This window comes from Streptomyces sp. NPDC093109, assembly GCF_040701725.1.
GTDB lineage: Bacteria > Actinomycetota > Actinomycetes > Streptomycetales > Streptomycetaceae > Streptomyces.
This window is the reverse complement of the sequence record NZ_JBFBEZ010000009.1, coordinates 1-57671: the sequence shown is the minus strand read 5'-3', so window position 1 is coordinate 57671 and position 57671 is coordinate 1. Positions and strand designations below refer to the sequence as shown.

Here is a 57671-nt window from a genome sequence, read left to right as displayed (position 1 = left end):
GCTCCTCGGCCACGCGGACACCGTGCCGTTCAACTGGCCGGTGCGCTGGGAGTCCACCGGCGGGGCCGACGCGGAATCCGATGCCGTTCTGCACGGGCGGGGCAGTGTGGACGCCAAGGCGTCGCTGGTCGCCTTCCTGGACGTCCTGGCGGATCTGGCGGACACTCCGGTCCCTGACGGCTGGCGGCTGCGGGTCGTCGGGGCGGTGGAGGAGGAGGTCTCCTCGTCCAAGGGTGCCTTCCACGCCCGCGACCACTATCCGGCCGATGCCGTGGTGGTGGGCGAGCCCAGCGGCTCGGGTGCGCTGACCATCGGTTACTTCGGTCTGTTCAAGCTGCGGGTGACCGTGACGGTACGCAGCGGCCACTCCGCCGGTTTCCAGGCCGTGTCCGCGCCCGACCGTCTGACCGACTCGCTGGCGCGGATCCGGCGGGCCGTGCTCAAGGAGGCGGACGACGCGCTGAGCGCCGTCATCGACCTGTCCTGCGCGGCCGGGACGGAGAGCCAGACGGCCACGGCGATCCTCAACTTCCGGGTACCGCCCATGGCCGACCTGGACGCACTGCGCACGGCCGCGTTGAGCGCGGGCGGCGACGACGTGTCGATCACGTTCCTGCGTGCCACCCCCGGCTACGCCGGCGGCCGTTCGACCCCGCTGGCGAAGGCGTTCAGCCGGGCGCTGAACCGTAACGGCGGCAGTCCGCGATTCCTGCTGAAGAAGGGCACTTCCGACATGAACACGCTGGCCACCACCTGGCGCGGCGTCCCCATGGTCGCCTACGGGCCGGGGGACTCGGCGCTCGACCACACCGCGGAGGAGCACATCGGCGCCGCCGAGTACCGCCGGGGCCGCGCCGTGCTGCGGGACGCGGTCGCCGCGTTCTTCGACCGGGCCACCGCCGGCGCCCCGGTCCCGACCGAGAAGCAGGGAGTCGCCCGATGAGCAACGTCGCCACGAAGACCACCCGGTTCGGCCCCGTGCTGACCCCCTTCCCCTCCCCCGCCTCCGCCGCCTCACCCACCACCGCGCCGCCCTCCGTCCGATCCGCTCCCGCCGCTCCCGCCGCGCCCTCCGCCGGCACCGACCCCGCCGAGCTGCGGGAACGCGCCCTCGCCGCGCGCCGCATGGTGATCGACATGGCGGCCACCCCGACGGGCTGCCACCTCGGCGGCAGCCTGTCGGTGATGGACATCCTGATCGCCGCGCTGGACCGGACGGCCGCGGACGAGAACAGCGAGGTCGTCCTGAGCAAGGGCCACGCCGCGGCCGGGCTGTACGCCGCGCTGTATGTCACCGGCGTCCTCGGTGAGGACCCGGTGGCGCACTACGGCGCCGCGACCCACCACTTCACCGGCCACCCGGGACCCGGTGTGGAGGGCGTCCGCTTCCCCACGGGGAGCCTCGGCCACGGCGCGCCCTACGCGCTCGGCTGGGCGCTGAGCCGCCGGCTGGCCGGCGCCCCCGGGCTCGCCATCGCGGTCCTCGGCGACGGCGAACTCCAGGAGGGGCTGGTCTGGGAGACCTTCCAGGTCGCCGCCGCCCAGCGGGTCGGGAACCTGGTGATCGTCGTCGACCGCAACGGCGGCCAGAACGACGGCCTCGTCGCGGACATCTCCCCGGAACCCCAACTGGCCGAACGGTTCGGCGCGTTCGGCTTCGACGTCAGAGAGGTGGACGGACATGACGTGGCGGCGCTGCGCGAGGTGTTCGAGCCCGACCGGTCGGACCGCGACCGTCCGCTCGTGGTCGTCGCCGACACCGTCAAGGGCAAGGGCCTGCGCCCGGTGGAGGGGAAGGCCGCGTCGCACTACGTGACCATCGACGCCGCCCGCGCCGCGGCCTGGAAGGAGATCGTGCGATGAGCCTGCCCGGACGTACCGCCTACCGCGACGAGCTGACCGCCATCGCCGCGGACGACCCCCGGATCCTCTGCCTGGAGGCGGACCTCGGGGGCCGCGCCCACCCGTTCGCCACCGCCTACCCGGACCGCTTCTTCAACGTCGGGATCGCCGAGGGCGCGATGATCGACATGGCCGCGGGACTGGCCGAGGGCGGCTACCGGCCCTTCGTCTCGACGTTCGCGCCGTTCGCCGCGCTGCGGGCCGCCGAGAGCCTCAAGCTGGCCCTGGGCTATCTGGGCGCGGGAATCACGGTGGTGGCCCCGTACGCCGGAGTGTCCGGCGGCTGGTTCGGGACCACGCACCACTGCCTGGAGGACTTCGCCGTGCTGCGCGCGATGCCCGGGATCACCGTGGCCGCGCCGTACGGGGAGGAGGAGATGCGGGCCGTCGTCCGGCGGGCCGCGCGCACCGGGGAACCGCACTACATCCGCACCGGCCGCAACGCCGCCCCGGCGAGCCTTCCTTGGGAGGGCACCGACCCGCCGGTCGTCAACTGGGACGACGCGGGCGCCGAGGCGGACCGTACCTGCCTGGTCTCCGTCGGCGAGGTCGGTACCGAACTCTGCCTGGCCGTACGCCGGGCCCGGCCGGCCCTGCCGCACGCACACCTCTGCTACGTCGACCAGCCGCACCTGGCGAAGGCCGCCGCCGAACTGGCCGAGCGCTACGACCGGTTCGTCGTGGTCGAGGAGCACCGGCCGGCCGGCAGCGTCGCGTCCGCCCTCGCCCTGCTGCTGACCGGCCGCGAGGTGCGGTCGGTCAACGCGGGCGAGCGGTGGCCGGTGCACGGTGGCAGTCACGAAGAGGTATTGGACGAACTCGGCCTCAACGAGGCCGCGTTGTGGCAGGCTCTCGCACCGCACGAGAACGCGCCCGGCGCCGAGGACGCGCCGGGCGGATCCGCGGTCCAGAAGGGGGAAACGACATGAGCGGCCACCGCATCGGAGTGGCACAGGGCACCGCGATCTATGTGGGGGCGATCCTGGGCGCCGGCATCCTCGCGCTGCCGGCCCTGGCCGCCAAGGAGGCCGGTCCCGCCTCGCTGCTGGCCTGGCTGGCGCTGCTGCTGTTCTGTGTCCCGGTCGCCACCAGCTTCGCCGCGCTCGGGGCGCGCTATCCGGACAGCGGCGGGGTGGCCACCTTCGTCGCCAAGGCCTTCGGGCCGCGCGCCTCCGGGGCCGTCGGTTACTGGTTCTACTTCGCGCTGCCCGCCGGCGCGCCGGTCACGGCCTATGTGGGCGGCCAGTACGTGGCGCACACCCTGGGCGGCGGGGACCGGATGACGATCGCGGTGGCGGCGGCGCTGCTGCTGGCCGCGTTCGCCAGCAACACGGTCGGGCTCCAGATGTCAGGACGGCTCCAGCTGATCCTGGTCGGGCTGCTGGCGGTGCTGCTGCTGATCGCGGTGATCACCGCGCTGCCGCACTCCCGCACCAGCCATCTGACCCCGTTCGCGCCGCACGGCTGGGGAGCCGTCGGCCAGGCGGCCAGCCTGCTGTTCTTCACCTTCGCGGGCTGGGAGGCGGTCACCCATCTCTCCGGCGAGTTCCGCGATCCCGCCCGGGACCTGCGGCGGGTGACCATCCTGACCCTCGTGGTGATCGGTGTGCTGTACCTGGGTCTCGCGCTGACCTGTGTGCTGGTCCTCGGCCCCGAACTCGCCAACACCAACGCGCCGTTGACGCTGCTGCTGCAACGGGGCACCGGTTCGGCGGCCTCCGCGGTCACCGCGGTGATGGCCCTGCTGCTCACCTTCGGCACGATGAACGCCTATCTCGCCGGGGCGTCCCGGCTGGGCGCGGCCCTGGCGCGGGACGGCGTACTGCCCGCCGCGCTCTCCAAGGGGCACCGGCCCGGCGAGGTGCCGCGGCGCAGCCTGGCGCTGCTGTTCGGGCTCAGCCTCCTGGTGTGTGTCTTCGCGCTGGTGACCGGCACCGAGCTCGGGCAGGTCATGCTGGCGGCCTCGGCGTGCTTCATCGCGGTCACCGTGGCCGGTCTGGTCGCGGGCGTACGGCTGCTGCCGCGCGGGAGCGCGGTGTGGTGGGGCGCCGTGGCCGCCGCCGTGGTGATGAGCGTCCTCCTGCTGTTCTCCGGCTGGTTCCTGCTGCTGCCGCTGGCCCTGGGCACGGTGGCGGTCGTCCGGTCCTCACGGACGGCGCGGCGCGCGGAGGCCGCGGCGGCTCCGGTACCCGCGCCGCTGCCCTCGCCCGCGCCGGTACCGGAACCGGCGGAGCAGGAGTAGCCCGGTGGCGGTGGCGGAGACGGCGACTGCAACGGAAGACGGGAAGAGCACCACAGTGGGTACGGCGGCTGGAAGGATGGTCCGATGGATCTCGGGTTGAGGGGACGGGTCGCCATGGTGGCGGCCGGGACGAGCGGTATCGGGCTGGCGATCGCCCGCCGGCTGGCCGCGGAGGGCGCCGCGGTGTCGGTGTGCGGGCGCTCCGCGGACCGGTTGCGGGAGGCGGTGGCCCTGCTGGAGAAGGAGAGCGAAGGGCCGGTGCACGGCGCCGCCGTGGACGTGGCCGACCACGCGGCCGTGGCGGAGTGGGTCGGCGAGGTGGCCGACCGGTTCGGCGGTCCGCATGTGGTGGTGGCCAACGCGGGCAGCCCGGCGGAGGGGGGCGCCGACCTGTTCGGCGTACCGGACTACCGGACGGCGGTGGAGGCGAATCTGTTCTCCGCCATCGCCCTGAGCCGCGCGGCCCTGCCGCACATGCGGGAGGCGGGGTACGGCCGGGTGCTGTTCGTCACCTCGCTCGCCGCCAAGCAGCCGATTCCGGGGCTGGCGCTGTCCAACACGGTCCGCCCCGCGGTCGTCGGCTACGCGAAGTCGCTGGTGCACGAGCTGGCCGCGGCGGGAGAGGGAGCCGTCACGGTGAACGTGATCGCCCCCGGGATGACGCGGACCCCGACGCTCCAGGCGTGGGCCGAGCAACTCGACGGCGGGGTGGCGGGGTTGTGCGAGGACATCCCGATCGGCCGGCTCGCGGAGCCGGAGGAGGTGGGTGCCGCCGCCGCGTTCCTCGCGTCGGTGCCGGCCGGCTCGATCACGGGAACGGTCCTGCCGGTGGACGGCGGTGCCACCCGCGGTCTGCTGTGACCCGCCGGGGCACACCACACGCCGTCGGCCCCGCCCTCAGGGCGGGGCCGACGCCCATTTCCGGGCCGGACGGGCGGACGGGCCTCAGCCGGTCGGGCGGCCGTGCAGGGCGACGGCGAGCTGGGCCCGGCGGCTGATGGTGAGTTTGCGGTAGATACGGGTGATGTGCTGTTCCACGGCGCGCGAACTGACGCCGAGACTGTCAGCCATCTGATGGTTCGTCATACCGTCGAGCATCATGCGGGTGAGCCGGGACTCGTGGGCGCTGAGCGGCGGATGGCCGGTGGACGGCAGCGGAGCCGCCCGTTCCCGTAGCGCAGACACCGTTCCCGGCCGCGCCTCCGGTACCGTTCCCGGCCGCGCGCCGACGGCGGTGAGCGCCGCGCCCCTCGGCACCGCCGCGGCGGCGCGTTCAGGTATCCGGGCGGTGTCCCAGCTCAGCTCGTCGCCGAGCCGCCGCGTCCGGGTGTCGACGACGCAGCTCTCCTGCACGTAGGGGTCGCCGCCCAGCACATGGCCCAACGCCGCGGGATCGTCGACCTGCACGATCAGGGTGTCGCCCTGTCCCTCGGCCCAGACCCCGCCGTAGAGCAGCACCCGGTCCCGGGCCATTCGCTGCCAGTACGAGCGGTGCCGCGGTCGAGTGCGGCGCAGTTCGGCCCCGCCACGCAGCCGCCGTTCCACCAGATACTTCATCGCTGCTCCCGTCGCCAGGACGTGCCGGGCGGAGTCCGAGCACTCCGCCCTCCTGACGGGCAGCCTGCGACGGCGCACTCCCGAACTGATCCCTTTCCGCTACCTCCCGGCGGGGAAAGTGTCCGGGAAGTCACTGTGTACGACGCTCCCTATTCGTTAAGTTAATAACTTCGCAGGTGCATATGGGTATGGGCGGTCTCTCCCGTCAAAGCGGTGAAGGGGAAACGTGACTATCCCGGAACGTCTGTCGGTCCGGTTCCACATCCTCGGAACGCTTGAGTGTCTGACGGGCGACGGCGCTCAACTGCCGACCGGCGGGCCGGTACAGGAACGCGTCCTGGTCTCGCTGCTCCTCTCCCCCGATCGCGTCCTGCCGGTCAGCCGGCTGGTCGAGGCCGTATGGGACGAGGATCCGCCGGCCACCGCCACGCACCAGGTGCGCAAGGCCGTCGCCGAGCTGCGGCGGCGCCTCCCGGGCGGCCGGGACCTGATCGTCACCGAGGGGCCGGGTTACCGGATCGCGATCGAACCGGGCCAGTTGGACCTGACCGTCTTCTCCGACCTGTTGCGCCAGGCCCGTGACCAGGCGGGCGCCGATCTTCCCGAGACGGCGGTGGACACCCTGCGCGAGGCCCTGGCGCTGTGGCGCGGGCCCGTCATGGTCGGGTCCGGCGGATCCGTGATCACGGCGGCCTCGGCGGCCCTGGAGGACCGGCGGCTGGCGGCCCTGGAGCTGTTCTTCGAGCTGCGTCTCGGGCTCGGCGAGGTCGGCGAACTGGTGGGCGACCTGCGGGACCTGGTCGCGGCGCATCCGTTCCAGGAGCCTCTGTGCGGGCAGTTGATGCTGGCGCTGTACCGGTCCGGGCGCCAGTCCGAGGCCCTCGCGGAGTACACCCGTATGCGCACCCTGCTCGCGGACGAACTGGGTGTGGATCCGAACAAGCGGCTGATCGCGCTGTACGAGGGAATCCTGCGCGACTCCCCCGAACTCACCGCCCCACCGCGCCGCAAACGCACCCCGGCGCCCACCGGTACCGACACCGGTACGGGTACGCGTACCGACGACCGGGCCCGGCACGTACGGCAGACCCCGGCCCGCGCGCACACCTCGTCGGCACACACCTCGTCCGCACACACCTCGTCGGCACACACCTCGTCGGCCCCCGCGTCCACCACTCATTCGGCGGGGCCGTCGAACGAGCCGCACCGCTGCACACTGCCGTACGATCTGCCGGACTTCACCGGCCGCAAAAGGGAGTTGCAGCAGTTACTGTCCGGCCAGGACGAACCGGACGGGCAGCCCGGGCCCCGCATCATGGCGGTCGACGGGATGGGCGGCAGCGGCAAGACCTCCCTCGCCGTGCGGGTCGCCCACCGGCTGGCCGACCGCTACCCGGACGCCCATCTCTACCTCGACCTCCGTGGCTACACCCCCGGCGAACTGCCGCTCCAGCCGGGCGCCGTCGCCGAGGCGCTGCTGCGCATGCTCGATGTGCCCGGCGACCGCATTCCGGACGACGAGGCGGGCCGTATCGCACTGTGGCGGACCACCGTGACGCAGTACCGGCTGGTTCTGCTCCTGGACAACACCATCGACAGCTCCCAGGTCCAGCCGCTGCTGCCGGCGTCCGCCGACGCCCTCGTACTGATCACCAGCCGCGCCCGGCTGATCGAGCTGGACGGTGCCGAGTGGATATCGCTCGGCGGGATGCCACCGGAGGACAGTACGGCCCTGGTCTCCCGCATGCTCGGCGAGGAGCGCACGGCCGCCGAACCGGAGGCGGTCGCCGAACTCATCGAACTCTGTGCGCACTTGCCACTGGCACTGCGGATCGTTGCGGCCAAGCTGCGCAACCGACCGCGGTGGACCGTACAGTATCTGGTGGAACGGCTGGGCGACGAGACCCGGCGGCTGGACGAGCTGCGCTCCGGGACGCGCGGTGTCACCGCCACGCTGAACCTGACCTACGAGGGCCTGAGTCCGGAGCACCGGTCCGCCTTCCAGCTGCTCGACAGCCACCCGGGAGCGGAGTTCGACCCGTACTGTGCGGCGGCCCTGCTCGGCACCGATCCCGGCCAGGCCGAGGATGTCCTCGAACACCTGCTGGACACCCATCTCATGCAGCAGTTCGAGACCGGCCGCTATGTCTTCCACGACCTGGTGCGCAGCTTCGCGAAGTGGCTGCGGAGCCAGGCGGGCGAGGACCCCACCGAAGTCGACCAGCCCGCCGTGGAACGGCTGTTGGACTACTACGTGGCCGCCACGGAGGCCGTCTGCGACCTCGCGTTCCCGGGCCGGGCCCCGTTCGTACGCGAGTCGGACGGGACTCCGCGCCCCCCTATCGCGCTGCCCGTGCTGCGTGCCCCGGGACGCGGCCGGCAGTGGCTGGACCGCGAGGAGGAGAACCTGCTGGCGGCCGTCGCGCTCGCGCAGCGCCGCGCGCTGCACCGGCACTCCGCCGAACTGGCCCGCAATGTCGTCTTCCAACTCGACAGCAGGGGACGCTTCGAGGAGTTCCGCGAGGTCGCGAGCGTCGCCGTCGACTCGTCCCGGGAACTCGGCAATCAGTACCTGCTGGCACTGAGCCTGTCCAACCTGGCCGTCGCCGACTGGAAGCTGGGGAAGTTCACCGAGGGGCTGGCCGCCGCCCGGGAGAGTCTGGAACTGTCGGTGCGGCTGAAGGACCAGCGGGGCGAGGCGAAGAGCACCGGGATGCTCGGGCTGCTGCTGGCGACCCTGGGACGGTTCGGCGAGGCTCAGCCCCATCTCGAACAATCCATCGCCCTCAAGCGGCAGTTGGGTACCCCACGCGCCGAGGCCGAGTCACTGACGAACCTCAGCTCCCTCTTCGAGCACATGGGCCGGTACACCGAGGCCGCCGCCGCGGCCCAGCGCTCCGTCGAGCTCAACCAGCGCATCGGCGCCCAGGAGAACGAGATCGTGGCGCTGACGGATCTCGCGCTCGCCTACCTCGGGCTCGGCAGGGACGACGACGCCCGCACCTGCCTGGACCGGGCCCTCGGACTCATCGACGAGTCGGCACCCCTGGGCGACGGCGCCCTGGTCCTCGCCCTCTCCGCCTGGGTGCGGCACGGTCTCGGGGAGTTCGGGCAGGCGCAGACGTACGCGGAACAGGCGCTGAAGCTGACCGGCGGGAGCTGCGCGCCGATCCGGCAGGCGGCCGTCTGGAACATCCTGGGGGCGCTCCGCCACCGGAGCGGCGACCACACCGCCGCGTGGCGACTGCACTCCGACGCACACCGGATCGCCTCCGCCGTGGGTTACCGCATCGAGGTGGCGCGGGCCCTGACCGGGATGACCGCCGTACGGTCGGCGCAAGGTGACGCCCCGTCCGCCGCTGCCCTCCGGGAGGAGGCGGCGGCGTTGCTGGAGGCGATGAACGCGACGGCAGCCGGCCGCCACAGCGGCTGAATCCGGGGCGCCGGGAGGCGGGAGGTGGGAGGCGGGAGGCGCCACCACGGTGGACCGGCTCCGCATCGACTCAGCATCGGGACCGACATCGGCACCGGCATTGGCACCGGCAGCGCATCGGCTGCCCATCCGCTCCGCATCGGCTCGGCATCGGCTCGGCATCGGCTCGGCACCCGGCTCAGCCCGCGAAGGCCGGGCCCTCGCCCGAGCCGGGGCTCAGTACGACGCTCGCCGGGCCCTCGCCGGAACCGAGGACCCCGTACACCGCGGCCTGGCCGCGTACGGTCAGGTGGCCCCCGTCGGAAGCCGCCCCGATCCCCGCCGACGCCGCCAGCGCCACCGCGGAGAGAATGCCGGCCGTCTTGTACCACGTGATGCTCATCTGGTGTCTCCTCGGTGAGTGACTGCGACAGGCATCAACCTGGCGGTAGTCGTTCCCGAACGAGTCCGGACTCGTTACCGCTCGGTTCCCCCCGGCACCCACCGGCCGCCCGGGAACGACGGTCCGTGACACACCGCCGAAGCCCCCGGGACAGCGGGCCGGCCCACGCCGAACCGTGGCGGCACCACCGGAGGCATCGGTACAACAGCCGGCATCACCAGGGACTTCCCTGCCCCATCCCCATCTCTCCGTAACCGGCCACGTCCCGGCGGCCGATCCCGACCCGGCCCTCAGGCCCTCCTGAGGCGCGGCCGGGCTCGCAGTCCCGCACGATGACGGTCACCTCGTCGAGCGGACAGCCGGTCACCCGGGAGGCGGTGGCGGCCAGCTCGGACACCAGATCCGCCCGGCGTTCCCGGTCGTTCCCCTGCCACCAATCGACCGTGATCAAAGGCATGTTGACGCTCCTTGTGAACGTGTCGCGGTGGACGCGCCTGGGCCCGCCCGCCGCGACTGCGGGCCGGGCGCGGAGTGCCGGCCCGGAGTGTCCGCCACTGTCCACGCCCCGGTTCCCGAACCGTTCCCGCTCGGCCCGCAGCCGACGCGCAAAGAACCTTCCGAAAATCGGAACGGCAGGGCCCAGCAAAGGACTTGGCCTCAACGGAAGCCGCGTTCGACGACCTCGCACTGTTAACCCACCCGCCATGACCGGTCCTTCGACTGCCACCCCCGCCGTCTGCTCCCTCCCGTAGAAAGGCCGACGGCGTTCTCCGACAGTGAGGCAGGTACGTGCGAAGAGCTTATGGAATCGACGGTGTGGTCCGATGGTGCCGCACGCTGGTCGTCGTGCTGTCCCTGGCCCTGCTGACAGGGGTGGCCGTCACCGCGCCGCCCGCACAAGCGGCAGCGGCGGCCGAGGACTTCACCCTCTCCCTCAGCGCGGCGGAGCTCGGCGTGGATCCCGCCGTCATACGGCGGACCGTGCCCGAGATCCAGGCCGAGATCAGCAAGGCCGGCAGCCTGAGCGCCTCGCTCAAGCAGTCGATGACCGACAACCCGGTGACCAAGAGCAATTACGACGACGCGGACTGGGTGGACTTCAAGGGTTCGCTGGCGGCGACCTCCGACGGTTCGTCCATGACGCTCACCGTCCCGGCCTCCGAAATACAGACCTCCGCGAGCTGGTGGACGAAGTTCGGCGCGATGGTGGTCGGCGGCCTGGCGGGATACGGGCTCAGGATGGTGTGCATCGGTGGCCTGACCTCCAGCGGCGTGGGCGCGGCGACCATCCCGCTCATCTGCACTCCCCTGGGCGGCGCCTCGGCCGGCTTCTTCGCGAGTGTCATCACCCACGCAGTCGACAAGGACCTCAACACCGCGACGGCGTGGCGTGACATCGTCCTCGCCACACTCGCCGGAATGGCCCTGGGTTACCTGTGGGAGAAGTACTTCGTCGGGTTCGCCAAGGAATATCTCCCCGAGGCGTTCAAGAAGCTCGGTACGTGGCTGGCGTCCAAGGTGCCGTGGATCGGCTCCCGCTTCGGCACCCCGCTCGCCGAGGCCGCCGAGGAGACCTCCGGGATCCTGATCGAGCTGGAGGAGCTCCTCGACGAGGCCATGGCGGACTGGGGCAGCAGCGCCGGCAGCAGCCAGATGGTCGCGATCGCGTCGTACATCCACCCGGGAGCCGACCCGGCGGCCTGGAACCGGCTGATCGGCGCACGCTCGGACAAGGTGAGTGTGATGGTCGCGAACGTCCTGAACGGTCCCGACTCGAAACGCAACACCGCCTGGGCCGATGTGATCAACCGCGGTCACGCGTCGGGCAAGCGGGTCCTCGGGTACGTTCCCACCGGATACCTGGGCCGGACCGACATCCCCACCCGGCTGGGATCGACCAGCGCGGCCGACTGGATCGCGCAGATCGAGCAGGACGTCGACACCTGGTACGAGCTGTACGGCGACGCGATCGGCGGGATCTTCTTCGACGAGGGCTACAACGTCTGCGGGATCGACAACGACTACGCGAACTTCTACGAGGAGATCAACCGGTACGCGAAGACCCGCCACCCCGGGGCGATGACCGTCCTCAACCCGGGCACCGTCGTGCCGCAGTGCTACGAGGACACGGCGGACGTCCTCATGACGTACGAGAGCGACTACGCCGCCTACTACGGCCGGAACTCCAACGCCGCGCTCAACTACAAGCCCCTCGACTGGACGCCGGCGGACCCGTCGAAGATCTGGCACATCATCTACGACGTCCCCGCCTCCGAGGTCGCCCGGGTCGCCGCCACCTCCAAGGAGCGCGGCGCCGGCTACATCCAGATCACCGATGACGTGCTGCCCAACCCGTACGACACACTGCCGTCGGGGGCCTACTGGGAGGCGCACCAGAACGCGGTGACCGGCGGCGTACCGATCATCGCGCCCCCGGCACCGTACTCGGACACGCCCGGTCCCGCGATCCAGCCGGCCACGAACCTGACCGTCACCAAGGTCGACTACACCTCCGTCTCCCTCTCCTGGACGAGGTCGACCACCGGTATCGCCCGGTACTACATCGTGCTCAACGGCAATACCGTGGCCTCCCTGCCCGGAAGGTTCCACACAACGACGATCGGCGGGCTCAACCCCGGCGGGAACACCTACACACTGAGCGTGGTCGCCCAGAACTTCTACGGGACCGTGGCACCGACGTCCAACACGGTCAGCGCGAAAACACTGACCCTGACCGGCGGAAAGACCGTCACCAACGCCAAGGTCACCCGCTCCGGCGGCAACATCACGTACTCGGCGGACTTCCTCGTCCCGTACTCCTTCCACCGCGTGTACGTCAGCCCGACCGTCACCCCCGCGAGCTGCTGGCTCATCGCCACCGACTCGCCGGCCAACCCGTTCTGCGGCACCTGGGTCATCGAGAACAGCACCCTGCTGTCCTACGCCGGAGCCACCTCCGGACAGTGGTCGTGGAACCCGGTCGCCTATGTGCCACCGACCATCAACGGCTACACCTACTCCTGGACGGTCAAAGCCTCCGACGCGGCCGGCTCCTCCGATTACGTCAGCTTCCAGGGCGAGGGCTACGGCCCCCTGACCAACGTCTACACATCCAAGTGAAGTAGCCGGCCCCTCGGCTCAGTTGGCACGGCGGCCCGTACGTTCACGTGACGTACGGGCCGCATCCGTTCCCCCCTCACCGACGGGCCATGACGACAGCCACCGCGGCAACCCACAGGACGGCGCAGAGGGTCTCGTCGAGGTGAGGATGCGCCGACAGGAACGGCTTCACGAAAGCGAGCCGTTGATCCTCGACGTTGTGCTCGTTGAGGCAGCGCTGCGCATGCGCGTCGGTGGTGCCGATGTCATGCGTGGACAGTTGATGCATCTGCTTGACGTCTCCGCATCGGACAACATCCGACTCCGAGTCATCCCCTTCCTCGCGGGTGAAAGGGGGCTCACCACAGGGGCATTCGTCCTGTTCAGCTCAGGTCTGGCCAGAGGCTCCGAAGCGGACGTCGCCTTCACCGACTCGGCGGAGAACACTGCTGTCTACCGGGATGATCCGCTAGTCCTCAAGCGCTTGAGCCGCCTGTTTACCGGCTTGTCGCGGGCCGACCTCTCGGAGGACGATAGCCGGAAGCTGATCGAAGACATCGAGAAAGAGATGGGCAATGATCAAGTCGGCCAATGAGTACGCCGTCGACCTCACGGGGGTGGCCTGGCGCACGAGTTCCTACACTGCCGGCGACGGCAGGTGTGTCGAAGTCGCCCCCATCCCTGCCACCACAGCCATCGTCTTCCGCGACACCAAGGACCGCACCCTCCCCGCCGCCGACACCTCCGGCGCCGCCTGGTCCGCCTTCGTCCCGGCCCTCCCCGCCGGCACCCTCCCTCCGGCCTGAGAACGGTATGGGACAGGCTCCGGCTGCGGAAGAGCCGCAGGCCACAGCGGCGCGGGACCTTGTGGTCGGTTACATTGACGCGCTCAACGCCGTTGGAAAGGCGATGAGGGCGGCGGTCGCCTCGCTGGAACAGTTGGCGGACGTGCTCGGCCTGGTCCGTTCACAGCGGATCAGCCGGAGCGGTGAAATCGGCACCTACCACTACAGCGTCCACGGAGCAGGCTGCCTTTTCACCAGTCCGAACGGCGCCGAGATCGACGTGGACTTCGCGGCTGACGGAACGGAGATCTTCGACCTCTGGCGGCTGCGTTGCTACGGGCGGAGTCTGCCTGAGCCTCACGACCCCACGGATCAAGACCTGCGGACCGCTGTGGAATCGCTGAAACCCCTGCTGGCCGAGGTACGTCCCGGATGGTTCAGCGTGGCCGACGCCAAGACGTCAACGTCAACCGTCGACGCGGAACTTCAGTGACCGGCGGCAACTCCGCAAGCGGGCGACAGGGCCAGTCCAGCCCCTCAGTAGGGTTGTGGCCATGGCGAAGGGAATCGAGCGGCGGCCCGTGGTGGATCTGGAGAGCCGCGTCGAGGACGCGACGCTGCTCATCCTCGAATGGCTCGGCGAGCAGGGTCTGGACGCCATGATCCGGGTCGACTCGGAGCGTATGCGTGACGGTCAGCCCCCTTGGACATTTACAGCCTCTGGTGGGCCCCTGGATGGTGGAATGAGAGCCGATGGGGCGTCGGCCGCCGAGTGCATGGGCAGGGCGTTGATCGGATTGCGGGAAGCCGGGCTGGTTGTTCCCTTCTGAAGCCCTTGTTCAGCGTCCTCACCGGTCGGCCCCCCGCATCATCGGGCGTCGGTCAGCTTCCCGTTCGGTTGGTTTGACCACCTGTTAGCGTGTGCGGATGGAAGATCTGGGACCCGCGGCTTGGCCTCCCGAGCCGATCAGGACCGAGCGGCTCGTGCTCCGCGAGCCCGAAGCCCAGGACCGTGCGGCGTTCATCGAGTTGCTCGCCTCTCCAGAGGTGCACACCTACCTCGGCGGCCCTCAGTCGCGTAACGAGCTCGAGCACGAGATGTCCGGGGCACCCGAACGGCGGCCCGGGAGCTTTGTCGTTGATCTCGACGGGGCGATGATCGGCCAGATCCTGCTCAGGAGAGCGACCGGGCGCCATCGCCCGGCTGCCGCCGGGAAAGTCGATCTCGGCTATCTGTTCCTGCCGCGGGCGTGGGGATTCGGGTACGCAGCCGAGGCGTGCGCGGCTGCACTCGGCTGGCTCGCCGGCGCGCTTCCCGGTGAGCCGGTGGTGCTCGCCACCCAGACCGCCAACGTCAGCTCAATGCGTCTGGCGGCGAAGCTGGGGTTCACCGAGGTGGAGCGGTTCGAGGCGTGGGGCGCCGAGCAGTGGCTCGGTATGTGGTCCCCGGTCACACCGTCCAGTTGAGTCGAGGTCGGCTCCGGCTCGTCCTCCGTCTTCGTGTCGAAGAGGCGGAAGCCGCGGCGGAGATAGTTGTCCATCGCGTGCGGAAACCTCCGGCGGGAGAAAAATAATCGCCTTCATTTAGGATTCGACCGTGACTGTCAGCTTTCTTATTTCAAAGTATGACGAAGCCAGGCGTGCTGGTGAGGTTGATGACTGGACTTCACATGGAGATATCGGCAGATCCTTTGACGGTCGGGTGCTGACCGTTGAGGAATACCTCCGGACCGAGGACCTCTACGCCTCGGCGGTGGCGGCCCTGGCGGACGCGGTGGGTGCGGACGGGTTTGAAATGCGGAATATTATCCTCAACGAACCCGCACCACCGTGGCTTGGCTCCGTGTACGACGGCAAGGTAATCGATGTAGCGACGACCCTGCGTCTGGTGAGGGAAATGCTCAGGCATGGTTCAATCTCGTGCTCGTTGGAGTATGGAGACCTTTTGAGCATTGCGGTCGAGACGGACTTCTACCTCTCGGCGGATATCGACTCAGAAGCGGTGGGCTCTCTCGCGAGGGTTGAGCGGCTGGGGCTGCACACGGTGAGAGTGCAGTCCTGGAGGTACGACGACGAGTGGACGGCTCTTGTCTCCCGGCCTGCGGACCATGGGTTCTGGGAGGAAGTGGCTGCCGGGATCGACCGTGTGCCGTCCATGGCGGTTGTCCTGGAGCGCTGGGCGCAGGGGCGCTATGGATATCGGTGGCATCTCGTCGAGAACGGCGACCTCGCGCCTGTCGCCGCGTCAGTGGTGCCGCAATCCTTGGTCACCGTGTTCTTCAGCCCTGAGATTCAGTGGGTCGCGCGTGGCGATCTCCATCAGGCGGTCGGCTCGGCGATGGATGACTCTCTTGTCGTGATCTTCTCCCGCCCGATCGCAGGCGTCGAGGGTGGAGCGCTGAGGACAATTACCTGCGGCGAGGGTGTTCCCATTCCGGATGCGTCCGAGCTTCCACCAGGTGGCGAACTGGGTGTCTTCACGTGGCCCGACGAGGATGCGTCGCCGTATCGGGCAGTGGTGCCCGGTCCGGGTGGGGAGATTGTTGCCCGATGGGAGGAGCCGACGAGGATCTGAACGGTGGACGGCCATGACGGAGGGTTCAGCGTGACTATGCCGGTCGCAGGGGGCCGAGTTCGGCAATCTACCGAAGGGGCAACAACCGGACCTCGGTTTCGGTAACCGTTCATACGCTTTCGACACTTCATCAGTGGTTCACTCGCGCAGCAGTTCTACGGCACCAGCGGCGTCCACACAACCTGCGATCGGGCTACAGCCCGGTCGGCTCCGGCTCGTCCTCCGTCTTCGTGTCGAAGAGGCGGAAGCCGCGGCGGAGGTAGTTGTCCATCGCGTGCGGGCCGTCCTTGGAGCAGGTGTGGAGCCAGACGCGCTTGGTCGGGGGCAGGTCCGGGTGGCGGTCGGCGAGGTCCCAGGCGCGGGCCGTGCCGTAGGAGAGGAGGTGGCCTCCGATGCGGCGGCCACGGAAGTCGGGGAGCAGGCCGAAGTAGACGATCTCGACCGTGGCGTCGTCTTGCGCCTCCAGCTCCACGTAGCCGGCCGGGGTGCCCTGCTCGTAGGCCACCCAGGTCTCGGTGCCCGGCCGGGAGACCGTCTCGCGCCAGCGCTCGGCCGTCCACGGCAGCCGGTCGGTCCAGGCGATGTCCGCGCCGACCGACGCGTACAGGTAGCGGCTGAACTCCGGTGAGGGCACCTCGGCCCGGACGATCCGGACTCCGTCCGGGGCCTGGGCGGCGGGGCGCAGGTCGGCGGGCGAGGTCTGCTCCAGGGACCAGGTGGTCACAGTGATGGTCATACGGTCAGGAGAACATGTGTCCGGTTCGTCCTCCAAGCCGGGTACGGGGAACAGGTCAGCGGGGCCGTCGCCTTGCCGCCAGGACCGCCGGGGCCGTCGAGTGCGGCAGCAGGTCCGCCGGGTCGGGCGGGGTGACCACCTCCACCTCGACCTCCTCGCTGAAGCGGTACGGCCGGTGCGCCAGCACGCCCGCCAGATGGCGCCGGACCCGGGACATCTCGGCCCGTACCGTCACCGTGCGGGTCGGATCGCCGAAGACGTCGGCGGCCAGCTCCGCCGCGCTGCGGCCGTCCCGGTGCAGGGCCAGGACGCAGAGCAGCTCCGCGTGGCGCGGGGTCAGCTCCTGGGTCCAGCTGCCCGCCGAGCCCGACACCACCACCGACCAGCGCCGGGGGCGGCTCAGGTCCAGTACGACCCGGCTCGGGGTCTCGCCCGGCCTGCGCTCCGTGTCCACCCTGAGCAGCCAGCCGCCCGGCAGCGGCTCGACCGTGCACATGCCCAGCGACGGATGCCACACCCGGCCGGCGCGTAAGGGTTTCGGCAGCGGCAGCCGGTCCACCGGCGCCATGCCCGTGACGGCCGCCGTCCAGCCGTGCGTGTCGACCGCGAGCGCGCGCCCGCCCAGCCGGCACATGATCGGCGCCGCCACCGAGCGGAGCCGGTCGACCGCCCGGCCGTGGCGCTCGCGCATCTCCGCCTCGGCGAGCCGCGCGACCGTACTGACCAGCGCCAGCGTCGTCGGATGGAAGCCGCGCGCCGGGCCGCTCACATCGACCACGCCCAGCAGCCGCCCGTCGCGCGGATCGTGTACGGGGGCCGCCGCGCAGGTCCACTGGCCCAGCGCGTGCGCGAAGTGTTCGGCCGAGTGGACCTGTACCGGCCTCCGTACGGCCAGCGCCGTACCGATGGCGTTGGTCCCCGTCACCTGCTCCGCCCAGGCCGCGCCCTCCTCCAGCCGGATGCCGTCCGCCCGGCGCAGCACCGCGAGGCTGCCCTCGCGCCACAGCACCCGGCCCTCGTCGTCGCTGACGACCAGGATCTGGCGCGAGGCGTCGATGATCCCGCCGAGCGACTCGCTGAGGGTGCGCATCGTCTCGCCGAGCGCGGAGGAGCGGCGCCGGTGCTCCAGCTCGTCCGGCTCCAGCACCGTGTCGCCGCCGGTGGGCCGGTCCGGGTCGAGTCCCAGGCTGAGCATCCGCCGCCACGACGCGTCGATCACCGGTCTGGGTGCCACCGGTGGGGGCTCGCCGGCGAGCGCGGCGTCCCGTACCTGGTGCAGCAGCCGGCCGGCCTGCGCGTGGTCCATCGCCATGAGCGTCGCGAGGTCGAGTGGCGGAGCCGGCTTTCTCGGTGGTGCGTCCTTCATGGTGTCCCCCATGGTGTTCCCCTGTGAACGGCTGCGCTGTAACGGTTCTTCTTCTGCAACGGTTCTTCTGCAACGGCTTGCAACTCTGGTAAACCGCGGACAGGTGAAAGAAAGTGACAGTCAGTCAGAGGTGGTGCCGTGTCGGCGCGACACCACCTCTGACGGTGCGGGCGGGAAGCCCGGCCCCTCGGCCCGTCGGCCCCTCAGCCCGTCGGCCGGTCGGCATGCCGGCCCCTCAGGCCGTCGGCCGCGCCCGGTCCACCACCGCCGCCAGGTCCAGCGTGTGCGGCAGCGTGCCGAAGGCCGCGCCCCAGTCCCCGCCCAGCCTCGACGCGCAGAACGCGTCCGCGACCTCCGGCGGCGCCCACCGCACCAGCAGTGAGCCCTGGAGCACCAGCGCCATGCGCTCCACCAGCCGCCGGGCGCGCGCCTCGATCCCGCTCAGATCGGCCAGCTCAGTCAGCAGCCCCTTGATCGCGTTGTCCAGCCGGTGGTCGGCGCCGCGCGCCGCGCCCACCTCCTGGAGGAAGGCGTTCAGCGCGGCCGGCTCCCGCTGGAGCGCGCGCAGCACGTCCAGCGCCTGTACGTTGCCCGAGCCCTCCCAGATCGAGTTGAGCGGCGACTCGCGCAGCAGCCTCGGCAGGCCCGACTCCTCCACGTACCCGTTGCCGCCCAGGCACTCCAGCGCCTCGGCGACCAGCGGTGTGCACCGCTTGGTCACCCAGTACTTGGCGGCGGGCACCGCGAGCCGCAGCAGCGCGCGCTCCTGCTCGGTGTCCGCGTCGTACGCCGCCGCCAGCCGCAGCGCCAGCGTGGTCGCCGCCTCCGACTCCAGGGCGAGATCGGCCAGTACGTTGCGCATCAGCGGCTGGTCGATCAGCTCGGCGCCGAACGCCCGCCGGTACGTGGCGTGGTGGACCGCCTGCGCCACCGCCTGCCGCATCAGCGCGGCCGACCCCAGGACGCAGTCGAGGCGGGTGGCGGACACCATGCCGATGATGACGCGCACCCCGCGCCCCTCCTCGCCGACCCGGCGCGCCCAGGTCCCGTCGAACTCCACCTCGGCCGACGCGTTGGACCGGTTGCCGAGCTTGTCCTTGAGCCGCTGGATACGGAAGACGTTGCGCGTTCCGTCCTCCAGCACGCGCGGTACGAGGAAACACGTCAGCCCGCCCGGGGCCTGGGCCAGCACCAGGAAGCCGTCGCACATGGGTGCGGAGCAGAACCACTTGTGCCCCGTCAGCAGATACTCGCCGGCCGCGTCCAGCGGCGCCGCCTCCGTCGTGTTGGCGCGGATGTCGCTGCCGCCCTGCTTCTCGGTCATGCCCATCCCGAGGAGCGCGCCGGCCTTCCGGTCCGCGGGCCGCAGCCCCGGCTCGTACCGGTGCGAGGTGAGCCGGGGCTCCCACTCGGCCGCGAGCGCGGGCTCGGCGCGCAGCGCGGGCACCGCGGCGTGGGTCATCGACACCGGGCAGCCGTTGCCCGCCTCGGCCTGCGTCCAGACGAAAAACCCGGCCGCGCGGCGCAGGTGTCCGGCGGGCCGGCCCCACGCGTCGGTCAGCCCGGCCCCGACCGCGCCGCCCAGCAGCCGGTGCCAGTCGGGGTGGAACTCGACCTCGTCGATCCGGTTCCCGTACCGGTCGTGCGTGCGCAGCAGCGGGGGATGCTCATTGGCGCGCCGGCCCCACTCCTGGACCTCGGCGGAGCCCGCGGCGCGGCCCAGCGCGGTCAGCTCCGTACGGATCCCGTCGAGCAGCCCGGGCTCGGCGTGCCGCGCCACGCCCTCGGAAAGGACCCGGTCCGTACCGAAAACGTCGTATCCGACCAGGGGCGGAACCTGATTGGTCACTGTGTGGGTGCTGGCTGCCATACGGATACGGTAAGGAGGTGCAGGCAGCAAAAGAAACACCCGAGCGGCCAGCGGGTCGACTCCACCGGGCCCGAGTCCTCTACCGCAACGTCTCCAAGCGGAAGATGGCATGGCTGCTGCTCAAGGACACGGTCAACTCGTGCATGGAGTACCGGATCCTCGGGCTCGCGGCCGAGGCCGCGTTCTTCACGCTGCTCTCGCTGCCGCCGCTGCTGCTCGGACTGATCGGGCTGCTGGGTTACGTGGACGACTGGACGAGTACGGCCACGGTCGCCTCGTTCGAGAAGAACATCCTCACGGCCGTCGGCACGGTCCTCTCCGACCGGGGCGTCAACCAGATCGCCAAGCCGCTGCTGGAGGACATCACCCACGGCGGCCGGCCCGACGTGATCTCCCTCGGCTTCGCCATCGCCCTCTGGTCGGGCTCCCGCGCGGTCAATGTCTTCGTCGACACCATCACGGTGATGTACGGGCTCGACGGCCGGCGCGGCATCGTCGCCACCCGGCTGCTCTCCTTCCTGCTCTACATCGTGGCGCTGCTGATCGGCGCGGTGGTCCTGCCGCTCGCGGTGGTCGGCCCCGACCGGGTCGCCGAGGTGATCCCGTGGGGCACGGAGGTGATCAGCGTCCTGTACTGGCCGGTGGTGACCCTGCTCTCCATCGCCTTCCTCACCACGCTCTACCACGTGTCCGTGCCGGCCAGGTCCCCGTGGGTGGAGGACGTGCCCGGCGCGCTCATCGCGCTCGGCATGTGGGTGCTCGGCAGCTTCCTGCTCCGCATCTACCTGACCAGCACCGTCGAGGGCCCCACCATCTACGGCTCCCTCGCCGCGCCGATCGCGGTGCTGCTGTGGATAGGGGTCTCCGCCTTCGCGGTCCTGGTGGGCGCCGCCGTCAACGCCGCCATCGACCGGGTCTGGCCGTCGGTCGCCACGGCGGCGGCGCGCGCGGCCAAGGACCGGCAGCGCGCCGCCCACGCGGCGGAGCTGGTGGCCCGCTCGACGGTCACGGAGGAGGCTCCGGACGGTCCGCAGGACGACGATGTGACGGACCCCGACATGCCCTCGGAGTTCCCCGAGCGCTGGTCCCGGTTCCTGCCGCCCGACGATGTGAAGTCGCGGGTGAAGTACCGCACGAACGGCCGGGACAAGGGGTAGGCGGTACCGCCGCCCGCGCTCTCGTTCGGGCTCTCCTTCGCGCTCTCGTTCGCGCTCTCGTTCCGGCTGTCGCTCTTGGGACAAGTCGCAAGAGCGACAGCCGAAATCAGTGACATCCCTTCCGGCGCTGCCGGATGGTTTCGTTCAAGCGTCCGCTGAACGAAGGGTCTTGAAACGATGAGATGTATCCGTCTGGCGGCGGCGGTGGCGACCGCGTCGCTGCTGGCCGCGGGCGCTGTGACTCCGGCGGCCGGGGCCGGGGCCGATACCGGGACCGTGTCCACCGGGACCACGTCCAAGGCCAGTGCCAGTGCCAGTGCCAGTGCCAGTGCCACGGTACGGCTGATCACCGGTGACCGGGTGGTGGTCGGCACCGGCCCGGACGGGCAGCGGACCGCGTCCGTACGGCCGGGCCCCGGCCGCGCCGACGTCGTCTTCCGGACCGTCGAGGAGGGCGGGAGACTGAGCGTCCTGCCCTCCGACGCCCTCGGGCCGCTCGCCACGGGCACGCTCGACCGGCGGCTCTTCGATGTGACCGGGCTGCTCGACCAGGGGTACGACGAGGCCCGCACCGACGCCCTCCCGCTGATCGTCACCTCCGCCGCCGGGAACGCCCCGGGCTCCTCCCTCGACGCGCTGCGGGCGGCGGCCGGCGACCCGGCCGGATCCCGCGCGCTGGACAGCATCCACGCCCGGTCGCTGCGCATCGCCGGCGACGATCTCGGCGGCTTCTGGAAGAAGCTCGTCCCGGCCGGCGGCCCGGACGGCTCCGGCGGCTCGGCCCTCCGTACGGCGGGCGCCTCGAAGGTCTGGCTGGACGGACGGGTGAGCCCCAGTCTGGACCGCAGTACGACGCAGATCGGCGCGCCCGCCGTGTGGCAGGCCGGCTACCGGGGCCGGGGCGTCAAGGTGGCCGTCCTCGACACCGGGGCCGACGCCGCCCACCCCGATCTGGCGGGGCGGATCGCGCGGGCCGAGGACTTCTCCGGCAGCTCGGGCACCCATGACGCGTTCGGACACGGCACCCATGTCGCCGCGACGGTCGGCGGCACCGGCGCGGCCTCCGGCGGCAAGCGCGCGGGCGTGGCGCCCCAGGCCGAGCTGATGATCGGCAAGGTGCTCGGCGACGACGGTTACGGCAGCGAGTCGGACGTGATCGCCGGAATGGAGTGGGCCGCCGCCGCGGGCGCCAAGGTGATCAATATGAGCCTGGGCTCGGACGAAGCGAGCGACGGCACCGACCCGATGAGCCTCGCACTCGACGAACTGACCCGCACCAGCGGCGCCTTGTTCGTGGTGTCCGCCGGGAACAACGGCGCGCTGGGCGACCTCACCGTGGGCTCCCCCGGCGTGGCCGACGCGGCGCTCACCGTGGGCGCCGTCGACCGCGACGACTCGCTCGCCGCGTTCTCCAGCCGGGGCCCCCGTACCGGTGACCGCGCGGTGAAACCGGACCTCACCGCCCCCGGTACCGGCATCGTGGCCGCCCGCGCCTCGGGTACGACGATGGGCGAGGCCGTGGACCCGTACTACGTCGCCGCCTCCGGCACCTCGATGGCCGCGCCGCATGTGGCCGGAGCCGCGGCCCTGCTCGCGCAGCGGCACCCGGAGTGGACCGCCGAACGGCTCAAGGACACCCTCATCAGCACCGCCCGTACGGCGCCGGGCCTGCGGCCCACCGAGCAGGGCGGCGGCCGGGTCGATCTGCCGGCCGCCGTCAACGGGCCGGTGACCGCGACCGGCACCCGCTCGCTCGGCCCCTTCACGGCGGGTTCCCCCGCCGCCTCCGTTCCCACCGAGACCACCGTCCGCTACACCAACCACACCGCGTCCGCGCTCACCCTGCGCCTGGCGGTACGCCTCGCCACCGCCGGCGGCCGGGAGCTCACGGCCGGCGGGATACGGCTCGGCGCCGACACGGTCCGGATCGCCCCGGGCGCCACGGCCGAGGTGCCGCTGCGCGCCGACCCGTCGGTGGCGGTGCGCGGCGACTACTACGGGTATGTCACCGCGACCCCCACCACCGGCGGCGCGGCCGTCCACACCACCGTGGGCGTATCGGTACGGGGCCGGATCCACCGGCTCACCGTCCGCACCCTCGACCACGAGGGCCGTCCGGTCGGCGCGCTGCCGACGATCTGGGGCCCGGACGGCTTTGTCACCTACACCGGTACGGATCCTGCGGTCGCCGAGGTCGAGGAAGGCACGTACCAGCTCAGCCACACCGAACTCAGCAGCGCCCAGGACGGTGAGGAGCTGCGCGAGGTCGTCCTGCCGGAGGTGAAGGTCGCCAAGGACATGACCGTCACCCTCGACGCCCGCAGGACCACCGAGGTGGAGATCCGCACCCCGCGCCCCGCCGAACAGCGCGGCATCGTCAGCTACCAGACCTACCGGAAGCTGGACGGGCGCGGCCTGATCCAGGGCACGATGTACTTCGACCTGGCCAAGCGCCTCTACGTCAGCCCCACCGACCGGGTCACCGAGGGCACTTTCGAGTACGCCTCGCGGTGGCAGCTCGTCGCACCGCTGCTGGAGGCGCGGATCTCCGGCACGGCGGACGGGCTCAACCCCTACTATCTGGCCGATTCGCGGCTGTTCGCCGCGTCAGGGGCCCGGCTGACCGCCGTCGACGCCGGGGGCGGCTCCGCCCCCGACTTCCGGCCGTCCCGGGTGCGCGGAAAGCTCGCGGTCGTCCGGGACGAGGGCGACAACCACCGTGACACGGCCCGCGCCGCCGCCGCGTCGGGCGCCGCCGCGCTGATGATCGTCGCGGACGACGGGTACGCGTGGTCGCGGTGGCGGCCCACCGGGGAGCGCACCGCGATCCCGGTCGTCCGGGTGACCGCGTCAAAGGGCGCCGAACTGCTGGCCCGTGCCCACCGGCGGACGACCGCGGTCGACTTCTCCGGTACCGCGAACAGCCCTTATCTGTACGACGTGATGCAGGTCTCCGCCGGGCGGATTCCGGAGCGGGTCGTCCACACCGTCTCGGAGCGCAACAGCGCCGAGGTGCGGACCACGTACGCCCGCACCGGGGGAACGTCCTGGGCGAGCGAGCAGCGCTTCGGCCGCCGTCCGTACCAGGACTTCTTCTGGAACCAGTACAACCGGTTCGTCCAGACCGGCACGCTCCGCGCCGAGTACGTCAGCTCCGGCGACACCCAGTGGCAGCACGTGGTGAGCCACGAGCCCGCCGTGGACATCGACGCGCCGCTGATGACGGGCATGCGGGAGACGGTACGGACGTACGCGCCCGGCCGGCGGGCCGACGAGCGGTGGTTCGGCGCGGTGACCCGTCCCTCGATCCCGCGCGGCGCCGGGCTCGCGTCCGTACGGTCGGGGAACACGCTCTCGCTGCGCGTCCCCGGGTTCACCGACTCCGGGGCGGGCCACTACGAACGGTCCAGCGGCACGGACACCGGCTCCGCCGCCCTCTACCGGAACGGGAAGCGGACCGCTGTCGCCGCGAACGCCTGGACCGACCTCCCGGTCGCGCCGGGGAAGGCCGACTTCCGCCTCGATCTCTCCACGGCCCGCGGGTCCGGATCGGCCGCGTGGACGTACGGCACCCGGACGTCGACCTCGTGGTCCTTCCGCTCGGACACCACGGCGTCGGCCACCCCGCTGCCCCTGCTCCAGCTCGACTACGACGTGTACGCCGGTGCGGGCAACACGGTCGCTCTCCGGCGCGGGCAGCGGATGGAAGTGACGGTCCGTCACCAGGACGGTCTGGCCGCGCCGAAGGGCGTCACCGTCCGCACCGAGTTCTCCTTCAACGGCGGGAAGACCTGGACGAAACCGCGGAGCGCCCGGCCCCTGGGCCACAACCGCTTCACCGCTCCCGTCGAACGGCCGCGCGGAAAGGGCGCGTTGGTGACCCTGCGGGTCACGGCCCGGGACGCGGCGGGCAACACGGTGCGGCAGACGGTCGAACGCGCCTACCGGATCGGCGCGGCCCTCCCCGCCCCCTGGCACGGGAGGTAGCCCCCACCGTCCGTTGCCGCGAGTAACCGCCTTGGTGGATACGGAAGTTGACAGATACTTCCGTATCCACCTTTTTCCCGCGCACCGCGCGACCCACCGTGACCCGGGCACCGTGAGCCGGGCGTATAGTGCGGTTGCCCACGCCGGACACACTCCGTGCCGTCGCCCCGCACGCCGACGGCACAGAGTCACGGGCTCTCGTACGGCGGCTCCCGACAGGGGACCGGCCGCCGTCCGGAGGCCCGGCCGCGCGCATGGGCGCGGCGGCGCGGGGTGCCCGCAGGAGAACGGGCCGCCCGCGGGAAAGGGAACCACCATGCTTGAGGCAGCGGGTCTGACCACGGCGGAGGAGACCGTCTACCGGTATCTCGTCGCCGTACCGACGGCACCGGCGCGGGAGATCGCGGACCGGGCCGGCCTGACCCCGGCGCAGACCGGACACGCCCTGACGGCGCTCGTGGCCAAGGGGCTCGCCAGCGGAACGCGCGAGCTGCCGGGCGGCTTCGCCGCCACCCCGCCGGACGTCGCGCTGCTCCCCCGGCTGCAACAGGAGTCCGACGCCCTGGACCGGGCCCGTACGGCGGTCACCGATCTGCTGGAGACCTACCACCGCACCCGGCGCCGCCGGGATCCCGACCAGCTCATCGAGGTCATCACCGGGGCCGAGGCGCTGCGCCAGCATCTGCGGCAGATCCAGAACAGCGCCCGGCACGAGATGCTCTGGTTCTGCAAGGCGCAGTACGTCGCGATGCGGTCGGGCAGCAACGAGGCCGAGTTCGACGCCCTCGCCCGGGGCGTGCGCTACCGCGTCCTGTACGAGCGGGAGTTCTTCGACGACCCGGGTGCCGTCGACAACGTGGTGGCCGGTGTGCGCGCCGGGGAGGTGGCGCGGGCGGTCCCGCACCTGCCGCTGCGGCTGGCGGTCGCCGACCGGTCCATCGCGATCTGCCCGCTGGTCCCCGGCGGCCCCTCGGGCAGCTCCGAGGAGCCCACGACGGCCCTGGTCCGCGGCAGCAGTCTGCTCGACGCGCTGGTCGCCCTGTTCGAGCGGTACTGGGAGGACGCCGTTCCGCTGGACGTCGGTACGGACGGCGGCATGGAGGGCGGCATGGACGGCGGCTTGGAGGGCGGCGCCGATGGCAGCACGGCCGGCACCGGCCACGGCCGGCAGCTGACCGAGACGGACCGCCGGCTGCTGTCCCTCCTGGTCGCCGGCGTCACGGACAAGGCCGTCGCCAGTCAGCTGGGCCTCAGCCGGCGCACGGTGCAGCGCCGTATCCAGCGGATGATGGCGCTGGCGGGCGCGACCACCCGGATGCAGCTGGCCTGGCAGGCCGCCCGGCGCGGCTGGATGTAGCGGGTCCGTAGGCTGGAGCGTATGTACGCGGAACGGGTGTCACGGCTCGGCGGCGCGGTCGTCTGGACCCGGCCGCCGGTGGCCGGCGGCGGCGCGTCCGACGCGTACCCGGTGCTGCCCGACGGCTGTATGGATCTGCTCTGGATCGGCGGCCGGCTGCTCGTCGCCGGGCCCGACACCCGCGCGTACGCCCCCGAGGGGATCGCCGGCGTGTACTGCGCCGGGGTGCGCTTCGCGCCCGGGACGGCGCCCGCGCTGCTGGGCGTCCCTGCGCACGAGCTGCGCGACCGGCGGGTGGAGCTGGCCGACCTGTGGCCGGCGGCCCGGGTGCGCCGGCTCGCCGCCCGGGTGGCCGGGGCCCGCGACCTGGGCGGTGACCCGGGCGGCGACCCGGCGGGCGCCCTGGAGGCTCTCGCCCTGGAGCTGGCCGCCGGGGCGCCGCCGCCCGATCCGCTGCTGCGGGCCGTGGTCGGCGGGCTCGGAGCGGGCCGTACGGTCGCCGGGACCGCCGACGCGGTCGGGCTGAGCGCCCGGCAGCTGCACCGCCGCTCGCTGGACGCCTTCGGCTACGGGCCGAAGACGCTGGCGCGGATCCTGCGGCTCCAGCGCGCGCTGGCCCTCGTACGGGACGGTGTGCCGTACGCCGACGCCGCGCTCGGCACGGGCTGCGCCGACCAGGCGCACCTCGCCCGTGAGGTGCGCGAGCTGGCCGGGCTGACCCTCGGCGGTTACGCGGCGCTGGCGAAGAGCGAGACCTCGCAGCCGTCCGGGTCGAGCACGACCGCGTAGCGCTGTCCCCAGACGGCGTCCCACGGTTCGAGGTGGCTCCGGTACCCGGCCGCGACCAGCGCGTGGTGCGTGGCGTCGACCTCGGCGGGTCCGGCGCAGAGGAAGGCGAGCCCGATCCGCCCGCCGCCGCCCGCGGGCCGTGTCCAACCGGGATCGTAGGACCGTACGGTCTCCTCGGTGTCGAACAGGACCCGGAGCCCGCCGGGCAGGGTGGCCTCGGCGTGCGGCGCGGTGTCCGCCTCCGCCGGGAGGTCCAGGCCGAGGAGGCGGTAGAAGGCGAGCGAGGCGGCCATGTCGGCGACGATCAGGCCGAGCGCGTCGAGCCTCGGGACGGGGACGGAGGCGGGGGTCAGGGGTGCGGGGGTACGTGGTGCGGTGGTCATGTGTCCACCGTAGGGAGGCCCCCGGATCCGGTCTTGAAGGAATCGGACGTGGAGCAGGCGTACGGCCAAACCCCCGCCGGCCGTGAAAAACACCACAGCGTCTCGCCAGGCGAGACGAGTACGTCCATATAGTGGAAGACAGTGGACTGTCCCGAGATCTGCGTGCCACGCTTCCCACATGTCTACAGCTGGAATCGCCTTGGTGAGTCGACGGCACGTCGATCTCTGCCGCATGTCCAGCGCCATCTGTCCGGCGGGCTGAGAGTCCCAGCACCGCCGCGATTTCCTCGAATCTCTGTTCCTTGCCGCGCACCGCCACGCCCTTCGTGCGAGTGTGCGGTTCAGAGCCGCCCTCCCGCATGTCCGAAGGACGTATCCGCCATGGCCGCCACCCCGGATAGCCCGTCAGCCCCCAGCCCGCGCCGCAAGGTGAGCCGTCACCGCGGTGAGGGCCAGTGGGCCGTGGGGCACTTCACTCCGCTCAACGGCAACGAGCAGTTCAAGAAGGACGACGACGGGCTCAACGTCCGGGCGCGGATCGAGACGATCTACTCCAAGGCGGGGTTCGACTCGATCGACCCCAACGATCTCCGCGGCCGGATGCGCTGGTGGGGGCTGTACACCCAGCGCAAGCCCGGGATCGACGGCGGGAAGACCGCCGTGCTGGAGCCGGAGGAGCTGGACGACGAGTACTTCATGCTGCGGGTACGGATCGACGGCGGCCGGCTGACCAGCGGGCAGCTGCGCGTCATCGGCGAGATCTCGCAGGAGTTCGCGCGCGGCACCGCCGACCTCACCGACCGGCAGAACATCCAGTACCACTGGATCCGCATCGAGGACGTGCCGGAGATCTGGCGTCGCCTCGAAGAGGTCGGGCTCTCCACCACCGAGGCGTGCGGCGACACACCCCGCGTGATCCTCGGTTCGCCCGTCGCCGGCATCGCCGAGGACGAGATCATCGACGGCTCCCCCGCCATCGACGAGATCCAGCGCCGGATCATCGGCAACCCCGACTTCTCCAACCTGCCGCGCAAGTTCAAGTCGGCCATCTCCGGATCGCCGTCGCTGGACGTGGCGCACGAGATCAACGACATCGCGTTCGTCGGGGTGAACCACCCCGAGCACGGCCCCGGCTTCGATCTCTGGGTGGGCGGCGGGCTCTCCACCAACCCCAAGATCGGCCAGCGCCTCGGCGCGTGGGTGCCGCTGGACGAGGTGCCGGACATCTACACCGGGGTCATCTCGATCTTCCGCGACTACGGCTACCGCCGGCTGCGTACCCGCGCCCGGCTGAAGTTCCTGCTCGCCGACTGGGGCGCGGAGAAGTTCCGCCGGATCCTGGAGGACGAGTACCTGGAGCGCAAGCTGATCGACGGCCCGGCGCCCGAGCAGCCCGTCCACCGCTGGCGCGACCACGTCGGTGTGCACCGGCAGAAGGACGGCCGCTTCTACGTCGGCTTCGCGCCGCGCGTCGGCCGGGTCGACGGCCTCACCCTGACGAAGATCGCCGAGCTGGCCGCCGCACACGGCTCGGACCGGCTGCGTACCACCGCCGAGCAGAAGATGATCGTGCTCGATGTGACCGAGGACCAGGTCGCGTCGCTGACCGCCGGTCTTGAGGCGCTGGACCTGCGGGTCGAGCCGTCCCCGTTCCGCCGCGGCACCATGGCCTGCACCGGTATCGAGTTCTGCAAGCTGGCGATCGTGGAGACCAAGCTCCGCGGCGCCACGCTGATCGACGAACTGGAGCGCCGGATCCCGGAGTTCGACGAGCCGATCACCATCAACATCAACGGCTGCCCCAACGCCTGCGCCCGTATCCAGACCGCGGACATCGGTCTCAAGGGCCAGCTGATGCTGGACAAGGACGGCAACCAGGTCGAGGGCTTCCAGGTGCACCTGGGCGGCGCGCTCGGTCTTGAGGCCGGCTTCGGCCGCAAGGTCCGCGGGCTGAAGGTGACGTCCGAGGAGCTGCCCGACTACGTCGAGCGGGTCCTCGGCCGCTTCCAGAAGGAGCGCGAGGACGGCGAGCGCTTCGCCACCTGGGCCGCCCGCGCCACCGAGGAGGCGCTGTCATGAGCGAGCGCGCCGCCCCCTTCTACTGCCCCTACTGCGGCGACGAGGACCTGCGTCCGCACGAACAGGGCCACGGCGCCTGGGAATGCGCGGCATGCAACCGGGCCTTCCAGTTGAAGTTCCTCGGGCTGCTCGCCCGGGGGCTCCGGCAGGGTGATGGAGGGGAAGAGATATGACGGCACCGACCGAGACCGGTGATTTCCAGGATCTCGCCGAGCGCGCGGGCCGCGAGCTGGAGGAGGCCACCGCCCCGGAGATCCTCGCCTGGGCGACGGACACCTTCGGCGCGAGGTTCTGCGTGACCTCCTCGATGGAGGACGCGGTGGTCGCCCATCTCGCCTCCCGGGTACGGCCCGGGGTCGACGTGGTCTTCCTCGACACCGGCTACCACTTCCCCGAGACCATCGGCACCCGGGACGCCGTGGAGGCCGTGATGGACGTACGGCTCATCACGCTCACCCCCCGGCAGACCGTCGCGGAGCAGGACGCCGAGTACGGCCAGAAGCTGCACGACCGCGACCCCGACCTGTGCTGCGCCCTGCGCAAGGTCAAGCCCCTCGAAGAGGGCCTGACCGGCTACGACGCCTGGGCCACCGGGCTGCGCCGCGACGAGTCCCCCACCCGGGCGAACACCCCGGTCGTCGGCTGGGACGCGCGGCGCCGCAAGGTCAAGGTCTCGCCGATCGCCCGCTGGACCCAGGACGACGTCGAGGCGTACGTCGCCGAGCACGGCGTCCTCACCAACCCGCTGCTGACGGACGGCTACGCGTCCGTGGGCTGCGCGCCGTGCACCCGGCGGGTGCTGGCCGGCGAGGACGCGCGCGCCGGCCGCTGGGCGGGCCGGTCCAAGACCGAATGCGGGCTGCATTGATGACGGATCATCAGGAGGAATCCTTGAACGTGACGGAGCAGGGCGCCACCGTCTGGCTCACCGGTCTGCCCAGCGCCGGAAAGACCACGATCGCGAACGCGCTGGCCGACCGGCTCCGTACCGAAGGGCACCGCGTCGAGGTCCTCGACGGCGACGAGATCCGGGAGTTCCTCTCCGCGGGCCTCGGCTTCAGCCGCGCGGACCGGCACACCAATGTCGGGCGCATCGGCTTCGTCGCCGGGCTGCTCGCGGCCAACGGCGTCAAGGCGCTGGTGCCGGTCATCGCGCCGTACGCCGACAGCCGCGAGGCCGTACGGAAGCGCCACGGCGCGGCGGGCACCACGTATCTGGAGATCCATGTGGCCACCCCGGTCGAGGTGTGCTCCGTACGGGATGTGAAGGGGCTGTACGCCAAGCAGGCGGCCGGCGAACTCTCCGGGCTGACCGGGGTGGACGACCCCTACGAGGCCCCGGACGCGCCCGACCTGCGGATCGAGTCGCACACCCAGTCCGTCGGGGAGTCCGCCGACGCGCTCCACGCACTGCTCACCGAGAGGGGTCTCGCGTGACCACCACCGTAGCGACCGTCACCGAGGGCACGGACGCCCCGTACGCGCTGAGCCACCTCGACTCGCTGGAGTCGGAGGCGGTGCACATCTTCCGTGAGGTGGCGGGTGAGTTCGAGCGGCCGGTGATCCTCTTCTCCGGCGGCAAGGACTCCATCGTCATGCTGCATCTGGCGCTGAAGGCGTTCGCGCCCGCGCCGGTGCCGTTCACCCTGCTCCATGTGGACACCGGCCACAACTTCCCCGAGGTGCTGGAGTACCGCGACCGTACGGTGGCCCGGCACGGGCTGCGGCTGCACATCGCCTCCGTACAGGAGTACATCGACGCCGGGAAGCTGCGCGAGCGGCCCGACGGGACGCGCAATCCGCTCCAGACCGTGCCGCTGACGGAGAAGATCCAGGCCGAGCGGTTCGACGCGGTCTTCGGCGGCGGGCGGCGCGACGAGGAGAAGGCGCGCGCCAAGGAGCGGGTCTTCTCGCTGCGCGACGAGTTCTCCCAGTGGGACCCGCGCCGCCAGCGGCCCGAGCTGTGGCAGCTGTACAACGGCCGGCACGCGCCCGGCGAGCATGTCCGGGTCTTCCCGCTCTCCAACTGGACCGAGCTGGACGTCTGGCAGTACATCGCGCGGGAGGGCATCGAACTCCCGCAGATCTACTTTGCCCACGAGCGCGAGGTGTTCCGGCGCGCCGGGATGTGGCTGACCGCCGGCGAGTGGGGCGGTCCCAAGGAGGACGAGCCCGTCGAGAAGCGTCTTGTGCGCTACCGCACGGTCGGTGACATGTCCTGCACGGGCGCCGTCGACTCCGACGCCACCACCCTCGACGCGGTGATCACCGAGATCGCCGCCTCCCGGCTCACCGAGCGCGGTGCCACCCGCGCCGACGACAAGATGTCCGAGGCGGCGATGGAAGACCGCAAACGCGAAGGGTACTTCTAAGTGACCACCCTCACCGAGCACGCACACGAGCACGAGTACCCGCACACCCCCACGACCACGCTGCTGCGCTTCGCCACCGCCGGCTCCGTCGACGACGGCAAGTCCACGCTGGTGGGCCGGCTGCTGCACGACTCGAAGTCGGTCCTGACCGACCAGCTCGAAGCCGTCGAGCGCGCCTCGCTCAGCCGGGGCCAGGAGGCGCCCGACCTGGCGCTGCTCACGGACGGGCTGCGGGCCGAGCGCGAGCAGGGCATCACCATCGATGTCGCGTACCGCTACTTCGCCACGCCGAAGCGGCGGTTCATCCTGGCCGACACCCCGGGCCATGTGCAGTACACCCGGAACATGGTGACCGGCGCCTCCACCGCCGAACTCGCCGTCGTCCTGGTGGACGCGCGCAACGGGGTCGTCGAGCAGACCCGCAGGCACGCCGCCGTGGCCGCGCTGCTGCGCGTCCCGCACGTGGTCCTCGCCGTCAACAAGATGGACCTGGTCGACTACGCGGAGCCGGTCTTCGCCGCCATCGCCGAGGAGTTCACCGCGTACGCGGCCTCCCTCGGCGTCCCCGAGATCACCGCCATCCCGATCTCGGCGCTCGCCGGGGACAATGTCGTGGAGCCGTCCGCGCACATGGACTGGTACGGCGGCCCCACCGTCCTCGAGCACCTGGAGACGGTCCCGGTCAGCCACGATCTGACCGGCTGCCACGCCCGGCTGCCCGTGCAGTACGTGATCCGGCCGCAGAGCGCCGAGCACCCGGACTACCGGGGGTACGCGGGCCAGATCGCCGCCGGTACGCTCCGGGTCGGCGAGGCCGTGACCGTACTGCCGTCGGGCCGTACGTCGCGGATCGCCGCCATCGACCTGCTGGGCACGCCCGTCGACCTGGCGTGGACGCCGCAGTCCGTCACGGTGCTCCTCGACGACGACATCGACGTCTCGCGCGGCGATCTGATCGTGCCGTCGGGTGACGCGCCCGCGACCACCCAGGACATCGAGGCGACCGTCTGCCATGTCGCGGACCGGCCGCTGAGCGTGGGCCAGCGGGTGCTGCTGAAGCACACCACCCGCACGGTCAAGGCGATCGTCAAGGACATCCCGTCCCGGCTCACCCTGGACGATCTGTCCCAGCATCCGGCGCCGGGGCAGCTGGTCGCCAATGACATCGGCCGGGTCGTGGTCCGTACGGCGGAGCCGCTGGCGCTCGACGCGTACGCGGACTCACGGCGCACCGGATCGTTTCTGCTGATCGACCCCGCCGACGGGACGACGCTGACCGCCGGCATGGCGGGCGCGGCCTTCACCGACGGCACGGCCACCCCCGACGAGGCGCCCGCCCGGGCCGCCGACGACGAGGGCTGGGACTTCTGATGGCCATCGGTGTGTACGACATGTACGCGACGTTCGCGAAGGAGGGCGGCCGGGTGGGCAGCGGCGCCCTCGGCGCGGGCACGGGCGGGGTGGCGCGATGTGCGTGATGACGTACGCGCACCGCTCGCGCGCCCGCATCTCCCATCCGTCCCCGTCGCACCACCCGTACCACCTCTGTCGCCGAAGACCTGCCGCTCTCCCGGCCAAGCCCCCGGATCCGTATCCGAATCCGTAGCGGGCGCACGCGCCGGGCCAACGAGAGGAACCCCTCCCGTGCCTGCCTCCCGCACCTCCGGTATCTCCCGCACCACCAGGCGCCGCACGCTCGCCGCCGTCGCCGCACTCCCCGTGCTCACCCTCGCGCTCTCCTCCTGCGGCTACGGCTCGGAGAAGACGGAGTCGAGTGACGCCACCGAGGTCGCGGCAGGAGCGAAGAAGATCGACGGTCTCGACACCGTCAAGATCGGCTACTTCCCGAACCTGACCCACGCCACCGCCCTGGTCGGTATCCAGAACGGCCTGTTCCAGAAGGAGCTTGGCGGTACGAAGGTGGCAGGATCGACCTTCAACGCGGGCCCCTCGGAGATCGAGGCGCTCAACGCGGACAGCATCGACATCGGCTTCATCGGCCCCTCCCCCTCCATCAACGGCTACACGCAGACCGACGGCAAGAGCCTGCGGATCATCGGCGGTTCGGCCTCGGGCGGGGTGAAGCTCGTCGTCAACCCGGAGAAGATCAAGACCCTGGACGACGTCAAGGGCAAGCGGATCGCCACCCCCCAGCTCGGCAACACGCAGGACGTGGCGTTCCTCAACTGGATCGCGGAGAAGGGCTGGAAGGTCGACGCGCAGTCCGGCAAGGGCGATGTCTCCGTCGTCCGCACGGACAACAAGATCACTCCGGACGCCTACAAGTCCGGCTCCATCGACGGCGCGTGGGTGCCGGAGCCGACCGCGTCCAAGCTGGTCGCCGAGGGCGCCAAGGAGATCCTGGACGAGTCCACCCTGTGGCCCGACAAGAAGTTCGTGATCACGAACATCATCGTGTCGCAGAAGTTCCTCAAGGCGCACCCGGCCGTCGTCGAGGCCGTGCTGCGCGGTTCGGTGAAGACCAACGCGTGGATCAACTCCCACGAGGACGAGGCGAAGGCCGCCGCCAACAAGGCGCTGGAGAAGCTGTCCGGGAAGGCGCTGCCCGCCGATGTCCTGGACCCGGCGTGGAAGTCGCTGCGCTTCACCGACGACCCGCTGGCGGCGACGCTCCGGTCCGAGGCGGATCACGCGGTGGCGGCCGGACTGCTGAAGAAGCCCGACCTGAACGGGATCTACGACCTGGGGCCGCTGAACAAGGTGCTCAAGGAGGCCGGGGAGCCGGCGGTCTCGGACGCCGGTCTCGGCGTCAAGTGACCTGGTAAGCCCCGCGCGTAATCCCTGCGTCCGTCCGTTCTTCTCTTCCGTCCGTCCATCCGTTCCCAGGAGTCCCAGGAGGTGACGACCGTGGCATCCACCCTCGCCAAGGCCGCCGAGAGCACCCCGGCGGTGGACCACGCCGCCCGTATCGCGCATGTCTCGAAGTCGTTCGTGACACCGGCCGGGCAGCAGCTCGTGCTGGACGACATCACCCTCGATGTCGCGCCGGGCGAGTTCGTCACCCTCCTGGGAGCCTCGGGCTGCGGAAAGTCGACCCTGCTCAATCTGGTCGCCGGGCTCGACCGGCCGTCCGCCGGAACCATCGCGACCCCGGGCGGCCGGCCGGCCCTGATGTTCCAGGAGCACGCGCTGTTCCCGTGGCTGACAGCGGGCAAGAACATCGAACTGGCGCTGCGGCTGCGCGACGTGCCCAAGCAGGAGCGGCGCGACGAGGCGGAGCGGCTGCTCGGTCTCGTACGGCTGGAGGGCGCGTACGGCAAGCGGGTGCACGAGCTGTCCGGCGGGATGCGGCAGCGGGTGGCGCTGGCGCGCGCGCTCGCCCAGGACAGCAGTCTGCTGCTGATGGACGAGCCGTTCGCGGCGCTCGACGCGATCACCCGGGACGTGCTGCACGACGAGCTGACCCGGATCTGGCGCGAGACGCGGCTGTCGGTCCTCTTCGTCACGCACAACGTGCGGGAGGCGGTACGGCTCGCCGAGCGCGTCGTCCTGCTGTCGTCGCGGCCCGGCCGGGTCGCCCGTGAGTGGCGGGTCGACATCCCGCAGCCGCGCCGTATCGAGGACCCCGCGGTCGCGGAGCTGTCCGTCGAGATCACCGAAGAACTGCGTGGGGAGATCCGCCGCCATGGCCAGCACTGACACGAGCACGCAGCCCGGTCCCGAGACGAGCGCCGGGCCCGGCCCCGCCGCCGGACCGCCCGCACCGCACAACAGCGACATGGCCGGTCTGGAGGCCGGACTGGACGCGCTGGAGACCGTACAGACGGCGCGCACGCCGCTGCGCGAGACCCTGGTGCAGAAGGTCCTGCCGCCGGTCCTCGCCGTCGCGCTGGTGCTGGTGGTGTGGCAGGTCCTCGTCTGGGCGGAGGTGGCCCCCAGCTACAAGCTGCCGTCGCCGGACGCGGTGTGGGCGGAGCTGACGGACGCCTGGGCCAAGGGCACCCTGCTGGGCTTCATCTGGACCAGTGTGTCGCGCGGTCTGCTGGGCTTCGCGCTGGCGCTGGTGATCGGCACGCCGCTCGGGCTGCTGGTCGCCCGGGTGAAGTTCGTCCGCGCGGCCATCGGCCCGATCCTGTCCGGGCTCCAGTCGCTGCCGTCGGTGGCGTGGGTGCCGCCGGCCGTGATCTGGCTCGGTCTGAACGACTCGATGATGTACGCGGTGATCCTGCTCGGCGCGGTGCCGTCCATCGCCAACGGCCTGGTCTCCGGCATCGATCAGGTGCCGCCGCTCTTCCTGCGGGCCGGGCGGACGCTCGGCGCGACCGGGCTGCGGGGCACCTGGCATGTGGTGCTGCCGGCCGCGCTGCCCGGTTATCTGGCCGGGCTGAAGCAGGGCTGGGCGTTCTCGTGGCGCTCCCTGATGGCGGCGGAGATCATCGCGACCTCGCCCGATCTCGGCATGGGGCTCGGCCAGTTGCTGGAGAACGGCCGGACGAACGGCAGCATGTCGATGGTCTTCCTGGCGATCTTCCTGATCCTGATCGTCGGCATCGCCATCGACCTGCTGATCTTCAGCCCGCTGGAGCGCCGGGTGCTGCGTGGTCGCGGACTCCTGGTGAGAAGCTGACCGCCATGCGCCTCTTCGTCCCGCCGTCACCCCCAGGATCTCCCGCGCTCCTGGTGATCGCGCACGGCAGCCGTGACCCGCGGCACGCCGCGACGGTCCACGCGCTGGTGCGCCGGGTGCGCGCGCTGCGGCCCGGGCTGCGGGTGGCGACGGGGTTCCTGGACTTCGACAGCCCGTCGGTCTCCGGGCAGCTGGACCGGCTGGCGCGGGACGGCGTCCGGGACGTGGTGGCGCTGCCGCTGCTGCTGACCCGCGCCTTCCACGCCAAGGCGGACATTCCGGCCGTCCTGCGCGAGGCGTCGCGGCGCCATCCCGCGCTGCGGATCCGGCGGGCCGGGGTGCTCGGCCCGTCGCCGCTGCTGACCGACGCACTGGAACGGCGGCTGTACGAGGCCGGGCTGCGGCCCGGCGACAAGGGCTCGACCGGGGTCGTCCTGGCCGCGGCGGGCTCCTCCGACCCGGAGGCGATCGCGGTGATCGCCGACATCGCGCGGGAGTGGTGGCACACCGGTTGGTGCGCCGTGCGGCCCGCGTTCGCCTCCGCCTCCCTCCCCAGGACCGAGGACGCGGTACGTGCGCTGCGCGCCGAGGGCGTCCGGCGGATCGCGGTCGCGCCGTACGTCATCGCCCCCGGCCGCCTCCCTGACCGGATCGACGCGGGCGCGCGAGCGGCCGGCGCGGACATCCTGGCGGGGGTGCTGGGCCCGGCGCCGGAGCTGGCGCGGCTGCTGCTGCGCCGGTACGACGCGGCGTCGTCGCCCGCGGAACGCGGTACGCCCGGGAACGTGGTGGGTGTCCCCGGGCGCGCGGCCGGTCCGGTGCTGCCGGTCGGGTCCGGTCACGGAATGAACGGAACTAGCTGAGCAGGTACGCCTTCTCGATCGTCACGTCGTAGGCGTTGCCGCTCGTGTCGGTGACCTTCGCCTTGAGGGAGACCGAGGTGGCGGTCGTGGGGTGGGTCAGGGTGATGTGGTGCCTGCCGTCCGTGCCCGTGCCGTAGGTGACCGGTGTGTTGGTCCACACCTTGCCGCCGTCGTAGGAGACCTGGACGGTGAGCGACCCGAGGTTGTGCTGCGCCGGGCCCCGGACATGGAGCGGGAACGTGACGGTCTGGCCGGCCTTCGCGGTGCTGGTCAGATCCAGACTCGGCGTGAAGCGGACGATGTTGAGGGGCAGGTCCGCGGGGGTGCTGCCCGTGACCTCCTTCGAGGTGAACGTCCAGGCCGCCACGAGCCGGCTCGTGACCGTCGCGATCGACGCGGGGCGCGTCGACTCCATGGTTATCTTGTACGTGGCGGACTTGGCGGGAAGCTCGGTGATTACCCCGCACGCCGTACTCGGATCGTCGAGGACGGTCTTGCCGTCGATCGTGACCGTGGTGCGCTGTTTGGTGACCTCCGAGGTACCGCGGTGGCCGACCCCGTCGGTGAACTCGTCCACGCAGTAAAGCATGTCGTTGCCGAGCCGATCGCTGCCCTGGTACGCCACCTTCGGGCTGAACACACCGACATTGAAGGTTTCCCAGTACGACTTCCCCGCCTCGAAGGTCCTGGGGTCCGCGGATACCAGGTTGACGCCGAAGTCACCGTCGCCGTCCTGGTAGGCCCCGAGGTCCCAGGTCAGGTATTTGGGCGTGGTGAAGTAGGTCTTGGCCGTGGTGGGCAGGGCGAACGAGTCGGTCATCAGGCCGATGCCGTACGACCAGGCCCCTGTCGAATCGGACCAGCTCGGCAGGAGAGAGCCCGTACGGTTCTTGGCGGAGGAGCCGAACCTGGCGTTCACCAGGGCCAGTTCACTCAGGTCGGCCGTGTGGGTGAACCCCGTGTAGAACGAGCCGGTGCGGTTGTAGAGCAGGTTGTAGCTGGTGCTGCCCTTCTGCCAGAGGCCACCGACCTGCGCGTTCATCAGCGCCGTCGGGACCTGCGGGCCGACATGGCCGACACGCAGGCCGTCGAAGCTGTCCAGGTCCCAGATGCTGGCCCGAACCTGGCCACCCGCCTTCAGACCGAAGCTCACATACGCCTGCCGAAGCTTGGCGGAGGAGTCCGGCGCGGTGATGCTGATCGGCTTCGCCGTGCGGGCGTCGAAGGTGACGGTGGACTCCTCGATGACGTTCAGCTTCGGCTGGACCAGCCAGGCGCCGTCCCTGCCGGTCTCCACCATGGAGTTGAGCGTGTACGGGCCCTTCGGGAGCCGGACCTTGACGGTGCCGTTGCTGTCGGCCCACACATCCTGGGTGAAGCGGCCGTCGTGGCTGAATATCCAGGCCGACGACTCGGAGGGCTTGCCATTGTTGTCGATGAACTTCACCGTGATGTCGTACGACTCGACCTCGCGCTCGACCGCGAAGGTCGTACGGACGTTCTGGACGCCGTCGGTGGACCTGGCGACGACCGCACCGGTGAAGACACCGTCGGTGCTGCCGAGGTTGATGTTCGCCTTGAGCGGGACCTTTGTCCTGCCGCCGGCGGGGACGGTGACCTTCGTGGTGCCGAGGATGAAGAAGTCGTCCGCGACGTTCTTGCCGGCCGGACCGGCCACCTCCAGCGACAGATCGAGCGTGACGGGCACCGTCCCGCTGTTGCTGTACGTGATCTCTTTGGAGACGGGCAGGGCGTAGGTGTGCGGCCACCGGTGGATGCCGAAGTTCAGCCCGGCCTGCTCGCTGACGACGGTCTGGGTGATCGCCTTCGTCAGGTCGACGCGGCCCGCGCCCTGCTGGTACACGCTGAGTCCCGCGCCGGGCTTGGCCGAGGAGATCAGCGCCTGCTTGATGCGCTGGCCGGTCCAGTCGGGGTGCTGCTGGGCGAGGAGGGCGGCGGCGCCCGCGACATGCGGGGTCGCCATCGACGTACCGGAGTTGGCTATGTAGCCGTCGGCGGCCGTGCTCTCCTCCGTACTTGTGGTGGACTTCGCGGCGACGATGTCCACGCCGGGCGCGGTGATGTCCGGCTTCAGCGCCCCGTTGATCGTCGGACCCACGCTGGAGAAGTCGGCTATCCGGTCCTTGCTGTCCACCGCGCCCACCGTGAGCGCGGAGGTGGAACTGCCGGGCGAAGCGATCGTGTTCGCACGCGGACCATCGTTGCCGGCGGCGATGACGAAGAGGATGTCGTTCTCGGCGGACAGCTTCTTGACCGCCGCCTCCAGCGGGTCGGTCCCAGGGTGGTCGTCGTCGCCGAGGCTCAGGTTCGCGATCCGCGCGCCCTGGTCGACGGCCCACTGCATGCCCGCGATGACGCTGGAGTCGCTGCCTTCGCCCTCGTCGTTGAGGACCTTGGCGTCGATGATCTTCGCGCCGGGCGCGACCCCGAGGTACTTCCAACCGGACTTGGCACCCGAACCCGCGATGATCGACGCGACATGCGTGCCGTGGCCGTCGTGGTCGGCGGTGTTGCCCGAGCCCGAGAAGTCCTTCCGGGCGATCGAGACACCCCTGAGGTCGGGGTGCGTGTGGTCGACGCCGGTGTCCAGGACGGCGACCTTCACGCCCACACCGGCGTAACCGGCCTGCCAGGCCGTCGGCGCGCCGATCTGCGCCACGCTCTTGTCCAGCAGCGCCTTGCGCTTCCCATCCAGCCACACCCGCTCGATACCGGGGGCCGTCTCACGGCCCTCGTTCGGCGCGTCGGTGGGCTCGGTCAGCGCGTCCCAGACGTCGGCCGCCTCCTCCTTGGGCGCGGTGAACGCCTCGCCGCCGATCGCCGGCAGCGTACGGCGTACCGAGACGTCCGCCTCGGCGATGGCCGCCTTGGCCTCCGCCTTCCGGCCCGCGTTCTTCTCGTACGAGACGATCAGCGGGAGCGAGGCCCGCCGCTCGTCGTCGTACCCGGCCTTCCGCAGGCTCGTGACGTTGAACAGCCGCCGGTCCAGCTTCCCCTGGACCACCAGTGGAGCGGCGTCCGCCGGCAGGACGTACACCTCGTCCCCGACGGTCCTGATGTTCATCCGCGTGCCCTCGCGGCCCTTGCCGGGCTGCACCCGCGCCACCCGGCCCTTGCCGTCCATCAGGACCTGGTCACCGGTGATCAGGGTGACGGAACCACCGGCCTCCGCCTGCCGCCCCTTCACTCCGAGTGCCTCGGCATCGCCGGTCCCCGACGCGGTGGCGGTGTTCACGGTGGCACCCGATATGAGCCCGGCCGTCAGCAGGGCGGCCACCATGGCCGCACCCGCTCTCCTTCTGTGAGTACGCAACACATCCCCAACTGTTTAAGCACTGACCCGAACAGAGCTGGCAGAGACGAAGAACCCGCCGGCAACGACCGGAACCCGCGGTGCGCAGCACGCACAACTCGCTGTCTTGCGGGCGGAGTTGGTGTGAATCCCGGCCCTCGGCGTGAACTTCTGCGGGTAAGAGGGGCATGCACGCGGATCGGTTCTCCCGAGCGAGCACTTTCTCGCTACTCGTCCAGGCGGCGCAGCAGCCAGTCCGGCATGACGTCCGCCTCGGTGATGGGCGGCCCGAACTCGTAGTCGTGGCGGCCCACATGGCCCTCCGGGAGGCTGCACGCCTGTTCCGACACGGCGCCCGCCAGGAACTTGGCGGGGCAGGAGTCGAGGCGCAGCAGCTCGCGTTCGGAGCCGTACTCGTTCCCCTGCGGCCAGCGCGCCCACATGACCCACGGCGGCTCGGTCTCCGTTCCGCGCACGCACTGGGCGATCACATGGTGCAGCCCCGTGTGGCCCTCCTCCAGCGCGCACCACAGGGCCTGTTCTGCGGTGAACCCGCCCTCAAGCTCGTCGAGCGCGGCCATCTCCCCGTCGAGGAAGACGATCCGCGCCGGACACGACACCCGACGAATCGACATTGTTCCGTCACCTCCGAGGTGCCAGTGTCGTGCCGGGGCGCGAAGCCCGACAGCCCTTGGGGTGGGCTTCACTCCAAGGAGCGGTTGTGGCCCGGAAAAGGGTTCCGGAGCGCCCGGCCGCGCTATCCCCGGCCGCGCTGTCCCCCGTCCGCGTTATCCGTCGATGAGCGCGGTCAGTTCGGCGACGGTCAGGGAACCCGCCGGACGGCGCTCGCGGGCGAAGGCGTCGGCGAGGCGTCCGAGTGTCTCGTTGACCGGGGTGGGGACGCCGTGGAGGCGGCCGAGGAGCACGATCTCGCCGTTGAGGTAGTCCGCCTCGATCGTGCCCGTCCCCCGGACGAGGCTCTGCCAGGACGACCCGCCGCCGTGCCCACCGCCGTGCCCGCCGCCGGTGGCCGGGTCGATGGCCATCCGGCCGTTCCTGGCCTCTGCCTGCTCCTCGTCGCCGGTGTACGGAATGCCGGCGGCGGCGAGCACGGCGCGGCCCTCGGCCTTCGCGCGCCCGACGAGATCGGCGGCCTCGTCGCCGGCCGGGCCGGTGAGGGCGTCCACCGCGTTGACGAGGTTGGCCACGAGCTTGGCGTACTTCCAGCGCATGACGTCCGGCACGACGGGGGCGAGGAGCCGTCCCTTCTCCAGGTCCGCCGCGATGGCGTGCGCGGTCGCGTCGGTGCCCGCGGGGTAGCGGCCGAGGTGCAGCATGCCGGTGTACGGGGCGCACGGCGCGACGACCGTGCCGGGCTCGACATGGGTCGCGGGCAGCCAGACGCACATGCCGTACACGCGCCGGAAGCGGCGCAGGGCGAGGCGCTCGCTCTCGACGCCGTTCTGCGCGCAGACGAGCGGCAGCAACTCCCCGGCGGTGCCGCCCGTACCGGCGCCTTCGACGGCCCGTACGGGCTGCGCGGACCAGGCGTCCAGCGCCGCCACGCTGTCCTGGGTCTTCACGGCGAGCAGCAGGACGTCGTCGCTCCGCAGGTCCAGCGCCTCGGGCCGGTCGACCACCGGAAGCCGGTGCGTCCGGGTGCCCTCGGGCGTGGTGAACGTCAGCCCGTGCTCGCGCAGCGCGGTGTGGTGCGCGCCGCGCGCGACGAGCACCACGTCCTGCCCGGCCTCCGCGAGCCGGCCCCCGATGGCACCGCCGACCGCGCCGGCTCCGATGATGACGTACCGCATCGTGACTCCGTCCCCGTGCCTCTGTTCGATACGGACAGCGGATATCGAGCGTAGTGCGTGCCCCTCAGGATCGGTCCGCCCGGTCCCGAGACACCGGGACCGGGTCAGCGCGTGCTTCGGCCGTCCGCCACACCGAACTCCGGTGTGCCCGACGCCCGTCGGTGGCCTCGGCGTCAGCCACTGGTCAGCTCCACCAGTTTGCGGACGGTGTTCCAGTTGCGGCTGGTGGCCGTCGTGCCCCTGAAGAGGGCCGGGCGGGCCAGTGCCTCGGCCAGTTTGGAGCGGCCCAGGCCGTCCGGGGCGTACAGGTACAGTGCCCGGTCGCCGAGCCGGAACTCCTCGGGCAGATAGGCCGCCGGGTCGAGTGACGCGAGCCGTTCCGGGGCGACCGGTGCGGAGAAGAAGGTGCAGTGGAGCTGTCTGCCCTCCAGCCGGTCCGCGGGGAACGGGCACGCGTCGGCCACCGCCCGCAGATACGCGGCGTCGCGCACCAGACAGTCGACGGTGAACCCGAAGCGCTCCTCGATGGCCCCCTCCAGCGCGGTTGCCAGGCCCTGTTCGTCGGTGGACGCGCTGGTGAAGACGGCGTTGCCGCTCTGGAGGTACGTACGGACCGCGCCGTGGCCCAGTGCGGTGAGCAGGTCCCGCAGCTCGGCCATCGGGACCCGCTTGTGGCCGCTCACATTGATGCCGCGCAGGAGCGCCGCGTAGGACGTCGTCGTGGTCGTCGTGGTCGTCGTGCTCATGAGGTCACGATAGGAGTCCCCACTGACAACGCCTCCTCGATGAGGTCGGCGGCCCGGCGTGTGCCGCCCTCCGCCGCCATCTCCCGCTGGATCTCCCCGAGCCGCGCCGCCACCGACGAGTCGGCGGCCAGCGCGAGGACCGCCTCCCGCAGCGCCTCGGGGGTGGCGTCCGCCGTGTCGATCCTGCGGGCGACGCCGAGCGAGGCGAGCATGTCGGCGTTGCCGAACTGGTCGGCGGCCTGCGGGACGGCGACCATCGGGGTGGCCGTCGCGAGCCCCTCCTGGCTGCCGCCGGCGCCCGCGTGGGTGATGAAGGCGTCGGCCTGCCGGAGCACGGAGAGCTGCGGCACCCAGTCGGAGACCTCGATGTTCGCCGGGACCGGGCCCAGCTCGTCCCGCGTGACGCTCTTGCCGATCTGGAGCACGACATGCCAGCCGGGCAGCGCGCCGAACGCCTCGACGCACGCGCGGTAGAACGCCGGCTGCTTGGTGAACGCCGAGCCGAGCGAGACCAGCAGCACCTTCTCCGCGCCGGCGGGCCGCCGCCACTCCTCCTGGTCCCCGGGTTCGGCCCGGCAGGAGCCGACGAAGGTGACGACGGACTCGTCGACCAGGTCGGCGCGGTACTGGAGCACCCGGGGGATCAGGGCGAGCGTGCGGTCGCGGCGGCCGGTCAGGAAGTCGCGTTCCGTGCGGTCCATGCCGTTCTCCGCGAGCCAGCGCGCGAACCGTGCCCGGTACGCCCGGCCCCGCTCGGTCGCGTTCAGCTCTTCGAGCATCGGCTCACCGACCTCCTTCTCGTACCCGTCCCACGCGACCATGTGGGTGGAGAACTGGAGGAAGGGAACGCCCCAACGGTGGGCGAGGACGGGCGCCGGGAACGAGGTGGTGTCGCCGAGGACCAGCTCCGGCCGGTCGTCCTCGAACGCGTCGGCCAGCCGCGGCAGCGCCTGCACGGCGTCGGTCAGGAACGGCTCCAGGTTGTCGATCAGCTCCGTGCCCCAGGCCGACGGGTCGTCGTCCGGGGTCGGCAGCACCGTGGGGTACACCACCGGTTCGGCTCCGGTGGCCGCGATCTTCTCGGCGAAGATCGCGGGGATGGCGTAGCTGACCCGGTGACCCCGGGCGACCAGCTCGCGGATGATGTCGAGGCTCGGGTTCACATGGCCATGGGCGGCGATGCAGAACATGGCGATATGGGCACGCTTCGTCGCGGTCATGGCCGCGACGATAGGCGAGACGCAACGTCTCGTTCAATCGAATATCCGCGCGTCGCCCTCCGGCGGCCGGATGCGAGACTCTGATCACCGGACCGATCGGAAGCGGAAGCAAGTGAGCCACGAAGTGAGCAAAAAGTGAGCCAACGATGATCGAGAAGCGGGCACGTGAGCTGCTCGCCCTGGCCGGGCTGCCGCACGGCGCGGAGCTGCTGGCGCTCGGCGAGAACGCGGTCTTCGCGACGGACGACGGACTCGTCGTGAAGATCGGCAGGAACGCCACCGACCACCCCGAGCTGTTCGACCGGGCGCGGCGGGAAGTGTCGCTGGCCGCCTGGCTCGCGGAGTCGGGCATTCCGGCCGTACGGGCGGCGGAGCCGGAGGCGCGGTCGGTGGACGGCCATCCGCTGACGCTCTGGCACCGGCTGCCCGCCGCCGTACGCCCGGCCGGGCCCGCCGATCTGGCGTCCCTGCTGCGGCTGGTCCACGCGCTGCCCGCCCCCGCCGGCTTCTCCCTCCCCCGCCGGGAGCTGCTCGGCGGCGTCGAACGCTGGCTGCGTATCGCGGGGGACGCGATCGACCCGTCGGACGCCGACTATCTGCGGGGCCGCCGCGACGGCTTCGCGGAGGCGGCGGCCACCCTCGTACCGCGTCTGCCGACGGGCCCGATCCACGGCGACGCGCTGCCGCGCAATGTCCATGTCGGCCCCGACGGACCGGTCCTGGTCGATCTGGAGACCTTCTCCGCCGACTTCCGGGAGCACGATCTGGTGGTCATGGCCCTGTCCCGGGACCGGTACGGGCTCTCCGCCGAGGCGTACGACACCTTCACGGGGACCTACGGCTGGGATGTCCGCGAGTGGTCCGGCTGCCCGGTGCTGCGCGGCGCGCGGGAGACCGCCAGCTGTGCCTGGGTGGCGCAGCACGCCCCCGCCAACCCCAAGGCGCTCGACGAATTCCGCCGCAGGGTCGCCTCGTTGCGCGAGGACGATCCCGAGGTGCGCTGGTACCCGTTCTGACGGAACGGAGTGACGCTCAGGACGCCGTCGGCGCGGCGGGAGCCGGCGTCGGCTCCCGTACCGGCCAGACCGTGTCGATCACCGCGTCCGCGTCGCCCTTCCGGCGCAGGAAGTCCTGGAAGTCGGCCGCCCACCGCGCGTACCAGGTGATCTGCTGCTCGTGCAGCCGCGCCGGGTCCAGCGCGGCGACCGAGCCGTGCCGCTCGGCTATCGCGATCGCCACCCGGACGGCCGCCAGCGCGTCGGCCCCCGCCTCGTGCGCCGCGTCGAGCACCACGCCGTACTCCCCGCAGACGGCCTCCAGCGTGCGCTTGCCGCGCCGGTAGCGGTCGACGGCGCGGTCGATGGTGTACGGGTCGATGACCGGCCCGACCGGCTGGAGCGGCGGCAGTCCGTGCCGCCGCAGCTCGGCCGTGAGCAGCGTCAGATCGAAGCTCGCGTTGTACGCCACGACCGGCACCCCGCGCGCCCAGTAGTCGCCGAGCAGCGCGCCGATCTCGCCCGCGACCTCGGCGGCCGGGCGTCCCTCGGCGACGGCGCGTTCGTTGCTGATGCCGTGGACGGCGGACGCCTGCGCGGGGATGCTGATGCCAGGGTCGGCGAGCCAGCCCCGCTGCCGTATCACCTCGCCGCCCCTGACCTCCACGACCGCCGCCGTCACGATCCGGGCCTCCAGCGGCTCCGTACCGGTCGTCTCCAGATCGAATCCGACGAGCGTTTCTCCATGCCAAGACATCGTGGCCCCTCCCTCATCACCGCGGTGGCGCTTCCCCCGTTGGACTTTCACCCTGCCACGCGCCACTGACAACGCCGGTTCAGGAGACCGGGCGGGAGTCCGTCCAAACCGACTCGAACTCCTCGCGGTAGGTCTGGAAGAGTCCGTGTTCGGTGTCCTGCCCCGAACGCACCACCTCACGCCCGCCACCGCGCAGCACGAGCACCGGCGCCTCCATGCCGCGCGCCCGGCGCAGATAGGACTGGACGACGGCCATCCCGTCGGGGCCGTCGCCGTCGACCAGATACGCGGTGAAGCGCGGGGTCTCGTCGAAGACATGGATCTCGAAGGCGCCCGGGTCGCGCAGCTTGGACCTGACCCGCCGCATGTGGAGGATGTTCATCTCCACCGAGCGGCTCAGCTCGCTCTTGCGCAGCCCCAGTTCGCGTTCGCGCCGACGGACCGCGCTGCTCGCCGGGTTGAGGAAGACGAGCCGTATCCGGCAGCCGGACTCGGCGAGCCGGATCAGCCGGCGCCCGGAGAAGTTCTGGACGAGGAGGTTCAGTCCGATGCCGATGGCGTCGACACGCCGGGCGCCGCCGAAGAGGTCCTCCGCCGGGATCTGCCGCTGGAGCCGTACCCGGTCCGAGTGGACGGAGACGACATCGCCGTACCGGTCGCCCACCAGGTCCTCGACCGCGTCGACCCGCAGCCGCCCGGACGACGGGGTGCCGCCGCCGGCTCCGAGGATCTCCAGCAGCCGGGCCGAGGCCCGTTCCGCCTGGGCGAGGACCGTCTCGTTGAGCGCCCGGTTGCGCGAGACGACGTTCCGCGCGACCTCCAGCTCGTCGAGTGCCAGCTCCACATCGCGGCGGTCGTCGAAGTAGGGCTGGAAGCAGGGCCAGTGCTGGACCATCAGCTCCCGCAGCTGCGGGAGGGTGAGGAAGCTCAGCACGTTGTCGTCGGCCGGGTCGAGCAGATAGCCCTTGCGCCGCGACACCTCCCGTACGGCGACGGCGCGCTGCACCCACTCCTGCCCGGCGGGACCGGCGGCGGCGACCACCCACTCCTCGCCGTGCACGGGGTCGTAGATGGGCCGCAGGACGGCGGCGACGACCGCGCGCAACCGCTGCTCCACCAGATTCAGCCAGATATAGGCCCGCCCGGCGCGCTGGGCGCGCGTACGGACCTCGCTCCAGGCGTCCGCACCCCAGTCCAGCTCGGCGCCGATCTCCATCGGCCGCGCGAGGGAGACCGCTCCGGGTGGTATGTCGCCGGATTCCCCCGCATGACCTGCGTCACCGGGCGGCAGCTCCAGCCCTCCCCCGCTCACCCGCGCACCCGCCTTCTCTCCCTATTCAACGATCAAGGAAGGGTACTCCGCCGAGCGGAGACGGTGCAGCAGGATGCACAGGCTCCTTTCCCAACTCCCTTGTTCATGTAGCTTGTTTGAAGTTCCGACTTGGACCGCAGTGAGGTGATTCATAGCGATTGCGCCCGGTCCGCGCCGGGGCGGGCGGGACCGCGGAACACGGATGGGACGGCTGAGCCGGGCCCCGAAGCCGGTTCGCACCCCGCACGACGGCACGTGGCGCGCGGTTGACCCGTGATGTTGACGCCGGGCAAGAAGCGCCGAGAACACCTCCGGGTCCTAGGTGGCGGCCCCGATTTCGGGGAAGATCTGGCACAAGAAGCCCGCAGCACCCGGATCAGAAGTGGAAGAGTCCTATCTATGCAGGTCTGGCCGGGACAGGCGTATCCCCTCGGCGCCACCTATGACGGCGCCGGCACCAACTTCGCGGTCTACTCGGAGGCCGCCCACCGGATCGAGTTGTGCCTGCTGCACGACGACGGTTCAGAAACGGCGGTGGAACTGCGCGAGACGGACGCCTTCGTACGCCACGCCTATCTGCCCGGCGTCATGCCGGGACAGCGCTACGGCTTCCGGGCCCACGGCCCCTACGAGCCGGAGCGCGGCCACCGCTGCAACTCCGCCAAACTGCTCCTCGATCCGTACGCGCGTGCGATCAGCGGCAGTATCGAGTGGGGCGAGTCGGTGTACGGCTACCACTTCGGCCGGCCGGAGTCGCGCAACGACATGGACTCGGCGCCGCACACGATGTCCTCCGTCGTGGTGAACCCGTACTTCGACTGGGGCGACGACCGGCTCCCCCGTACGGACTACCACCGCACCGTCCTGTACGAGGCCCATGTGAAGGGCCTGACCATGCTCCACCCCGAGCTGCCCGAGGAGCTGCGCGGCACCTACGCGGGGCTCGCCCATCCGGCGGTCATCGAGCATCTGACGGAGCTGGGCGTGACCGCGCTGGAGCTGATGCCGGTGCACCAGTTCGTCAACGACCACCGGCTGGTGGACGCCGGTCTCACCAATTACTGGGGCTACAACACCATCGGTTTCTTCGCCCCGCACAACGCCTACGCGTCCTGGGGCGACCGGGGCGAGCAGGTGCTGGAGTTCAAGCAGGCCGTACGGGCGCTGCACCGCGCCGGCATCGAGGTCATCCTCGACGTCGTCTACAACCACACGGCCGAGGGCAACCACCTGGGGCCGACGCTCTCCTTCCGGGGCCTGGACAACGCGCAGTACTACCGGCTCGGCGAGAACCAGCGCTACTACACGGACACCACCGGCACCGGGAACTCGCTGCTGATGCGCAGCCCCCACGTACTCCAGCTGATCATGGACTCGCTGCGGTACTGGGTGACCGAGATGCACGTCGACGGATTCCGCTTCGACCTCGCGGCCACGCTGGCGCGCCAGTTCCACGAGGTGGACCGGCTGTCGTCGTTCTTCGACCTCGTCCAGCAGGACCCGGTGGTCAGCCAGGTGAAGCTGATCGCCGAGCCCTGGGACGTCGGCGAGGGCGGCTACCAGGTGGGGAACTTCCCGCCGCTGTGGACCGAGTGGAACGGCAAGTACCGCGATACGGTGCGGGACCTGTGGCGCGGCGAGCCCAGGACGCTCGCCGAGTTCGCGTCCCGGCTGACCGGCTCCTCCGATCTGTACCAGGACGACGGGCGCCGGCCGCTGGCCTCCATCAACTTCACCACCTGCCACGACGGCTTCACCCTGAACGACCTCGTCTCGTACAACGACAAGCACAACGAGGCCAACGGGGAGGGCAACCGGGACGGCGAGAGCCACAACCGGTCGTGGAACTGCGGCGCCGAGGGCGAGAGCGACGATCCGGGGATCGCCGAGCTGCGCGAGCGGCAGATGCGGAACTTCGTCGCGACGCTGATGCTGTCGCAGGGCGTGCCGATGCTCAGCCACGGCGACGAGTTCGCCCGGACGCAGGGCGGCAACAACAACGCGTACTGCCAGGACAACGAGGTCTCGTGGGTCCGCTGGCCGGAGAAGGCGGGCAAGGGCGCGGAGGGTGACTCCTCGCTGCTGCGGTTCACCCGGACGATGGTGTGGCTGCGGCGCGACCATCCGGTCTTCCGGCGCCGGCGGTTCTTCCACGGGCGCCCGGTGGAGGGGACGCACGACGATCTGTCGGACATCTCGTGGTTCACGCCGGAGGGCGAGGAGATGACCCAGCAGGACTGGCAGGCGGCGCACGCCAAGGCCATGTCGGTCTTCCTCAACGGGCACGCCATCTCGGAGCCGGGGCCGCGCGGCGAGACGATCTCGGACGACTCGTTCCTGCTGATGTTCAACGCGAGCGCGGAGGAGCTGGAGTTCGTGGTGCCGGTCAACCACGGGGAGCACTGGCAGCTCGTGGTGGACACGGCGCGGCCGGAGGGAGTGGTTCCCGGTCAGGGGGAGAAGGTCGACGGAGGCGCGCGGATCAGGATGATCGGACGGAGCATGACGGTCCTGATGCGGCCGGCGTAGCGGCGCCTCCGTACGGTACGAGGTCGGACGGCGCCGCCCGACCGCGTACCGGGCCCCGTCCGCGCCGGGCCCGACCGCTCGCGGGCCGGGCCGGGCCGGGCCGGGCCGGGAAATCCGGTTGCCGCGCCCCCGGCCCGGTGGTCCAGTGGCCGGATGGATCAGGATGAGGTACGCGCCGCCTTCGACCGCCAGCTGCGCGAGCGGGCGCCCGCCGACGGCCCCGGCGCCCGCGTGGAGCGGTCCGGGGACGTCGTCCGGCAGGTGGGCGCCGCGCACGACTGGAACGGTGTCCTCTGGTCGGACCTGACCGACGCCACGGCGGACCGGGCCATCGCCGAGCAGGCCGCGTACTTCGCCTCGCGCGGCCTCGAAGCCGAGTGGAAGCTGTACGCGCACGACCGCCCCGCCGACCTCGGGCGGCGCCTGCTGGCCGCCGGGTTCGTGCCGGGCCCCGCCGAGGAGGTGATGGTCGCGGAGAGCGCGGCGGTGAGCGGCGAGCCCGTACTGCCGGACGGCGTACGGCTGCTGACCGTCACCGACGCGGCGGGCGTGGACCTGCTGGCCGAGGTCCACGCGCGGGCGTTCGGCGACGACGGCCCCCGCTTCCGCGAACGGCTGCGGGCCCGGCTGGCCGAAGCCCCCGACACGCTCGTCGCGGTCGTCGTCATGGCGGGCGATACCCCGGTGAGCGCGTCCCGGATGGAGCTGCCGCCGGGCGTGGAGTTCGCCGGCCTGTGGGGCGGCGGCACCGTACCGGAGTGGCGTGGCCGGGGCCTCTACCGGGCACAGATCGCCCACCGCGCCAGGATCGCCGCCGCGCGCGGCTACCGCTGGCTCCAGGCCGACGCGCTGGACACCAGCCGGCCGGTCCTGCGGCGCCTCGGATTCGTGTCGCTCGGCACGACCACGCCGTATGTGTACACGCCGTAATGCGGAGAGGAATGCGGACAAGGCGTGAGCACCCGGCCGTCCCGTATGGCGCATTACCCCGTTTCCGGGGTACGTACGTGCGTATGACGCCCACCGCTACCTACCGGCTCCAGCTCCAGCCGGACTTCCCCTTCCCGGCGGCCGAGCGGGTCGTGCCGTATCTCGCCGCGCTCGGGGTCTCCCATCTGCATCTGTCGCCGGTCCTGGAGGCCGTGCCGGGCTCCGCGCACGGGTACGACGTCACCGACCACGGCGCCGTACGGGCCGAGCTGGGCGGCGAGGAGGGGCTGCGGAAGCTGGCGGCGCGGGCGCGGGAGTACGGGCTGGGGATCGTGCTCGACATCGTGCCCAACCACATGGCCGCCTCGCCGCGCCACAACAAGGCGCTGTGGGAGGTGCTGCGGGAGGGCCGGGACTCGCCGTACGCGCGCTGGTTCGACATCGACTGGGACGCGGGCGGCGGCAAGGTGCTGCTGCCGGTGCTGCCCGGTCCTGTCGGGGACGAGCTGGGCGCGCTGCGGGTCGTGGACGGCGCGCTGCACCACGGCGAGGAGCTGCGCTACCCGCTCGCGCCCGGGACCGAGCGGCTCCCGCTGCCCGCGCTGCTGGACGCCCAGCACTACCGGCTCGCGTGGTGGCGGCTCGCCAGGACGGAGCTCAACTACCGCCGGTTCTTCACCATCTCCGAGCTGATCGGGGTACGCGTCGAGGACCCGGAGGTCTTCGACGCGACCCACGCCAAGATCCTGGAGCTGGTACGGGACGGGGTCGTCGAGGGGCTGCGCGTCGACCACCCGGACGGGCTCGCCGACCCGGAGGGGTATCTGCGCCGGCTGAACGAGGCGACCGGCGGCTGCTGGACGGTGGTGGAGAAGATCCTCGCCGCCGACGAGGTGCTGCCCGCCGGCTGGCCGGTCGCCGGGACCACCGGGTACGACGCGCTGCGCCATATCGACGGCGTGTTCACCGATCCGGCGGGCGCGGCGGCGCTGGAGCGGCGCTACCGCGAGATCGCCGCGCCCGTCGGGGACCGGGGCGGCTACTGGCCGGGGACCGTGCGGCGGGCCGCGTACAAGGTGCTCTTCCACGAACTGGCCGCCGAGACCGCCGCGCTCGTCCGGACGGCGGAGCGGGTCTGCGCGGCGGACCCGGCGCTGCGCGACCACGCGCCGTGGGCGCTGCGGACGGCGGTCCGTGAGCTGCTCGTCCGGGTGCCGGTCTACCGGCCGTACGTGACGGCGGGCGGCCCCTGCCCGGAGGAGGCGGAGGCGGCGGTACCGGAGGAGGCGGTACGGCAGGCCAAGGCGGTGTTCACGGTGGAGCGGGAGGCGGCGGCCGTGGACGTGGTGCGGGAGCTGGCCCTCGGCCGGCTCGGCACGGGCCCCGACCACGCCGCGTTCTGCGCGCGCTTCGCACAGACCGCGTCCGCGCTGCGGGCCAAGTCGGTGGAGGACACGGCGTTCTACCGCTATGTGCCGCTGCTCTCCGCGAACGAGGTGGGCGGCGACCCCGGGGAGCCGGCCGTGTCCCCGGAGCGCTTCCACGCGTACTGCCTGCGCCTGGCGCGCGACTGGCCGGCCACCGGGACGGTGCTGACCACGCACGACACCAAGCGCAGCGCGGACGTACGGGCCGGGATCGCCGTGCTGTCCCAGTGCCCGGAGCGGTGGGACGAACTGCTCGACCAGGTCGCGGAGATAACGGCCGCGACGGGGGCGCCCGCGCCGGATCCGCAGGTGGCGTGGCAGGCGTGGCAGACCGCGGTGGGCTTCACCCCGGCCTCGGACGGCAGCCTCCCGGAGGGCGCGCGGATGGTGCCCGCGCTGCTGAAGTCCGTACGGGAGGCGGGTCTGCACACCAGCTGGACGGAGCCGGACCCGCTGTACGAACGGGCGGTGACGGACTTCGTCGAGGCGGGTCCCGCCGGCCCGGCCCGGCAGGCGGTCGCCGAGTTCAACCGGGCGCTCGCGCCGTACGTACGGGCCGGGGCGCTCGGCGCGGCGCTGGTGCAGCTGATGATGCCGGGCGTGCCCGACCTCTACCAGGGCACGGAGCGCGAGTACGTGGCGCTGGTGGACCCGGACAACCGGCGGCCGTTCCGGACGGGCCCGCCGGACGACCGGACGGTGGTGACGACGGCGGCGCTGCGGCTGCGCCGGGAGCGGCCCGGGGTGTTCGGCGAGTCGGGGACGTACACGCCGCTGCCGGCGACGGGCCCGGCCGCCGCGCACTGCCTGGCGTTCGCGCGGACCGGCCAGGTGGTGACGGTGGTGACGCGGCTTCCTTACGGTCTGGAGCGGGCCGGCGGCTGGGGGCCCACGGAGCTGGCGCTGCCGGCGGGGCGGTGGCGGGATGTGCTGACGGGGAGCGAGGTGTCGGGGACGGTGCGGCTGGGCGAGCTGCTGGACGGACTGCCGGTGGCGCTGCTGTCGGCGGTCTGAGGGGGCGGCGGGCCCGTACGGGGGCGGCGGGCCCTCGGGGGGCGGCGCAGCGCGGGCCCGCGTCAGAAAATCCGGTGCCAGGCGTTTACAGAGTGCCGGAGCCGCGCTACGTTCCGAAATGGGAGCGCTCCCATCCCCAATGATTGTCATGATCGCCTCAATTTTCGATCATCACCGGTCGCCTGCCGCTCCCGAACGCACCAAAACCAGCACCACAACCCGCACCGAAACCCGCACCGCCCCACCGCACCACCACTCGCGTCCAACTCGCCGAAGGGACTCGCGCGATGACACGCCCCCCACTGTGGCTGTTGCACCATCCCCGCAGAGCCGTACTCCTCGTCCTGCTCGCCGTACTCCCCGCCCTCGCGCTGGTCGTGACCAGCAGCGGCTCCTCCGACGCCCACGGCACCCCGATGCAGCCCGCCAGCCGTACCTTCATGTGCTGGCGCGACGGCCTCACCAGCACCGGTGAGATCAAACCCATCAACCCCGCCTGTAAGGCCGCGGTGGCGGAGAGCGGCACCACCCCGCTCTACAACTGGTTCTCCGTCCTGCGCTCCGACGGGGCGGGCCGGACCCAGGGCTTCATCCCCGACGGCCAGCAGTGCAGTGGTGGCAACACCACGTTCAGCGGCTACAACGCGGCCAGGAACGACTGGCCGGTGACCCACCTCACCTCGGGCGCGTCGCTCGACTTCTCCTACAACGCCTGGGCCGCGCACCCGGGTTGGTTCTACGTGTACGTCACCAAGGACGGCTTCGACCCCACCAAGACGTTCACCTGGGACATGCTGGAGTCCAGCCCGTTCCTGACCGTCGACCACCCGGCCGTCACGGGCCAGGTGGGTACGGTCGAGGGCGCGTACAAGTGGACGGGCACCCTGCCGAGCGGCAAGAGCGGCCGGCACATCATCTACATGGTGTGGAAGCGCTCGGACAGCAACGAGACGTTCTACAGCTGCTCCGACGTGGTCTTCGACGGCGGCAAGGGTGAGGTGACCGGCGTGGGCGAGCCCGGCACCACCCCGACCGACCCGCCGACCGACCCGACGGCGACCTGCACCTCGACCCGCAAGGCCACCAACTCGTGGTCGGGCGGCTACCAGGCCGATGTCACCGTGAAGAACACCGGCCCCAACCCGATCCTCGGCTGGATGGTCGAGTTCACCATGCCGACCGGCCAGAAGGTGGAGAGCCTCTGGAACGGCAGCGCCACCTACGGCGGACAACAGGTCATGGTCCATAACGCCGACTGGAACGGCACACTGGCACCCGGCGCCTCCACGACCTTCAGTTATGTCGGCAGTGGCGGCTCACTGGATACGAGTGTGCCCGTCTGCTCGGTGCACTGACCTCGCGGACTCCTCCGGCACACTCCTCCGACCCCCGGTCCGCCGTCTCCACCCCCCACACCTTGTGACGGCGGGCCGGGCCCCGGGGGCGCGTGTCAGTGCGAGGCGAGCCGGAACGTCATCTCCCCGAAGCCGACCATGTCCCCGTCCCGCACCACGGCGGTCGTCGTCACCCGGCGCCCGTTGACCGTGGTGCCGTTGGTCGAGCCGAGGTCACGCAGGATCCACAGCCCGTCCCGCATGCTCAGTTCCGCGTGCAGCCGGGAGACCGTGTCATGGCTGAGGCGCAGTCCGTTCAGCGGATCGCGGCCGATGCGCAGGGGATACGGTCCTGCGTGCGGCAGCAGCAGCTTCGGCAGCTTCTCCGCCTGCCACGCCCCGCGCAGCCGCTGGGTGAAGGCCGACACCCGGCCGACCGTGCCGAACAGCAGCCGGGACCAAGGGGATTCGGTGTGCAGGTCGGCGGTGAGCGGTTTCAGCTCCTCGACCCTGCGGGCGGCCAGCGCGAGATCCATCCGGCGCAGAAACGTGTCGTGGGACAGCTTCCCCTGGGCCGCGCCCTCCCGGAGCACCGCGAGCACACGGTCCCGCTCGGCGTCGGAGAGCCGCTCAGGGTACGTGGGGAACTCGGGGGACGACGTCACGTCGGCAATTGTCCTTCCGACGGGCGTGAGGTGTCCAGACGATCCCCCGTTCCACCCGATTCGCCGCGATCACCGCGCCCCGCGCCGCCACTCTTGCCACCATGGAGAACGACGAGCCGTGAGGCGAGCCGACGAGGCCGAGCCGACGAGCAGACAGAGGGGGAACCGCCCGTGCAGTTCGAGGTGTGGGCACCGCAGGCGCGGGACGGGGTCGTGCTCAGGATCGCGGACGCGGGACGGGACGCGGGCCCGGGACGGGACACCGTACCGGGCCCGGGACCGGACGCCGCGCGGGATGCCTTACCGGCCTCCGGCGCTCTGCCCATGCGGCCCGATCCCGGGCGCCCCGGCTGGTGGACGGCCGAGGCGCCCGGCGCCGCCGACGGCACGCGGTACGGCTTCGCGCTCGACGGCGGGCCCGTACTCCCCGATCCGCGCTCCCGGCGCCAGCCGGACGGCCCGGACGGCCTCAGCGCCGTCGTCGACCAGAACGCGTACGACTGGCGCGTCCCGTGGTCGGGCCGCGCTCTCCCCGGCGCGGTCCTCTACGAGCTGCACATCGGGACGTTCACCCGCGAGGGCACGTTCGACGCGGCGGCGGCCCGGCTCGCCCCACTGGCCGAGCTGGGCATCACCCATGTCGAGCTGATGCCGGTGTGCCCCTTCCCCGGGACCCACGGGTGGGGGTACGAGGGCGTCTCGCTCTGGGCGGTCCACGAACCGTACGGCGGCCCGGCGGGCCTCAAGCACTTCGTCGACGCGGCGCACGCGCTCGGGCTGGGCGTCGTGCTCGACGTGGTCCACAACCATCTCGGCCCGGCCGGCAACCATCTGCCGCGCTTCGGGCCGTACTTCACCGATACGCACCACACGCCGTGGGGCGCCGCCGTCAATCTCGACGCGCCCGGTTCCGACGAGGTGCGCGCGTATCTGCTGGGCAGCGCGCTGGCCTGGCTGCGGGACTTCCGGCTCGACGGGCTGCGGCTGGACGCCGTGCACGCGCTCGCGGACGACCGCGCGCTGACGTTCCTGGAGGAGCTGTCCACGGCGGTCGACGAACTCTCCGTCGCCACGGGCCGCCCGCTCTTCCTGATCGCCGAGTCCGACCTGAACGACCCCCGTACGACCACCCCCCGCGCACGCGGCGGGCTCGGGCTGCACGCCCAGTGGAACGACGACTTCCACCACTGCCTGCACACCGCCCTCACCGGCGAATCCCAGGGCTACTACGCCGACTTCGCGCGCGAACCGCTCGCCGCGCTCGCCAAGACGCTCACCCGCGTCTTCTTCCACGACGGTACGTATTCGAGCTTCCGGGGCCGGACGCACGGCCGGCCCGTCGACCGCACGGACACCCCCGCGCACCGCTTCCTCGGCTACTCCCAGACCCATGACCAGATCGGCAACCGCGCGCTCGGCGACCGGCTCTCCGCCACTCTCTCCCCCGGGCTGCTCGCCTGCGCCGCCGCGCTCGTACTGACCGGGCCGTACACGCCGATGCTCTTCATGGGCGAGGAGTGGGGCGCGACCACGCCCTGGCAGTTCTTCACCGACCACCCCGATCCGGTGCTGGCCGAGGCCATCAGCAAGGGCAGACGGCGGGAGTTCGCGGCGCACGGCTGGGCGGCCGAGGAGATCCCCGACCCGCAGGACCCGCGCACCCGGGAGCGGTCCTGCCTGGACCGCTCGGAGCGGGTGACGGAGCCGCACGCGCGCCTGCTGGCCTGGTACGGCGAGCTGATCGCCCTCCGTCGCGACCAGCCGGACCTGGCCGACCCGGACCTGGCGGCGGTACGGGTGGCGTACGACGAGGCGGCGCGCTGGCTGACGTACCGCAGGGGCGATGTACGGGTGGCGGTGAATCTGTCGGCGGAGCCAGTGGAGATCCCCCTCGACGGCGGCGGGTTCCGCGTACTGGCCACGTGGGACCGCCCGGAGCCGGCCGGGAACGGCGGTGCGCTGCGACTGCCGCCGGAGTCGTGCGTGGTGCTGGCGGACGATTAGGGCCTGTGTGGGGTTGTGATCTGGATCAGGGAGCGGGGCGTGGTGCGTGCGATCGCAAGGCGCCGAGAGGCCCTCGTAGCGGAGCTACTAGG

49 protein-coding genes and 1 pseudogene (1 of these 50 running past the window's edge) are annotated in these 57671 nt (G+C 71.5%); 34 read left to right on the top strand and 16 right to left on the bottom strand.

The window, feature by feature from the left end; translation table 11 throughout:
- The 5 genes from AB0389_RS11610 to AB0389_RS11590 all read left to right on the top strand — a co-directional run.
- Positions 1–943: the end of a M20/M25/M40 family metallo-hydrolase gene (locus AB0389_RS11610; protein WP_366395153.1), read on the top strand. 977 nt of this gene lie to the left of the window's left edge; only the last 943 of its 1920 coding nucleotides appear in the window; its start codon lies off the left edge, out of view; its stop codon occupies positions 941–943.
- A complete protein-coding gene (locus tag AB0389_RS11605; protein WP_366395152.1) occupies positions 940–1863 on the top strand; it encodes a 1-deoxy-D-xylulose-5-phosphate synthase N-terminal domain-containing protein in 924 nt (307 codons plus the stop codon). Before AB0389_RS11610 ends, AB0389_RS11605 begins: the two co-directional genes overlap by 4 nt.
- Positions 1860–2831 carry a transketolase gene (locus AB0389_RS11600; protein ID WP_366395151.1) on the top strand — a complete coding sequence of 324 codons (972 nt, stop codon included), beginning with the start codon at positions 1860–1862 and terminating at the stop codon, positions 2829–2831. Before AB0389_RS11605 ends, AB0389_RS11600 begins: the two co-directional genes overlap by 4 nt.
- A complete protein-coding gene (locus AB0389_RS11595) occupies positions 2828–4144 on the top strand; it encodes an amino acid permease (protein WP_366395150.1) in 1317 nt (438 codons plus the stop codon). Before AB0389_RS11600 ends, AB0389_RS11595 begins: the two co-directional genes overlap by 4 nt.
- A gap of 84 nt (positions 4145–4228) precedes the next feature.
- Positions 4229–5005 (top strand): SDR family oxidoreductase, encoded by a 777-nt coding sequence (locus AB0389_RS11590; protein WP_366395149.1) that lies wholly within the window; start codon positions 4229–4231, stop codon positions 5003–5005.
- Positions 5006–5089: 84 nt separating this feature from the next.
- On the opposite strand, the gene AB0389_RS11585 is transcribed toward AB0389_RS11590, so the two are convergent.
- Positions 5090–5701: a helix-turn-helix transcriptional regulator gene (locus AB0389_RS11585; protein WP_366395148.1), complete on the bottom strand. Its 612-nt coding sequence runs from the start codon at positions 5699–5701 to the stop codon at positions 5090–5092.
- 226 nt (positions 5702–5927) lie between these two features.
- On the opposite strand from AB0389_RS11585, the gene AB0389_RS11580 reads away from it, so the two are divergent.
- A complete protein-coding gene (locus AB0389_RS11580; protein WP_366395147.1) occupies positions 5928–9134 on the top strand; it encodes a BTAD domain-containing putative transcriptional regulator in 3207 nt (1068 codons plus the stop codon).
- Between the two features lie 178 nt (positions 9135–9312).
- Here AB0389_RS11580 and AB0389_RS11575 read toward each other — a convergent pair whose 3' ends face one another.
- Positions 9313–9516, bottom strand: coding sequence for a hypothetical protein (locus tag AB0389_RS11575; protein ID WP_366395146.1), 204 nt, complete (start codon positions 9514–9516; stop codon positions 9313–9315).
- 214 nt (positions 9517–9730) lie between these two features.
- Positions 9731–9973 (bottom strand): tautomerase family protein, encoded by a 243-nt coding sequence (locus AB0389_RS11570; protein ID WP_366395145.1) that lies wholly within the window; start codon positions 9971–9973, stop codon positions 9731–9733.
- A gap of 332 nt (positions 9974–10305) precedes the next feature.
- Between AB0389_RS11570 and AB0389_RS11565 the strand changes: the two genes are divergently transcribed.
- The 6 genes from AB0389_RS11565 (at position 10306) to AB0389_RS11540 (ending at position 14867) form a co-directional block, all read left to right on the top strand.
- Positions 10306–12636, top strand: coding sequence for a spherulation-specific family 4 protein (locus AB0389_RS11565; RefSeq protein WP_366395144.1), 2331 nt, complete (start codon positions 10306–10308; stop codon positions 12634–12636).
- 148 nt (positions 12637–12784) lie between these two features.
- Complete coding sequence (locus AB0389_RS11560) at positions 12785–13210, top strand: DUF5753 domain-containing protein (protein ID WP_366395143.1); 426 nt, start codon at positions 12785–12787, stop codon at positions 13208–13210.
- A complete protein-coding gene (locus AB0389_RS11555) occupies positions 13191–13421 on the top strand; it encodes a DUF397 domain-containing protein (protein ID WP_366395142.1) in 231 nt (76 codons plus the stop codon). Before AB0389_RS11560 ends, AB0389_RS11555 begins: the two co-directional genes overlap by 20 nt.
- 7 nt (positions 13422–13428) lie before the next feature.
- The gene (locus AB0389_RS11550; RefSeq protein ID WP_366395141.1) at positions 13429–13893 is read left to right on the top strand and encodes a hypothetical protein; all 465 of its coding nucleotides are present in this window, start codon (positions 13429–13431) and stop codon (positions 13891–13893) included.
- Positions 13894–13954: 61 nt separating this feature from the next.
- Positions 13955–14230, top strand: coding sequence for a hypothetical protein (locus AB0389_RS11545; RefSeq protein ID WP_366395140.1), 276 nt, complete (start codon positions 13955–13957; stop codon positions 14228–14230).
- 97 nt (positions 14231–14327) lie between these two features.
- Entirely contained in the window at positions 14328–14867 is a 540-nt protein-coding gene (locus AB0389_RS11540) for a GNAT family N-acetyltransferase (protein WP_366395139.1), read from the top strand.
- A gap of 11 nt (positions 14868–14878) precedes the next feature.
- Here the strand turns inward: AB0389_RS11540 and AB0389_RS11535 are convergent.
- Positions 14879–14950 (bottom strand): annotated as a pseudogene (locus AB0389_RS11535) (GNAT family N-acetyltransferase); the annotation flags it as partial.
- Positions 14951–14997: 47 nt separating this feature from the next.
- Between AB0389_RS11535 and AB0389_RS11530 the strand changes: the two are divergent.
- Positions 14998–15975, top strand: a complete 978-nt coding sequence (locus AB0389_RS11530) for a hypothetical protein (RefSeq protein ID WP_366395138.1) — start codon at positions 14998–15000, stop codon at positions 15973–15975.
- Positions 15976–16168: 193 nt separating this feature from the next.
- On the opposite strand, the gene AB0389_RS11525 is transcribed toward AB0389_RS11530, so the two are convergent.
- From AB0389_RS11525 to AB0389_RS11515, 3 genes are all read right to left on the bottom strand, one after another.
- Entirely contained in the window at positions 16169–16711 is a 543-nt protein-coding gene (locus AB0389_RS11525; protein WP_366395137.1) for a GNAT family N-acetyltransferase, read from the bottom strand.
- 55 nt (positions 16712–16766) lie between these two features.
- Positions 16767–18089 (bottom strand): GAF domain-containing protein, encoded by a 1323-nt coding sequence (locus tag AB0389_RS11520; RefSeq protein WP_366395136.1) that lies wholly within the window; start codon positions 18087–18089, stop codon positions 16767–16769.
- Between the two features lie 223 nt (positions 18090–18312).
- Positions 18313–19947, bottom strand: a complete 1635-nt coding sequence (locus tag AB0389_RS11515; protein ID WP_366395135.1) for an acyl-CoA dehydrogenase family protein — start codon at positions 19945–19947, stop codon at positions 18313–18315.
- Positions 19948–19964: 17 nt separating this feature from the next.
- Between AB0389_RS11515 and AB0389_RS11510 the strand changes: the two genes are divergently transcribed.
- The 4 genes from AB0389_RS11510 to AB0389_RS11495 all read left to right on the top strand — a co-directional run bounded on the left by AB0389_RS11510 (position 19965) and on the right by AB0389_RS11495 (position 27237).
- On the top strand, positions 19965–21104 hold the full coding sequence (locus AB0389_RS11510) for a YihY/virulence factor BrkB family protein (RefSeq protein WP_366395134.1): 1140 nt from the start codon (positions 19965–19967) through the stop codon (positions 21102–21104).
- A 177-nt stretch (positions 21105–21281) separates the two neighbouring features.
- Entirely contained in the window at positions 21282–25091 is a 3810-nt protein-coding gene (locus tag AB0389_RS11505; RefSeq protein ID WP_366395133.1) for a S8 family serine peptidase, read from the top strand.
- Between the two features lie 316 nt (positions 25092–25407).
- Positions 25408–26448: a winged helix-turn-helix transcriptional regulator gene (locus tag AB0389_RS11500; RefSeq protein WP_366395132.1), complete on the top strand. Its 1041-nt coding sequence runs from the start codon at positions 25408–25410 to the stop codon at positions 26446–26448.
- A gap of 21 nt (positions 26449–26469) precedes the next feature.
- The gene (locus AB0389_RS11495; protein WP_366395131.1) at positions 26470–27237 is read left to right on the top strand and encodes a helix-turn-helix domain-containing protein; all 768 of its coding nucleotides are present in this window, start codon (positions 26470–26472) and stop codon (positions 27235–27237) included.
- On the opposite strand, the gene AB0389_RS11490 is transcribed toward AB0389_RS11495, so the two are convergent.
- Positions 27177–27620, bottom strand: coding sequence for a VOC family protein (locus AB0389_RS11490; RefSeq protein ID WP_366395130.1), 444 nt, complete (start codon positions 27618–27620; stop codon positions 27177–27179). The genes AB0389_RS11495 and AB0389_RS11490 overlap by 61 nt on opposite strands.
- A 178-nt stretch (positions 27621–27798) precedes the next feature.
- Here AB0389_RS11490 and AB0389_RS11485 point away from each other — a divergent pair, with 178 nt between their 5' ends.
- The 11 genes from AB0389_RS11485 (at position 27799) to AB0389_RS11435 (ending at position 37522) form a co-directional block, all read left to right on the top strand.
- Entirely contained in the window at positions 27799–27882 is an 84-nt protein-coding gene (locus AB0389_RS11485) for a putative leader peptide (protein ID WP_366395272.1), read from the top strand.
- A 119-nt stretch (positions 27883–28001) separates the two neighbouring features.
- On the top strand, positions 28002–29699 hold the full coding sequence (locus tag AB0389_RS11480; protein ID WP_366395129.1) for a nitrite/sulfite reductase: 1698 nt from the start codon (positions 28002–28004) through the stop codon (positions 29697–29699).
- The gene (locus AB0389_RS11475) at positions 29696–29872 is read left to right on the top strand and encodes a hypothetical protein (RefSeq protein ID WP_366395128.1); all 177 of its coding nucleotides are present in this window, start codon (positions 29696–29698) and stop codon (positions 29870–29872) included. Before AB0389_RS11480 ends, AB0389_RS11475 begins: the two co-directional genes overlap by 4 nt.
- Complete coding sequence (locus AB0389_RS11470; protein WP_366395127.1) at positions 29869–30567, top strand: phosphoadenylyl-sulfate reductase; 699 nt, start codon at positions 29869–29871, stop codon at positions 30565–30567. Before AB0389_RS11475 ends, AB0389_RS11470 begins: the two co-directional genes overlap by 4 nt.
- A gap of 23 nt (positions 30568–30590) precedes the next feature.
- Positions 30591–31136, top strand: coding sequence for an adenylyl-sulfate kinase (gene cysC / locus AB0389_RS11465; protein ID WP_366395126.1), 546 nt, complete (start codon positions 30591–30593; stop codon positions 31134–31136).
- Positions 31133–32071: a sulfate adenylyltransferase subunit CysD gene (gene cysD, locus AB0389_RS11460; RefSeq protein ID WP_366395125.1), complete on the top strand. Its 939-nt coding sequence runs from the start codon at positions 31133–31135 to the stop codon at positions 32069–32071. The genes cysC and cysD overlap by 4 nt, the downstream gene beginning before the upstream one ends.
- Positions 32072–33442: a GTP-binding protein gene (locus AB0389_RS11455; protein WP_366395124.1), complete on the top strand. Its 1371-nt coding sequence runs from the start codon at positions 32072–32074 to the stop codon at positions 33440–33442.
- A gap of 273 nt (positions 33443–33715) precedes the next feature.
- On the top strand, positions 33716–34849 hold the full coding sequence (locus tag AB0389_RS11450) for an aliphatic sulfonate ABC transporter substrate-binding protein (protein ID WP_366395123.1): 1134 nt from the start codon (positions 33716–33718) through the stop codon (positions 34847–34849).
- A gap of 81 nt (positions 34850–34930) precedes the next feature.
- Positions 34931–35731: an ABC transporter ATP-binding protein gene (locus tag AB0389_RS11445; protein ID WP_366395122.1), complete on the top strand. Its 801-nt coding sequence runs from the start codon at positions 34931–34933 to the stop codon at positions 35729–35731.
- Positions 35732–35810: 79 nt separating this feature from the next.
- Positions 35811–36659 (top strand): ABC transporter permease, encoded by an 849-nt coding sequence (locus AB0389_RS11440; protein ID WP_366395271.1) that lies wholly within the window; start codon positions 35811–35813, stop codon positions 36657–36659.
- A gap of 5 nt (positions 36660–36664) precedes the next feature.
- On the top strand, positions 36665–37522 hold the full coding sequence (locus AB0389_RS11435; RefSeq protein WP_366395121.1) for a sirohydrochlorin chelatase: 858 nt from the start codon (positions 36665–36667) through the stop codon (positions 37520–37522).
- On the opposite strand, the gene AB0389_RS11430 is transcribed toward AB0389_RS11435, so the two are convergent.
- From AB0389_RS11430 to mgt, 5 genes are all read right to left on the bottom strand, one after another.
- Entirely contained in the window at positions 37515–40823 is a 3309-nt protein-coding gene (locus AB0389_RS11430) for a S8 family peptidase (RefSeq protein WP_366395120.1), read from the bottom strand. The genes AB0389_RS11435 and AB0389_RS11430 overlap by 8 nt on opposite strands.
- 239 nt (positions 40824–41062) lie before the next feature.
- On the bottom strand, positions 41063–41470 hold the full coding sequence (locus tag AB0389_RS11425) for a hypothetical protein (protein ID WP_366395119.1): 408 nt from the start codon (positions 41468–41470) through the stop codon (positions 41063–41065).
- Positions 41471–41623: 153 nt separating this feature from the next.
- A complete protein-coding gene (locus AB0389_RS11420; RefSeq protein WP_366395118.1) occupies positions 41624–42646 on the bottom strand; it encodes a 2-dehydropantoate 2-reductase N-terminal domain-containing protein in 1023 nt (340 codons plus the stop codon).
- Positions 42647–42819: 173 nt separating this feature from the next.
- A complete protein-coding gene (locus AB0389_RS11415; protein WP_366395117.1) occupies positions 42820–43392 on the bottom strand; it encodes a DUF1697 domain-containing protein in 573 nt (190 codons plus the stop codon).
- Positions 43389–44612 carry a macrolide-inactivating glycosyltransferase gene (mgt, locus tag AB0389_RS11410; protein ID WP_366395116.1) on the bottom strand — a complete coding sequence of 408 codons (1224 nt, stop codon included), beginning with the start codon at positions 44610–44612 and terminating at the stop codon, positions 43389–43391. Before mgt ends, AB0389_RS11415 begins: the two co-directional genes overlap by 4 nt.
- A 146-nt stretch (positions 44613–44758) precedes the next feature.
- Here mgt and AB0389_RS11405 point away from each other — a divergent pair, with 146 nt between their 5' ends.
- Positions 44759–45628, top strand: a complete 870-nt coding sequence (locus AB0389_RS11405; RefSeq protein WP_366395115.1) for an aminoglycoside phosphotransferase family protein — start codon at positions 44759–44761, stop codon at positions 45626–45628.
- 16 nt (positions 45629–45644) lie between these two features.
- On the opposite strand, the gene AB0389_RS11400 is transcribed toward AB0389_RS11405, so the two are convergent.
- Together AB0389_RS11400 and AB0389_RS11395 are read right to left on the bottom strand one after the other, a co-directional pair.
- Complete coding sequence (locus AB0389_RS11400; RefSeq protein ID WP_366395114.1) at positions 45645–46364, bottom strand: 3'-5' exonuclease; 720 nt, start codon at positions 46362–46364, stop codon at positions 45645–45647.
- Between the two features lie 79 nt (positions 46365–46443).
- Positions 46444–47676: an SAV2148 family HEPN domain-containing protein gene (locus AB0389_RS11395; RefSeq protein ID WP_366395113.1), complete on the bottom strand. Its 1233-nt coding sequence runs from the start codon at positions 47674–47676 to the stop codon at positions 46444–46446.
- Between the two features lie 399 nt (positions 47677–48075).
- On the opposite strand from AB0389_RS11395, the gene glgX reads away from it, so the two are divergent.
- The 4 genes from glgX to AB0389_RS11375 all read left to right on the top strand — a co-directional run bounded on the left by glgX (position 48076) and on the right by AB0389_RS11375 (position 54931).
- Positions 48076–50205: a glycogen debranching protein GlgX gene (gene glgX / locus AB0389_RS11390; protein ID WP_366395112.1), complete on the top strand. Its 2130-nt coding sequence runs from the start codon at positions 48076–48078 to the stop codon at positions 50203–50205.
- A gap of 153 nt (positions 50206–50358) precedes the next feature.
- Positions 50359–51135, top strand: a complete 777-nt coding sequence (locus AB0389_RS11385; protein ID WP_366395111.1) for a GNAT family N-acetyltransferase — start codon at positions 50359–50361, stop codon at positions 51133–51135.
- Between the two features lie 83 nt (positions 51136–51218).
- The gene (gene treY / locus AB0389_RS11380) at positions 51219–53576 is read left to right on the top strand and encodes a malto-oligosyltrehalose synthase (protein ID WP_366395110.1); all 2358 of its coding nucleotides are present in this window, start codon (positions 51219–51221) and stop codon (positions 53574–53576) included.
- 287 nt (positions 53577–53863) lie between these two features.
- Positions 53864–54931, top strand: coding sequence for a lytic polysaccharide monooxygenase (locus AB0389_RS11375; protein WP_366395109.1), 1068 nt, complete (start codon positions 53864–53866; stop codon positions 54929–54931).
- 95 nt (positions 54932–55026) lie between these two features.
- On the opposite strand, the gene AB0389_RS11370 is transcribed toward AB0389_RS11375, so the two are convergent.
- Positions 55027–55575, bottom strand: coding sequence for a DUF1707 and FHA domain-containing protein (locus AB0389_RS11370; protein WP_366395108.1), 549 nt, complete (start codon positions 55573–55575; stop codon positions 55027–55029).
- Positions 55576–55899: 324 nt separating this feature from the next.
- On the opposite strand from AB0389_RS11370, the gene treZ reads away from it, so the two are divergent.
- Positions 55900–57579: a malto-oligosyltrehalose trehalohydrolase gene (gene treZ / locus AB0389_RS11365; RefSeq protein ID WP_366395270.1), complete on the top strand. Its 1680-nt coding sequence runs from the start codon at positions 55900–55902 to the stop codon at positions 57577–57579.
- The last annotated feature ends 92 nt before the right edge of the window (positions 57580–57671 follow it).

Excerpts from the sequence above, each read along its gene's own strand:
- AB0389_RS11425 (WP_366395119.1), bottom strand. The coding sequence starts at position 41,470 with ATGTCGATTCGTCGGGTGTCGTGTCCGGCGCGGATCGTCTTCCTCGAC.
- AB0389_RS11480 (WP_366395129.1), top strand. The coding sequence starts at position 28,002 with ATGGCCGCCACCCCGGATAGCCCGTCAGCCCCCAGCCCGCGCCGCAAG.
- AB0389_RS11540 (WP_366395139.1), top strand. The coding sequence starts at position 14,328 with ATGGAAGATCTGGGACCCGCGGCTTGGCCTCCCGAGCCGATCAGGACC.
- AB0389_RS11475 (WP_366395128.1), top strand. The coding sequence starts at position 29,696 with ATGAGCGAGCGCGCCGCCCCCTTCTACTGCCCCTACTGCGGCGACGAG.
- AB0389_RS11545 (WP_366395140.1), top strand. The coding sequence starts at position 13,955 with ATGGCGAAGGGAATCGAGCGGCGGCCCGTGGTGGATCTGGAGAGCCGC.
- AB0389_RS11550 (WP_366395141.1), top strand. The coding sequence starts at position 13,429 with ATGGGACAGGCTCCGGCTGCGGAAGAGCCGCAGGCCACAGCGGCGCGG.
- glgX (WP_366395112.1), top strand. The coding sequence starts at position 48,076 with ATGCAGGTCTGGCCGGGACAGGCGTATCCCCTCGGCGCCACCTATGAC.
- AB0389_RS11500 (WP_366395132.1), top strand. The coding sequence starts at position 25,408 with ATGCTTGAGGCAGCGGGTCTGACCACGGCGGAGGAGACCGTCTACCGG.
- treZ (WP_366395270.1), top strand. The coding sequence starts at position 55,900 with ATGCGGCCCGATCCCGGGCGCCCCGGCTGGTGGACGGCCGAGGCGCCC.
- AB0389_RS11405 (WP_366395115.1), top strand. The coding sequence starts at position 44,759 with ATGATCGAGAAGCGGGCACGTGAGCTGCTCGCCCTGGCCGGGCTGCCG.
- AB0389_RS11575 (WP_366395146.1), bottom strand. The coding sequence starts at position 9,516 with ATGAGCATCACGTGGTACAAGACGGCCGGCATTCTCTCCGCGGTGGCG.
- AB0389_RS11555 (WP_366395142.1), top strand. The coding sequence starts at position 13,191 with ATGATCAAGTCGGCCAATGAGTACGCCGTCGACCTCACGGGGGTGGCC.
- AB0389_RS11385 (WP_366395111.1), top strand. The coding sequence starts at position 50,359 with ATGGATCAGGATGAGGTACGCGCCGCCTTCGACCGCCAGCTGCGCGAG.
- AB0389_RS11485 (WP_366395272.1), top strand. The coding sequence starts at position 27,799 with ATGTCTACAGCTGGAATCGCCTTGGTGAGTCGACGGCACGTCGATCTC.
- AB0389_RS11560 (WP_366395143.1), top strand. The coding sequence starts at position 12,785 with ATGCGCCGACAGGAACGGCTTCACGAAAGCGAGCCGTTGATCCTCGAC.
- AB0389_RS11375 (WP_366395109.1), top strand. The coding sequence starts at position 53,864 with ATGACACGCCCCCCACTGTGGCTGTTGCACCATCCCCGCAGAGCCGTA.
- AB0389_RS11495 (WP_366395131.1), top strand. The coding sequence starts at position 26,470 with ATGTACGCGGAACGGGTGTCACGGCTCGGCGGCGCGGTCGTCTGGACC.
- AB0389_RS11520 (WP_366395136.1), bottom strand. The coding sequence starts at position 18,089 with ATGGGGGACACCATGAAGGACGCACCACCGAGAAAGCCGGCTCCGCCA.
- AB0389_RS11595 (WP_366395150.1), top strand. The coding sequence starts at position 2,828 with ATGAGCGGCCACCGCATCGGAGTGGCACAGGGCACCGCGATCTATGTG.
- AB0389_RS11420 (WP_366395118.1), bottom strand. The coding sequence starts at position 42,646 with ATGCGGTACGTCATCATCGGAGCCGGCGCGGTCGGCGGTGCCATCGGG.
- AB0389_RS11570 (WP_366395145.1), bottom strand. The coding sequence starts at position 9,973 with ATGCCTTTGATCACGGTCGATTGGTGGCAGGGGAACGACCGGGAACGC.
- AB0389_RS11440 (WP_366395271.1), top strand. The coding sequence starts at position 35,811 with ATGGCCGGTCTGGAGGCCGGACTGGACGCGCTGGAGACCGTACAGACG.
- AB0389_RS11415 (WP_366395117.1), bottom strand. The coding sequence starts at position 43,392 with ATGAGCACGACGACCACGACGACCACGACGACGTCCTACGCGGCGCTC.
- AB0389_RS11525 (WP_366395137.1), bottom strand. The coding sequence starts at position 16,711 with ATGACCATCACTGTGACCACCTGGTCCCTGGAGCAGACCTCGCCCGCC.
- AB0389_RS11490 (WP_366395130.1), bottom strand. The coding sequence starts at position 27,620 with ATGACCACCGCACCACGTACCCCCGCACCCCTGACCCCCGCCTCCGTC.
- AB0389_RS11590 (WP_366395149.1), top strand. The coding sequence starts at position 4,229 with ATGGATCTCGGGTTGAGGGGACGGGTCGCCATGGTGGCGGCCGGGACG.
- AB0389_RS11505 (WP_366395133.1), top strand. The coding sequence starts at position 21,282 with ATGAGATGTATCCGTCTGGCGGCGGCGGTGGCGACCGCGTCGCTGCTG.
- AB0389_RS11470 (WP_366395127.1), top strand. The coding sequence starts at position 29,869 with ATGACGGCACCGACCGAGACCGGTGATTTCCAGGATCTCGCCGAGCGC.
- AB0389_RS11600 (WP_366395151.1), top strand. The coding sequence starts at position 1,860 with ATGAGCCTGCCCGGACGTACCGCCTACCGCGACGAGCTGACCGCCATC.
- AB0389_RS11435 (WP_366395121.1), top strand. The coding sequence starts at position 36,665 with ATGCGCCTCTTCGTCCCGCCGTCACCCCCAGGATCTCCCGCGCTCCTG.
- AB0389_RS11585 (WP_366395148.1), bottom strand. The coding sequence starts at position 5,701 with ATGAAGTATCTGGTGGAACGGCGGCTGCGTGGCGGGGCCGAACTGCGC.
- AB0389_RS11605 (WP_366395152.1), top strand. The coding sequence starts at position 940 with ATGAGCAACGTCGCCACGAAGACCACCCGGTTCGGCCCCGTGCTGACC.
- mgt (WP_366395116.1), bottom strand. The coding sequence starts at position 44,612 with ATGACCGCGACGAAGCGTGCCCATATCGCCATGTTCTGCATCGCCGCC.
- AB0389_RS11515 (WP_366395135.1), bottom strand. The coding sequence starts at position 19,947 with ATGGCAGCCAGCACCCACACAGTGACCAATCAGGTTCCGCCCCTGGTC.
- AB0389_RS11400 (WP_366395114.1), bottom strand. The coding sequence starts at position 46,364 with ATGTCTTGGCATGGAGAAACGCTCGTCGGATTCGATCTGGAGACGACC.
- treY (WP_366395110.1), top strand. The coding sequence starts at position 51,219 with ATGACGCCCACCGCTACCTACCGGCTCCAGCTCCAGCCGGACTTCCCC.
- AB0389_RS11430 (WP_366395120.1), bottom strand. The coding sequence starts at position 40,823 with ATGGTGGCCGCCCTGCTGACGGCCGGGCTCATATCGGGTGCCACCGTG.